General features: G+C 37.1%; 31 protein-coding genes and 5 pseudogenes. 18 read left to right on the plus strand and 18 right to left on the minus strand.

The features are described from left to right. Positions 1-211: hypothetical protein (locus tag QNJ50_RS16970; RefSeq protein WP_300637354.1), on the plus strand; the 211-nt coding region annotated here is incomplete at its 5' end. Between the two features lie 7 nt (positions 212-218). Here QNJ50_RS16970 and QNJ50_RS16975 read toward each other — a convergent pair. Then, positions 219-338: pseudogene (locus QNJ50_RS16975) on the minus strand (IS4 family transposase); the annotation flags it as partial. A 435-nt stretch (positions 339-773) separates the two neighbouring features. Next, positions 774-2,618 (minus strand): tetratricopeptide repeat protein, encoded by a 1,845-nt coding sequence (locus QNJ50_RS16980; RefSeq protein ID WP_300637293.1) that lies wholly within the window; start codon positions 2,616-2,618, stop codon positions 774-776. A 130-nt stretch (positions 2,619-2,748) separates the two neighbouring features. Here QNJ50_RS16980 and QNJ50_RS16985 point away from each other — a divergent pair, with 130 nt between their 5' ends. From QNJ50_RS16985 to QNJ50_RS17010, 6 genes are all read left to right on the plus strand, one after another. Beyond that, a complete protein-coding gene (locus tag QNJ50_RS16985; protein WP_300637295.1) occupies positions 2,749-4,275 on the plus strand; it encodes a DEAD/DEAH box helicase family protein in 1,527 nt (508 codons plus the stop codon). 108 nt (positions 4,276-4,383) lie between these two features. Next, entirely contained in the window at positions 4,384-4,908 is a 525-nt protein-coding gene (locus QNJ50_RS16990; protein WP_300637297.1) for a GNAT family N-acetyltransferase, read from the plus strand. Between the two features lie 136 nt (positions 4,909-5,044). Further along, positions 5,045-5,725 (plus strand): glutathione S-transferase family protein, encoded by a 681-nt coding sequence (locus QNJ50_RS16995; protein WP_300637299.1) that lies wholly within the window; start codon positions 5,045-5,047, stop codon positions 5,723-5,725. A 211-nt stretch (positions 5,726-5,936) separates the two neighbouring features. Next, positions 5,937-7,184, plus strand: a complete 1,248-nt coding sequence (locus QNJ50_RS17000) for a cytochrome P450 (protein WP_300637301.1) — start codon at positions 5,937-5,939, stop codon at positions 7,182-7,184. Between the two features lie 90 nt (positions 7,185-7,274). Beyond that, entirely contained in the window at positions 7,275-7,646 is a 372-nt protein-coding gene (locus QNJ50_RS17005) for a VOC family protein (protein ID WP_300637303.1), read from the plus strand. 368 nt (positions 7,647-8,014) lie between these two features. After that, positions 8,015-9,394: a cytochrome P450 gene (locus QNJ50_RS17010; protein WP_300637305.1), complete on the plus strand. Its 1,380-nt coding sequence runs from the start codon at positions 8,015-8,017 to the stop codon at positions 9,392-9,394. 176 nt (positions 9,395-9,570) lie between these two features. On the opposite strand, the gene QNJ50_RS17015 is transcribed toward QNJ50_RS17010, so the two are convergent. After that, complete coding sequence (locus QNJ50_RS17015) at positions 9,571-10,464, minus strand: HEAT repeat domain-containing protein (protein ID WP_300637307.1); 894 nt, start codon at positions 10,462-10,464, stop codon at positions 9,571-9,573. Between the two features lie 157 nt (positions 10,465-10,621). Next, positions 10,622-11,599, minus strand: coding sequence for a carbohydrate kinase (locus tag QNJ50_RS17020; RefSeq protein ID WP_300637309.1), 978 nt, complete (start codon positions 11,597-11,599; stop codon positions 10,622-10,624). A 360-nt stretch (positions 11,600-11,959) separates the two neighbouring features. Between QNJ50_RS17020 and QNJ50_RS17025 the strand changes: the two genes are divergently transcribed. Continuing rightward, complete coding sequence (locus QNJ50_RS17025; RefSeq protein WP_300637311.1) at positions 11,960-12,256, plus strand: helix-turn-helix transcriptional regulator; 297 nt, start codon at positions 11,960-11,962, stop codon at positions 12,254-12,256. 575 nt (positions 12,257-12,831) lie between these two features. Further along, positions 12,832-13,488: a DUF6391 domain-containing protein gene (locus QNJ50_RS17030; RefSeq protein ID WP_300637313.1), complete on the plus strand. Its 657-nt coding sequence runs from the start codon at positions 12,832-12,834 to the stop codon at positions 13,486-13,488. A 64-nt stretch (positions 13,489-13,552) separates the two neighbouring features. Here QNJ50_RS17030 and QNJ50_RS17035 read toward each other — a convergent pair whose 3' ends face one another. Together QNJ50_RS17035 and QNJ50_RS17040 are read right to left on the minus strand one after the other, a co-directional pair. After that, on the minus strand, positions 13,553-14,443 hold the full coding sequence (locus tag QNJ50_RS17035) for an alpha/beta hydrolase (RefSeq protein ID WP_300637350.1): 891 nt from the start codon (positions 14,441-14,443) through the stop codon (positions 13,553-13,555). Positions 14,444-14,566: 123 nt separating this feature from the next. After that, entirely contained in the window at positions 14,567-15,985 is a 1,419-nt protein-coding gene (locus QNJ50_RS17040) for an aldehyde dehydrogenase family protein (RefSeq protein ID WP_300637315.1), read from the minus strand. 318 nt (positions 15,986-16,303) lie between these two features. On the opposite strand from QNJ50_RS17040, the gene QNJ50_RS17045 reads away from it, so the two are divergent. Further along, positions 16,304-16,915: an HD domain-containing protein gene (locus QNJ50_RS17045; protein ID WP_300637317.1), complete on the plus strand. Its 612-nt coding sequence runs from the start codon at positions 16,304-16,306 to the stop codon at positions 16,913-16,915. A gap of 299 nt (positions 16,916-17,214) precedes the next feature. Here the strand turns inward: QNJ50_RS17045 and QNJ50_RS17050 are convergent, their stop codons facing one another. The 3 genes from QNJ50_RS17050 to QNJ50_RS17060 all read right to left on the minus strand — a co-directional run bounded on the left by QNJ50_RS17050 (position 17,215) and on the right by QNJ50_RS17060 (position 21,814). Then, positions 17,215-18,942 carry a TolC family protein gene (locus QNJ50_RS17050; RefSeq protein ID WP_300637319.1) on the minus strand — a complete coding sequence of 576 codons (1,728 nt, stop codon included), beginning with the start codon at positions 18,940-18,942 and terminating at the stop codon, positions 17,215-17,217. 89 nt (positions 18,943-19,031) lie between these two features. Further along, a complete protein-coding gene (locus QNJ50_RS17055; RefSeq protein WP_300637321.1) occupies positions 19,032-20,216 on the minus strand; it encodes an ABC transporter permease in 1,185 nt (394 codons plus the stop codon). Positions 20,217-20,338: 122 nt separating this feature from the next. Then, entirely contained in the window at positions 20,339-21,814 is a 1,476-nt protein-coding gene (locus tag QNJ50_RS17060; protein WP_300637323.1) for an efflux RND transporter periplasmic adaptor subunit, read from the minus strand. A 237-nt stretch (positions 21,815-22,051) separates the two neighbouring features. Here QNJ50_RS17060 and QNJ50_RS17065 point away from each other — a divergent pair, with 237 nt between their 5' ends. After that, positions 22,052-23,065 carry an NAD(P)-dependent alcohol dehydrogenase gene (locus QNJ50_RS17065; RefSeq protein ID WP_300637325.1) on the plus strand — a complete coding sequence of 338 codons (1,014 nt, stop codon included), beginning with the start codon at positions 22,052-22,054 and terminating at the stop codon, positions 23,063-23,065. Positions 23,066-23,272: 207 nt separating this feature from the next. Here the strand turns inward: QNJ50_RS17065 and QNJ50_RS17070 are convergent, their stop codons facing one another. Continuing rightward, positions 23,273-25,006, minus strand: coding sequence for a ShlB/FhaC/HecB family hemolysin secretion/activation protein (locus QNJ50_RS17070; protein WP_300637352.1), 1,734 nt, complete (start codon positions 25,004-25,006; stop codon positions 23,273-23,275). 89 nt (positions 25,007-25,095) lie between these two features. After that, positions 25,096-27,846 (minus strand): filamentous hemagglutinin N-terminal domain-containing protein, encoded by a 2,751-nt coding sequence (locus tag QNJ50_RS17075; protein ID WP_300637327.1) that lies wholly within the window; start codon positions 27,844-27,846, stop codon positions 25,096-25,098. 346 nt (positions 27,847-28,192) lie between these two features. Here QNJ50_RS17075 and QNJ50_RS17080 point away from each other — a divergent pair, with 346 nt between their 5' ends. After that, positions 28,193-31,000: a CHAT domain-containing protein gene (locus tag QNJ50_RS17080; protein ID WP_300637329.1), complete on the plus strand. Its 2,808-nt coding sequence runs from the start codon at positions 28,193-28,195 to the stop codon at positions 30,998-31,000. A gap of 182 nt (positions 31,001-31,182) precedes the next feature. Next, complete coding sequence (locus tag QNJ50_RS17085) at positions 31,183-31,935, plus strand: DUF928 domain-containing protein (protein WP_300637331.1); 753 nt, start codon at positions 31,183-31,185, stop codon at positions 31,933-31,935. A 142-nt stretch (positions 31,936-32,077) separates the two neighbouring features. Here the strand turns inward: QNJ50_RS17085 and QNJ50_RS17090 are convergent, their stop codons facing one another. The 4 genes from QNJ50_RS17090 to QNJ50_RS17105 form a co-directional block, all read right to left on the minus strand. Beyond that, positions 32,078-34,006: a CHASE2 domain-containing protein gene (locus QNJ50_RS17090; protein ID WP_300637333.1), complete on the minus strand. Its 1,929-nt coding sequence runs from the start codon at positions 34,004-34,006 to the stop codon at positions 32,078-32,080. 57 nt (positions 34,007-34,063) lie between these two features. Next, positions 34,064-34,744, minus strand: a complete 681-nt coding sequence (locus QNJ50_RS17095) for a response regulator transcription factor (protein ID WP_300637335.1) — start codon at positions 34,742-34,744, stop codon at positions 34,064-34,066. Positions 34,745-35,083: 339 nt separating this feature from the next. Further along, positions 35,084-35,455, minus strand: coding sequence for a TerB family tellurite resistance protein (locus tag QNJ50_RS17100; protein ID WP_300637337.1), 372 nt, complete (start codon positions 35,453-35,455; stop codon positions 35,084-35,086). Positions 35,456-35,746: 291 nt separating this feature from the next. Beyond that, complete coding sequence (locus QNJ50_RS17105) at positions 35,747-36,025, minus strand: hypothetical protein (RefSeq protein WP_300637339.1); 279 nt, start codon at positions 36,023-36,025, stop codon at positions 35,747-35,749. 54 nt (positions 36,026-36,079) lie between these two features. Between QNJ50_RS17105 and QNJ50_RS17110 the strand changes: the two are divergent. Further along, positions 36,080-36,584 (plus strand): annotated as a pseudogene (locus QNJ50_RS17110) (hypothetical protein); the annotation flags it as partial. A gap of 6 nt (positions 36,585-36,590) precedes the next feature. Here QNJ50_RS17110 and QNJ50_RS17115 read toward each other — a convergent pair. Further along, positions 36,591-36,899 (minus strand): annotated as a pseudogene (locus tag QNJ50_RS17115) (transposase); the annotation flags it as partial. Positions 36,900-37,123: 224 nt separating this feature from the next. Between QNJ50_RS17115 and aroF the strand changes: the two are divergent. Continuing rightward, positions 37,124-38,218, plus strand: coding sequence for a 3-deoxy-7-phosphoheptulonate synthase (gene aroF, locus QNJ50_RS17120; RefSeq protein WP_300637341.1), 1,095 nt, complete (start codon positions 37,124-37,126; stop codon positions 38,216-38,218). A gap of 368 nt (positions 38,219-38,586) precedes the next feature. Continuing rightward, the gene (locus QNJ50_RS17125) at positions 38,587-40,791 is read left to right on the plus strand and encodes an anthranilate synthase (RefSeq protein ID WP_300637344.1); all 2,205 of its coding nucleotides are present in this window, start codon (positions 38,587-38,589) and stop codon (positions 40,789-40,791) included. 410 nt (positions 40,792-41,201) lie between these two features. On the opposite strand, the pseudogene QNJ50_RS17130 reads toward QNJ50_RS17125, so the two are convergent. Then, positions 41,202-41,303, minus strand: a pseudogene (locus QNJ50_RS17130) (IS630 family transposase); the annotation flags it as partial. 295 nt (positions 41,304-41,598) lie between these two features. Here QNJ50_RS17130 and trpD point away from each other — a divergent pair. After that, positions 41,599-42,693: an anthranilate phosphoribosyltransferase gene (gene trpD, locus QNJ50_RS17135; protein ID WP_300637346.1), complete on the plus strand. Its 1,095-nt coding sequence runs from the start codon at positions 41,599-41,601 to the stop codon at positions 42,691-42,693. A gap of 122 nt (positions 42,694-42,815) precedes the next feature. Here trpD and QNJ50_RS17140 read toward each other — a convergent pair whose 3' ends face one another. Next, complete coding sequence (locus QNJ50_RS17140; RefSeq protein ID WP_300637348.1) at positions 42,816-43,037, minus strand: hypothetical protein; 222 nt, start codon at positions 43,035-43,037, stop codon at positions 42,816-42,818. 89 nt (positions 43,038-43,126) lie between these two features. Here QNJ50_RS17140 and QNJ50_RS17145 point away from each other — a divergent pair. After that, positions 43,127-43,750, plus strand: a pseudogene (locus tag QNJ50_RS17145) (carbonic anhydrase); the annotation flags it as partial. Between the last annotated feature and the right edge of the window lie 677 nt (positions 43,751-44,427).

The raw sequence follows: 44,427 nt of genomic DNA on the forward strand, positions 1-44,427 counted from the left end.
CGATACTGGTAGCACCTTCAATATCACTGGTTCAAGTGGATTTCCCCATAGTCCAGGTAATGCAGATATTTCTAATTATCCTACTAATTCGGTGCGTGGTATTTCTAAGACAACATTGAGGAACTGGAAAAAGGGAGATCCGATTATTGAACCTGATGGGGTATATCGTTTACCTGATGGGAAAATAGTTTTGAGTCGAAATTGCTCTTAATTATTTCTAAGTTTTCTAAGTTTACTTTTTTAATTAATTGTAAAAGGTGAAGCAGAATTTTTAGAAAAATATAATCTGCTAGATTCAGTTGACTTTTTAGGTGCGTTTGGTAAAATTGAGGTAACATTTGCAATAATTAGGTCTTATTGCAAGCATAAAGACCTATCTTTTTTATCACACAATGTTACTTGCCGTACAAAATAAGAGTTTCAGGCTGTTTCGTCGCCCCTTCAGGACAGATGGACGAATATTTGGTGAAGTTCGGGGTATTGAAGTATTATTGCTTGCTTGTAGCAGTACTCATCGCACCAATTATTACTAATGTGATCGCGATCGCTAAGGAAGTAGAAAAAAAGGAAACAAAGCGTAAAATGTTCGTTTTCATATAGCCCTCCCAACATAATGGAGTGGCATTATCACTTAATATCTTAGCATTTTTTCTGGGTAAATTGGGCGTAAATGCAACACCCAACCACAAGCTATCAGTAATTACTTTAATAATTACCGATAATCAATTACCTATTACCATATCAACTTAAGGTGCGGGCTTTTACAAATTACCTTAAGCACTTCCACCCCGATATTCCTCTAGTAGTTGAGGTATATAATCATATCCGTCAACCCCAATTAGAGAAATAATTCGCGACCGAAATCCTTGTAAAGCTTTAACAAACCCTTCTTTACCGAGTTGTCCTTGCAAAATAATCAATAAACCAGCAGCTTTACGCCACTCATTAGAAGCAATTTGGTTTAACAAATACATACCCAAGCAAGCTGTGTAAATTGCTGTTTCTAATTGTTTTTGACTGTAATAAGCTTCAGCTAAATTAGCCAGGTTTAAACCTTGCAAATACAAATCGCCAGAAACTTGCGCGCTTTTAAAACCTGTTTCTAAATGTTTCACAGCATTTTGCGATTGTTGAATTACTAAGTAAGCAATACCCAAACTACTCGCACATAAAGCTTTACTCTGTATGTCTCCTAATTTCTCCGATAATTTTAAACCTTGTTGTAAATAATTAATTGCCATTTCATAAGTTTCGGGCTCAATGACTTCCAACTGCTGCGCCTGCATAACTTCGCTGTAACCCAAGTTAGTCAAAGCATTTGCTTCTCCAGTTTTATTACCTGTTTGGCGGCTAAGTATTAAAGCACGTTGACTGTAGTTAATTGCTTGGGTGTAATTTTTTTGGGCGACGTAGGTACGGCTCAGATGATTATAATTGGCGATTTCACATGGACTATCCCCAGCATTCCGAGCAATTTCTAGTGCTTCTTGGTGAAACTCTATGGAACGGTCATATTCTCCCAATGCTCGCTGAGAATTACCTAATAGTGTTAGAATGCGGGCTTTCTCTTGGGTTCCTTCAACTCGGCGTAACGGCTCGTCTAAATATTGCAGTGCATCCCGTAAATAACTACCAGAAAATGAGGCGAAAATCCCCCCGTAAAAAGGAAAATAAGGACGTTGGGCGAAGGTACGTAAAACTTGAAGCATCACTTGAAAAGCAGCATCTGAGTAAGCGGTACCCCTAACAAAGCTATCTCCTAACTGACTCCAAATAACTGCAAAGGTTAAAAAAGTCGAAATTGATAACTTGGAACCTGCTTTCACATTATAAGGTTGTTTATCAAACCAAGTGACTAAACCGCGTTGCAAGTTTTGCAAAATTATAGCAATCTCAACCCAATCTCCCAAAGTTAGTTCTGATATTTGTTCCGCAAATTTATTTGCTGACTGATCCACAGCCAAAGTACGAAATAATTTTTCGGGTATGTTGCTATTTACTTTTTTTGCCCAAGTCGCCCACGGTCCGCTTTCTCCGGGAACGCCAGCAAAACCTAGAGTTTCTCCCTGATCGTACATCCAACTAACTAAATGATCTTGCAAGCGCTGCCAAGATGCAATACCTTTGTTAATCCCTTCCGCAAGTTCTTGTAAGTCAGAATTACTTTCAGCAAACTGGCGTAAAGATTTTGATAATTGTTGTAATTGCTGTAAATTCAGCGAATACTTCTGATTTGAATCGATAAAGCGTAAAAATATTAGTAACCGTTCTTCATCTGAAGCTGTAGTGATTTCTCGTGCTGCTGTAGCAATGACTTCTATTGCTTTAGTTTGTTCCTGAACTCGCTCCCACTGATTTTGAATGGTTTTAACTGCCCGAAAAGCACGGGTGGCTTTTGCTTGTTTCAATTCATCTGTTTCATTCTTAACTTGTGATTCGACATTGCTGAACTGCTCTCTCAAAGCTAGTTCAAAGATTTCTCCCGTACCAGCAGTTACACCGTTGAGTAACATCTGATATACCTGATTCGTTGAACTAATTTTACCTTTGAGGGTGCTTTGGACAATATCATCAATTAAAATCAGATACTTTTCCCGTAATGGTAGAGAGTCAGACACTTTTGCAATCCCAGAGTTTTAGATCAATTTTAATCGGACTGGGACACAACTTTAGTACTATATATAAATGCAGAGTTTTTTTTGTGTCCCCAACTCTTCTACAATTATCTGGGAAAAAGAAAAAAAGCTCATGGCCCGTACGCCAACCTTAACTTTCGATCGCGGTACTTTAATTTTACACCCACCACCACGCTGTAAAGCTTGGATGGATTTTGCTACTTGGGATGACCGGATAGAGAAATTCCGCATTCCGGCAATTCAATATCGTCCTTTAGTGGAAGCACTACAAGCTGAAAATACGGATTTTGTGGATAAAGCCAAAGAATTTTATCCCGTAGAGTTGCTTGCAGCTTTGGAAATGGAACCCTATCCCCATCAAAGTGAAGCTTTAAAAGCATGGAAATTAGCAGGGAGACAAGGTGTAGTAGTACTTCCAACTGCTGCGGGTAAAACCTATTTAGCCCAAATGGCGATGCAGGCTACACCCCGTACCACTTTAATTGTGGTGCCGACTTTAGATTTAATGCATCAATGGTACGCTCATTTATTAGCAGCTTTTCCCGATGCAGAAATTGGGTTATTGGGCGGAGGTTCTCGCGATCGCACGCCGATATTGGTTTCAACTTACGATAGTGCAGCAATTAATGCGGAAAATTTAGGTAACCGATATGCTTTAATTATTTTTGATGAGTGCCATCATTTACCTACAGATTTTAGTCGGGTAATTGCCGAATATGCGATCGCACCCTATCGTTTGGGTTTATCAGCAACTCCAGAACGTACTGATGGCAAACATGCAGATCTAAATATTTTGATCGGTAGGGAAGTATATCGCAAACGAGCTGAGGATTTAGCCGGTCAAGCTTTAGCCGAACATGAAATAGTCCAAATAAAAGTTAAATTATCCCAGTTAGAACGAGAAAAATATAATCGATTAATTCAAATTCGTAATGATTTCTTAAGAGAATCTAAAATTTCCTTGGGAAGCATTCAAGGTTGGCAAAGATTTGTACAAATGAGTGCTCGTTCTCAAAATGGACGCAGAGCGATGTTAGCACATCGGGAAGCCAAAGAAATTGCTTTGGGTACGGATGGGAAAATTAGGGTTTTAGCAAATTTATTAGCGAAACATTACCCAGAGAGGATTTTAATTTTTACAGCAGATAATGCCACCGTATACAGTATTTCTCAGGAATTTCTGATTCCAGCAATTACCCATCAAACCCCAGTTAAAGAGCGCCACGCAATCTTAACAAAATTTAGGGAAGGGGAATATAAGAGTTTGATTGCTTCCCACGTTTTAAACGAAGGTGTTGATGTTCCATCAGCTTCCGTTGCAATTATTTTATCGGGAACGGGTTCCGCTAGGGAATACATTCAAAGATTGGGAAGAGTTTTGCGTAAGGGTAATGTGAAAAATAAACAGGCGATTTTGTATGAAGTGATTGCAGAGAACACCAGCGAGGAAAGAACCTCAGCTAGGAGAAGAGGAGAAGGAGATAAACCACAAAAACAGGAAGGGAAGAAAAATAATAAAGGAAATCTACGGGTTGTTTATGGTAGCGGTGGTAAGGGAAGAGATTATAAAGCTGCAGAACAGATGGAAATCAAATATTCAACTGATAAATCAAAGTCTAAAAAAAATGATGATTTTTGATATAGACTCCAGTTGGTGTAGAAAAATTACTAACAATCACCGATTCCGATGAATCATTACTCATTACCACTACCTAACAGATATCACAAATACTTAAAGTAATATCACATGAGCAATATAATTATTGAGCTTGCTGATTTTGAGCGAGATTTTTCAGTAATATCAGGCATCAGAAGTAAAGTTTTCCATCAAGAGCAACAAGTCGATCCGAAATTAGATATTGACGGTCAAGATAAAACTTGTCAACAGCTAATTGCTTATCTAGATGGTGAAGCAGTGGGGACAACAAGAATAAAATACTTAAATCAAAATACTGCAAAGATAGAGAGGCTTGCTGTATTATCCAATGCAAGAAGACAGGGTATTGCAAGGAAACTAATGCTCAAAGCATTGGAAGTGATATCTCCGTTAGACGCAGCAAAGCTGAACACCGCAGGTGCAGTTCAGGGGATGTACTACGCGAACACACAAAAAAATATTACAGACCAACAAAATATTACTGAGATTATCATCCATGCCCAAGAATACATTAAAGGTTTGTACGAACAGTTAGGTTTTGAACAGTACGGAGAAGCATTTGTTGAAGCGGGAATTAATCATATCAAAATGAAGAAAATCCTAATTACGCCTTAATATCAAAATATCAACTTCAGAAATATTTCATAAATAAACTGTAGCTAGAGATTAATGAGGTAGGAAAACTCACAATGTTTTGTCACCTCGTTAATTGCTATTAATGTATTTTTTGTCATTCAAGATGTTTACTGACATGAAACTTTACTATGCTCCAGCTTCATCATATTCCCAGCGAGTACTAATTGCTCTCTACGAGCAAGAAATAGATTTCACACCCATTGAAGTTAACCTTTTTGACCCTGAAGCACGATCGCAATATTTGCAAATTAACCCGTTTGGTAAAATTCCCACGCTCACAACAGATGAAGGTGAGGTATTGCACGAAGCTTGTATTATTATTGAATATCTCGATAGATGTAGCAAAGGCTCACAACAACGATTAATTCCTGAAGATCCAAAACTCGCTTTAGAGGTGAGAATGTTGGAAAGGATAATTGATATATACGTTAATGGTGGAAGAGAAGCCCTTTTTACTGATAGTCAGCGTCCACCGGAAGAAAGAGGTAATAAATCAGTTCTGAAAGCACAGCGATTATTGGAAACAGCTTGTACTGTACTTAATGAAAAATTAGTAGATCGTACCTGGCTCGCAGGAGAAGAATTTTCCTTAGCTGATTGTGCTGCTGCTCCTACTCTTGCTTATCTACGTATGGTTTATAACTACAAGCACTTCCTTAACTTAATGGCTTACATTAAGCGTTTGGAGTCTAGAGCATCTGTAACCAAAGTATTCCTTTCGGGACGCGAACAGATGACACAAATGCTATCTACACTGTCCTATCCATTAGAATTATTAGCTTTAGAAAAGTTATAGCTCCTGTTAGCAAAGCGGTATGCTACCGTATAAAATCTTATATTCTGACTCCTGCTGTGCTTACGCCCCACTTACGTTAACGCCGCAGGCGCGGTCTGTTCTGATTCCTGACTTCTGACTTCTGACTTCTGACTTCTGACTTCTGACTTCTGCATAAGTTCCAATACCATATCCCTACAGAGTTAATAACCAGTATTTTTTGTCCCTGAAAATGTCTACTCCAACTATCGAGAGATTAAACCCATTTTTACCCGAGGTAATGCCAGATCCCTATAAATTTTATCGTTACTATAGAGAAAAAGATCCAGTACATTGGGGAGTTTCTTCAAACCCCAATTTATCTGGTGCTTGGTATGTTTTCCGTTATGAAGACGTCATAAAAGTTATGGAAAACCGTAAATTTGGTCGGGAGCCCATCAAGCGCAATGACGTGGAAACAACACCCGTTCCAACAGCCTATAGTACTTTTTTGAATATGGTTAGCAACTGGATTGTTTTCCGGGAACCACCTAATCATACACGCTTAAAATCCTTGGTTAGTAAGGCATTTACCCCAAGAGTTGTGGAAAATTTACGTCCAATGGTCTATCAACTTGCAGATGGTTTATTGGATAAAGTTCATGCTCAGGGAAAGATGAACCTAGTTGAGGAATATGCTTTTCCTTTACCAATTATGGTGATAGCCATTATGTTGGGCGCAGATCCTGAAGATCGAGATTTATTTCGTCAATGGGCATTAGCTTTACAAAATGCTAGCGCTTCTCGCTTGAAACCACCGCCAGAAATTTACGAGAAAGCAGAAAAAGCTTCTCGAGAATTTATTGACTACTTTAAACCCATAATTGCTTCTCGAAGAGCCAAGCCCCAAGATGATTTAATTTCTAATTTAGTTAAGGCTGCTGATGAAGGAGATAAGTTAACAGATGAAGAAATTGTTGCAACTTGTACCCACTTGCTAACCGCAGGACATGAAACCACGGTTAATTTAATTGCTAAGGGAACCCTTGCATTACTGCGTAATCCTGATACATTACAACTATTGCGATCGCACCCCGAACTAATGCCCAATGCTGTTGAAGAAATGATCCGTTACGACACCCCAATTCAAATGATTACTCGTTGGGCTTATGCAGATATTGAAATTGGCAATCGATTAATTAAACGTGGAGATAGTGTTGGAATAATGCTTGGTTCGGCAAACCGCGACCCTGCACGTTTCCAAAATCCGGAAGTCTTTGATATCAAACGTGAGGATGTAAAACACACTGGTTTTGGTGCAGGGATTCATCATTGTCTTGGAGCGATTTTAGCCCGCGCCGAAGGTCAAATAGCTTTGAATGTATTGCTTAATCGTTTACCAGACCTCCGTTTAGCGAACGAAAATATTGAGTGGGCAAACAATATTATTTTTCATGGTCCCAAACAGTTACACGTCAGCTTCAGAAAACCAATTTTCTAGGAGACTATCAGAAAATTTTGCTCTAATGTATAATTTCTGCCATGGGAGCCTCCAAAAGTAACTGTATATTATCAACTACAAGTGAAAGTTATGAGTATTGTCAAAGGTTTAACTAAAGCTATCCTCTATGTTAAGGATATAGAAAAACAAACTGAATTTTACAGGGATTTACTAGGCTTAAAAATTAAATCTCGTCAGAGTATTAAGGGAAATCCAGAAAAACAATGGGTAGAATTTGCGACCGGTGAATGCACTTTAGTTTTGCATGGCAATCTTAATAAAAAACTCGGTCAAGATAGGCCAAAGTTAGCTTTTCATGTTGACAATTTTGAAATCGCATATCAATTATTAAGCGAACGCGGCGTCAAATTCGACACTATACGTCATCCTTCTCATGGTTTAACAATTGCCGAAGCTATCGATCCAGAAGGTAACCCATTCACTATTGATTGTCAGCAATAACTATGGGAAAGTAATTAAAATAATTAATAAACAATGTTGCACAAAACTGAATAGCAAGCTTCTCACACTTCCCACACTCCCCACACCCCCTACAGTTAAAGGTTTGTTCACGCACGCGCTTGTGCGGATGAGTCTTAACGAGCGTGCCATTCGGGTATATGCCCTCTAAATGAACTTTAACTATCATTAAAGTCTATAATTTATCTCTCACTTAAACAGACTCCGACTTTAAATTAAGCAACTAAGGAATAGAATAATTTTTTTCACAAGTAATTGCAGAGATGGGATATATCCCATCTCTACAAAGTGGAAATTTCTATAGACCAACCTTAAATTAATTAGATGCAAAAATAAAGAAGTTATTCGCAATGAAATTAGATACAAATCAATCAACTGAAGATATTTTCTCTTTACCTGGTCCTCAAGGTAATTTCTTACTGGGTAGTTTAATTGACTTTGCTCGAGATCCCCTCTTCTTTATGACTCAATGCGTTCGGGAGTATGGAGAAATTATTCCTTTGCACTTCGGTTCGAGAAAAGTGATTTTGCTCGCACAACCTGAATATATTCAACAAATGCTTAAAGACAGAGTAACCTTTACTAAGTCAATGGCTTTAAAAAGTATGCGTGCATTACTCGGACAAGGTCTTCTCACCAGTGAAGGAGAAACATGGTTTCGACAAAGACGTCTAGCTCAACCCGTATTTCACCAAAAGCGGATTGCTGACTATGGTGAATTAATGGTTCAAAATACTCAAAAAATGCTTAAAAATTGGCAAGATGGGGATACCAAAGATATTCAAGCTGAGATGATGCGCTTGACTTTCAACATCATCATGAAAACACTATTTAACAAAGACGTATTAGAAGATGAAGCCCATGATGTTGCTCGAGCAATGCAAGTATCATCGGAGTGGATGATAACACAACGTAAATCTCTAATTCCTTTTCCAGAGACATTTCCTACACCTTCCAATCTCCGTTACCATAATGCGATCCAAAAATTGGACAAATATATCTATCGGATTATTGATGAAAGACGTGCTAGTGGTGAAGATCCCGGCGATTTATTATCGATGATGATGCAAGCACGGGATGAAGATGATGGTAGCCAAATGAACAATAAGCAGTTACGAGATGAAATAGCGACTCTAATTTTTGCTGGACATGAAACTAGTGCTAATACTCTAGCTTGGACATGGATGCTATTGTCACAACATCCCAATATACAAACAAAGTTACGCTTAGAAGTAGAACAAGTATTGGGCGATCGCACTGCTAAATTTACAGATATTCCAGCTTTGAAATACACGACTATGGTAATCAAAGAAGCGATGCGGCTTTACCCAGTAGTTTGGACTATTATCGCTGATACAAGCAGAGAGTGCACAATTGGTAACTATCACGTACCTCGTGATTGTACTGTAATTACTAGTCAATGGGTAATGCATCGATGGGAACGCTATTTTGAAGAACCCGAGTCGTTTAAACCAGAACGCTGGGATGGAGACTTAGAAAAAAGATTACCTCAAGGGGTTTATACGCCCTTCGGCGGTGGACCACGTACTTGCATCGGCAAAAATTTTGCATTAATGGAAGCAGTTTTATTATTAGCAACTATCGCCCAAAATTTTGAGATATATTTGATTCCTAATCAGTCTATTGTTCCTGAACCAACAATTACATTACAGCCTAAAAATGGTATCAAAGTTACTTTAAAAAAGCTACCTCAACCAACTGAAATTTAAGTAAATTAGAAAGTTTTTACTAGGGTATAGATACATATTATTTCTTGCTCATCCAATCAAATATGCAATCAATATGGGATTTGGGAAAAAGATTGAGCTAAAGCAATCACTACCTATAAATGGATTGCGGGATTTTACTGGAGTTTATAATTAACGCTTATTGTTTGTATTTATTGTTATTTTTGCGAACGAGACTGCTGTGCTTTTTTCAGAAGTAGTAGCGGATCGTTCACCGACGCGATCGCTTCTGGACGAAATTTTCCTTGGGAATTCTTCATGATTTGTAAAGCTTTTTCCAAGCTGGATGTGGCTCCACTAATTTCTTGCGGTGAAAGCTGATTTATATGCTCATAAAAACTCTCACCAATGTTACCCAAAGCATAAGCAGCACCGTAACGTACGGTTTCATTCCCATCTTCTAAACTTTTAATCAAAATAGGTATGGCGGTATGGGCGTCTTTCCCAATAGTACCCAAAGCACTTGCTGCGCTGGTTCTCACCCAATTATCTTTATCTTCCTTGATGGTTTTTATCAGTGCTGGGACTGCTGCAACAGCTTCTTTACCAAATGTACGTAGTGCATGAGTTGCACTGTAGCGCTCCCATGCTTCTCCAGTTGATAACTCACTAATTAAGAAAGGAACAATAACTTTTCTGTCGATGGAGCTTAGAGCTTGCATTGCGCTAGATCGTACTTGAAAATCTTTGTCATCCAAAACTTTTTTCAAAGCAGGTACTGCAGCATTAGCATGTTTACCAATTTTACCTAAAGCAATTGCAGCACTCTTACGGATAGCAGGATCTTTATCTTGTAAAGCATTGATCAAATCTGGAACAGCCGATTTACCCAAACTTGCTAATGATTCTACTAATCCCGAACGTTGTTCCTCGTCAGCTGTTTTTAATTGCTGAATATATGAACCTGCTGATTGCTTGTTTTGTTGAGCAATAGTAATACTGGTGACAACTAAAGGCGAGATAACGCATAAAATCATCACCTGAAGGTAAGCAATAGTTCGCAAACTACTTCTTGCAAAAAAACTGTGGCGGGAATTTAGATTTGCTGTCATGAGTTTGGCGATCTGAAATTAGGGAATGTGTATCAGGAAAGAAGAAAGGGAAAAGTGAATAACTGTAAAGCTGGAAACTTAAGAAATTAAGAACTTAAGAACTCAAAGATTAAAACTTCAAAGATTAACATATCCAAAAGATTAGAAATCTAAAACATTAAGACTTATGGGTATTCAAAAAAGTTTCTACTTCTTCTGCAGTCGGCTGAGATGCGATCGCACCGGCTTTGATGGTAGTTAAAGCACCAACAGCACTGGCATAGGTAACAATATTTTTTGCAGTTTCTCCATTACCCAAGCTTTGAATCCCTTGCTTTGCTAACTGATGAATAAAACCGGCTAAAAAGCTGTCTCCTGCTCCTGTTGTATCAACTACAGGTATGCTAAACGCAGGTATTTTCCCTTCGTTCTCACTCAGACAATAGGCACAACCGTTTTCTCCATCAGTTACTAGTACTCCTTCAACCCCATCAACTCTATAAGTAATTGCGCCGGGGTCAGTGGTATTAAATAGCCATTCAGCCTCTTCCTTAGAAAGTTTGAGAAAATCAACTTCTTTTAAGATTTGTCGAATGATTTCCGGTGCGATATCGGGATTTTTCCAAAATACAGGACGCCAATTAACATCAACAATAACTTTCACATCGTATTGTGCTGCTAATTCCAAGGCACGATGAACAGCCTGACCGCTTTCAGGATAAGCTAACTCTAAAGTACCCAAAACCAAAAAATCTGCCGCCTCAAATAGAGAAATCGGCATTTCCGAACTATTGAGGTGGGTGTCAGCAAATTCAGCCGTGTCATACTCACCAAAGCCAGCAAAATGGCGATCGCCTGCTGTGGAACGTACAACATAAACTTGTCTGGTGGGAGCGCTGGGATGATATTCAACCCCAGTCGTGTCTACACCCACTTCCTTTAATAATTGAACCAATTCATTACCTGCTTGGTCTTTACCCACAGCACCAACGAATCCTGCAGAAGTTCCCAATTTAACTAAAGCACAAGCAACATTAGCAGGAGCTCCACCAGGATAAGGAGTCCAAGATTCAACTTCTTCAAGTTTTCGTCCCAATTGATCTGCAAGACAATCGAATAAAACTTCACCTAAACATAAAACACGGGAATTGCTCATTTCGTCTGATAATTTTTGTTTTTGGGTATGAATTTACTGTATGGAATCTACACTAATTTAACTGCTTATTTTGGCTATTGTTCATACAGTTCATACAACTAAATAGCATAATTTCCTAGGTTCGCGAACTCTTTTTGCTTTATGTAATAAGATTTGGTAAGTTCGCTTTGAACATTTTCGATTTACGATTGAATAACAAAAAATACTTATCCTTTCTAAACAGTATTGCTGCTAACGAACGAAACAAATAAATTATTATTATCGTATTACTGCTAACACTTGAAACCTCCACCACCAAAAGAATCTTTTAGAATGAATAAGAGCATTTGAGTAAATATACCAACGGAGGAACAGATACTCATGGCTGGTGGCGAGTCTCAGGCCCCTGTTAGTCTGTCAGACCGAGAACTGCAAATCATCGAATTAGTGGCTGCTGGCTTAACTAACCAAGAAATTGCAGGTAAACTCGAAATCAGTAAACGTACAGTAGATAACCACATCAGCAATATTTTAACCAAGACAGGAACCGATAACCGAGTCGCACTCGTCCGTTGGGCTCTGCAATGGGGTAAAGTATGCCTAAATGATGTTAATTGCTGTTCTCTACCTAAGCAATCCAGCGAACAACAACAGCTGGGAATGAAATCTAAATCCTAGATTTTTATTTTTGCTAAATCCTAGATCTTAGTTTTTGGGGTGTTTTTGCGTTATTCATAGCGCATCTACTAGTAAATGGCTCAGTTTATTTAACTCTGATTTTTCCGCGAATTGCTAGTCAAATACCTGTGCCATTTTCAGTAGTTGCCGATAGTTCTTCTCCTCACGCCTCATTAAAAGTGTGAAACTTTCACTTGCGGCGATCGTTATTTTGCCTCACACAGTGTTAATTTTTTTGATTGAGTCCTGTACTGCGTAAACCCGAAAGATTGCGGAGACGTAATATATTACGTCTCTACATGCTCAGACGTTATTTCCAATAGTTAATTTCCAGGATTTATTTCCAGGATTTACTCCCAAAATTTATCTCCAAAGCTCGTTTTCAGAAACTTGTTGAAATCTTTACATAAATTAAATAGTAAAAATTTCAACAGTAGAAAATTAAGTATATTTTTGATTGTTACTTGAAAATCATCAAAAATAATCAACAAAAATTAGCAATATTCCATTAACTTAAGCGCTACATTGGAAAGTAATCTATATTGCTACATTTGCAATTGGGCAGCAATTCGGCTATGAATACCTCTGCTTTTATCGATGGTGATTTCTCTAGCTTTAATTTTCTCAACCTTGATTTTGTTACAACATCAAAATCCCAGGATGCCGATCTTGTTGAGCATCTCTCATTTATTCCGGGATTGAAAGAAATTGTCATGCTACGTCAAGTTCATGCTTTAGAACATGGAACTGTTTGGATTCTAAGTCAGGCAGATAAATTATATAATCCTGGAACCACTCCAAATGAACTTCAGACAGAAGATAACGAACTTTTAGGTGGTTTGTCTACAGAGCAAGGATTTTATCTTTATGGAGATGTGACAATCGGTAGTCTGAGGCGTGCCGCAAAACTTGCTTTACATAGATTAATTAATGGAGAATCGAATTTAGCTGTCCATCCCCGTTGCAGTACAAATATTTCAGTAACAATGCTAGTAACTGCAGGATTTGCAGTGGGAATGCATTTGTTGTTACCAAGAGGACCAATTGAGCAAATTATTGGTTTGGGAATAGCAACAACAACAGCTTCAGAAATAGCTCCTGAGCTTGGCTTATTAGCACAAAAATATCTTACTACCGCGATTCCTTTTAACTTGGAAATTGAAAGTGTGATTCGGACTCAGGATAATTGTGGCAGATCAGCCCATTTTGTAAAAGTATGTTGGCGTGATTGAATGGGGCTGAGATAAAGGGTTAATTTTAATTTCTACATCATATTCTCCTAATCTTCATATTCTCTTAATCTTCGGTCATCCAATCCAAAATGCACCGAGCCGTAGTTTCTGATTGTTCTAGATGGGGTACGTGACCACTATCCTCAATCCAGATAAGTTGATTGGTTTTTATACTAGCTTGAAACTTTTCCGCATCAGCAGTTCCCAAGATTTCATCAGAATCACCCCACAATATTAGTGTTGGCTGTTCGATTTTTGATAACTCTTTTCGGAAAGAGCTATAACCACCACTTTTGGTAAAGGAAATTAAAGCTTGGCTCCAGTTTGGCATATCTAGGTGTAATGCAGCACATGTTTGTGCATCAGCAGAAGCGAAATTTTTATTTTTATAAGCTGCACGACTAATACTTTGGCGTACTTTTGGGTTACGTAAAAATTCTGTGGCTAAATAACCTAAAGGTGGAAACATAAATTTACTTAACGGCGAACCACCCCCAATACCTGCACTATCTATTAATACGAGTTTTTTCACTATTTCCGGATAGGTGAGAGTAAAATCTATTGCTGCTGCACCTCCCATAGAAGCACCGACTAAAATTACAGGTTGGTTAATTAAGGTTTTCCAAAAATGGTAAAGGTGAATTTTAATAGTTTTAGGACTAAATTTTATATTTGGGATTCTACTTGTAAAACCAAAACCTAATATATCTACAGCCCAAGTTTCACAATAGGGGGATAGTTTTGGTAATAAACGTCTAAATTCAAATATAGAACTATCAAACCCGTGAATTAACAGAATGGGTATTCCATCGCTACCTTGGCAAATGTAGGATGTAAGAATCGATTCCCCACTTAAAGGTGTGGGTACGTGGATTTGTTTGATATTCTGGGCTAAAGCAATTGAAGTTGATTCTGTCAATTGCTCGGTATTTGGGGGAAGAAAACTAGGAAACATAAAATCCAGTTTACCGTTAATTAACCCCAGGGCAGAAACCAAAAAATAGAGGGAAAAAGTAATTTTATTTGAACCCAATCGCCAATCTCCAATCTCCAATCTCCAATCGCCAATCTCCAATCCCTAACCACCATCAAACCACCAAGAATTTTCAACTAACTTGGTTTTCACAAATAACGTTTTTTTGCGCATAAAGCGTTTTATTCCTGAAACACCTGTACGGGAACTTCCCATACCTGAAAATCTAAAAGGGTTTTGTTCTCCTTCTTGAATAATGATATTCAAAGCTGCATCATTGATGCTAACAGCACTAAGATTTAACTTTTCGGCGACTTCTATGGCTTCAGCTTCTGTAGCCGCAAATACTGCTCCGCTAAGTCCATAGAGAGAATCATTGGCTAAATTGATCGCTTCCGTAACTTGTGAAAAAGACATTACCGGTATTATTGGACCAAAAGTTTCTTCGGTCATGATTTTCATGGAATGATTCACCCCAGTAATAACCGTTGGATGACACCACCAACCTCCACCTAATTCTTCAACTTCTCCCCCACAATGGATGACTGCACCCTTATCAATTGCATCTTGTAAATGTTCCTCAATGATTACAGCTTGTTTTTCTGCAATGATTGGTCCAATATCTCCATTAGAAGGTTCGGGGTGAGAAAATTTCAAACGATGTGCTTTAGCTACCAATTGATGATAAAACTTATCATAAATCGATTCGGCAACATAAATTCTTTCCAAACAATGACAAGACTGTCCACTATTGAAAACTGAACCCCATAAAACTGCTGAGGTTGTTACACCTAAATCTGCAGACTCCAAAATAATTGCCGGATTTTTACCACCCAATTCCAAACAAGCAGGAATAAATTGTTTATTCGCAGATGCTGCAACTTCTAAACCTGTGCTTGCATTTCCCGTAAAGCATATAAAGTCAACACATTCAATTAAAATAGTTCCGGTGTTTCTACCTCCCTCAACAAAATTTAGGACATCCCGCAATATCGGTATGGTGCTGAGTGCAGCTAACAGAGGTGACATAAACCGGGGTGTGATTTCACTTGGTTTAACAATTACCGCACAACCTGCAAGTAGTGCTGGAATTGTATCAATGGTAGATAGAATCAACGGACAACTATAAGGAGAAATTACTCCTACCAATTGATAAGGTACCCCTGTCTGTTCCAATTGAATGAAGCGAATATTTGTTTCTTGGCGAGAAGAACGCAAGGTTTTATGTGCAAATTTACACCAGTAATCAAGATTCGCCAGAAAAGAATTTATTTCTAATTGGGAAACTGCCCAGGTTCCAGTATCAGCAACGAGAGCTTCGCTTAACTTATTTTTATTTGAGACTATAGCTTGTTTCCATTCTTGTAAAGCTGCAATTCTGATCTCCAAACCTATTTCCTGCCAATTTTTCTGCGCTCTACGCAAACGATGACACTGTTGTACTAAAAGTTTTTCTGGTGGGGGTATAATTACGTAATCAAACTTACCATTACGGGGATTGCGAACTTCAATAGGTCTGGACATAATTCAAGTTACCACCAGTTTTACTCTTGCGATCGGCACTTTTGGCGTGAAATTGATAAGAACAAAATTTTTTGTTTGATAGAGTTTTAATATTACTGCCTAATCCCATTGTGGGGATTAAATTTAGCCTTGTAATATCAGATATTTCAATAAGCACTGAAAATCAAACTAGTATTTATTCCCAGGGGAATAGTTAATTCTAACCTCTGAATAAGTTTTAAATTACCACCCAATCGACTTTACCAGTTATGGAAATAGCATTTTCCCACCTGTTGCTAATCTAGAAACATCAAAAATTTAAATCACGGATTGGAAATAATGAACTTGAAGGTGACAGAAACATCAAAATTGACCAATCGTTTTGAAGAAGCTTTAGTTTATGCCCACAAATTACACCAAAAACAAACCAGAAAGGGAGGTAAAATACCTTATATTAGTCATCTCTTAAGTGTCACAGCTTTGGTAATAGAAAATGGAGGTGATGAAGATGAAGCTATCGCAGCTTTATTGCATGATGCAGTGGAAGACCAGGGGGGAAAAGCAACCCGCGAAGTAATTTTAAATATGTTTGGTCAAAGAGTCACTGAGATTGTAGATGGTTGCACAGATGCAGACACTATACCAAAACCACCTTGGCAAGAGCGCAAAGAGCAATTTATTGAAAGAATGCGCCATGCTTCAAGTTCAGTTCGTAGAGTAGTTTTAGCAGATAAGTTACATAATGCGCGCAGTATTTTGAGCGATTTATTTAGGGATGGAGAAGCAACTTGGGATAAATTTAAAGGTGGTAAGTCAGGAAGTTTGTGGTACTACCGGAGTTTATTAGAAATATTTTTGGAAACTGATGCTGATTCTTGGTTGGTACAGGAATTAAATCGGGTTGTTAATGAGTTTGAGTCAATAACAAAAGAGACTAAAACTAATTCCTAATTTCTAACCTAGTACAGCAAGGCAGAAATTAAGCAATAATTTACACATGCAAACAAGATAGAGAATACTTTTAACTTCCGCGCAGTGGTACTATCGGGACTTAGACAAAAAACAAGTAGGAAAAAGCCTCAAAGCCAGTCATGACAAGGGATTAACTTCAAAGCCCTAAAAATCGCTCTTAGCGGAGCGTGGCGTTAGCCATAACATAGATATATCAAGAAAACAACTAATTTGACGTAAAACCATTGATTTATAAAGCTTTGAGGCTGTTTTTTGAGCAAAAAAATGTCTAAGTCCCGCTATTCCCCAATCTCAATTTTCCAAGTTTGTAACGTTGTACCCAGAAACTGGTCTAAGTTTGTCAAAGCATTCAAATATCCAATTTTTGCATTTAATTCGTTAGTTCTTGCTTGTGCTAGACGGTCTTGAAAGCTAATTAATTCAAAAATTGTTCCCTCTCCTAAACCTAGCTTTCGTTTTTCTTGTTCGATTTCCAGTTGTTTTTGAGATAAACGAGTAGCGTCCCGTGCGAGTTCTAGTTGGGAAAAACTTAAATTGACATTTCTAATCCTATCTTGTAATTCAAGTTCTAAAGTTGCAAGCTGATCTTGTAAAGAATTTTCTGACTGTATCAAACTAATACGGGCTCGATCTAATGCTTGTTTTAAATTTAAATCTCCGATGGTTCGACTTAAAGATAATCCAGCTCTTGCATCTGATTCTCGATCTATTTCATTTCTCAAAGTCGCAGTTAAGTTTAAATCCCAACGCTGACGGTCTTTTGCTTCTAATAACTGAAGTTTATTTTGAGAAACATTAATTTGAGATATTAAATAACTTGGTTTATTTGTTAATGCTATTTGTCTGAGTTTGTCTAAGTTTAGTACCGGTGCTTTTATTGAACTGGGTATTTCGTCTGCAACAATATTAGTACTTTGATCTATATCCAAAATATTTAACAGAGCTATTTTACTTGATTCGAGGGCATTTTTAGCACTTAATAAACTAAATTGGAGATTTGCAATATTAGTTTGGTTTTGGACTATTTCAACAGGTGCTTTTCTTCCAGCATCAATTAAAGCTTGAGTTAATTCTAATGATTCTTGAGCATTTTTAAGAGCGCGTTCGCTAATTTTTACCGATTCTTGGGCTTGAATTAAACTGCGATAAGCAGTAATGGAACTAGTAACAGTATTAATCAATGTAGATTTTAAGTTAATAATATTTGCCTTTTCTTGCAAGCGAGCTAGTTTGACTGAAGCTCTATTAACCCTGGTTCCAGCACCTCGAAGCAATGGTTGTTGTAAATCAACTTGAAAACTTTGGCGAAAAATATCATCATTTATGCCATTATTTCCATTAGAGGTTTGAGCATTACCAATCCAGCTAAAGTCTAAAGTTGCACCTGTAGGAATTTTCACTTGCACTTTTCCGTCTACTGTTCCTGTGGGATTGAAGTCGGAATTTCCAATTCGATCTAGGGATAATGAAAATGTTGGTGTAAAGTCTGGAGAAAATTTATCCTTTGCGATCGCCAAGTCTTGTTTTTGGGTAATTCGATCTAGATAAGCGTTTTTAATATCGGTATTATTTGCAATTACTAAAAACACAACATCAGAAAGTGATAGTTTAGTTACTTTTCTTGGTTTGGGGGAAGGTATTTGTTCCGGGTTGAATTTTTCTGAGTTAGATTCTTTTGGGTTAGATTCTTTTGATTTATATTCTTCTGACTTAATTATTGATTGATTTCGATTTTTATCTGAATTATTTAATTTATCCCGATTTGATATTACCTCATTGTACTGTGGATCTAAATTATCTTTGTTACTACCAAACTCAGCTGTGTCTGATAACGTTCTTTTAAAAATTGCTGGATATTTGTTGAACATGTCGGGTAAATAACTATCCGCAAGCAAAAAAGATTTTTTGGATAAATCACACATCATATCCATACAAGATTTATCAGAACTTTTATCTTCCAATACATTCTCAGACTTATTATAAATATTTGCATCAGCTGCACTCATAGTTGCAGTAAAAATAAAGATACAAATTAAAAAACTTGTCAAATTCATTACCAATTACCCATTACCAACTACCAATTACCCATATTTAATTAAGCTTCGCGTAATGCTTTAACCGGATCTAATTGACTTGCGCGAACAGCAGGGAAATAACAAGCACCCACACCAACAATCAAAGCTGAACCTAAAGATAAAGCAGCAGTTTTAACATCAAATTGATAAGGTAATGTAAATGTATTAGCGACTACCAGTGTTAACCCATGTACCGTTGCGATCGCAAATATTCCACCAACCAAACTTAAAATACTTGCTTCTAGAATAAACTGTAGTTGAATTTCCAGCTTTGTTGCACCGATCGCTCTTCTCAAACCGATTTCTGATGTCCGCTCAATTACCGCAGCGATGGTTATATTAGCAATACCAACCCCAGAAATGAGTAGGGAAATCATTCCCACACCTGTTAGTCCCCGAGAAACGAGATCCAAAGTTTCTTTCTGTTCGAGAATATCATCTATATTGCTTCTGACATAAATATTATCTTTAGCTCCTGGAAGTCTTTGCTCCAAAAGTTTTCTTGCTTCCTCTTGTAATTCTTCCATCTTATTTTCATCTCGAGGACGTATCGATATTTCATTAATACTTTGATTTCCTGTCATCGCACTGTATATTGACATTGGTATAAATAAACTACCTTTCGCTTCTTGTCCCTCTATTAACTTACTTTCTATAAGCCCAACGACAATAAAAGGTCTACTTGCTCCCAAGATAATCATTTCACCAATGGGGTTTTCACCTTGAAAAAGTCGATTCGCTAAAACTTTATCAATTACTATCACTCGTCGATACCGGCTAAAATCAGCATCACTAAAAAAACGACCTTTTAACAGCTTTCTACCAGAAGTAAGGAGAAAATCTTGAGTAACTGCAGACATTTGTGGTTCGCTTTGTTCGTCTCGATACCGTGCAGTATTAAGAAACCAGATGTAATCAGAAGCACTAATTGCTTTAACGTTTTTTAGTTGTCTGCGAGTGTACTCCATATCCTCTAATTTTGGTTGTCTACCCTCTGATGAGTAAATTGAAATATTTACTTGGGGTGCTTCTCGTTGCGCTAACTGCTTAGAAATGATGTTTTGACTAATAGCACCAACTTGTAAGGAAGCATTAACCGCAGTAACACCCATGAATACACCAAAAGTCGTCAAAGCAGAACGCAAACCATTACTAAGTAGTGATTTACAGGTGAGGTTAATTAAATCTTGAGGAGATAAGCTCATAATGATGAGTTTGTAATTCGTAGTTATATTCCTAATCCCTAATCCCTAATCCCTAATCCCTAATCCCTAATCCCTAATCCCTAATCCCTAATCCCTAATCTCTAATCTCTAATCCCTAATCTTCATTGCTGGACTGATGCTCCCTCTTCCAAAATAGTATCTGGAGCAGGTATTATTACTTTCTCCCCTACCTTTAAACCAGATTTCACCTCAACTTGACTTGCTCCTTCTATTCCAAGAGTGACTTTTCGTTTTCTTGCTTTCCCTTCCTTGTCAATGACCCAAACAAAAGGTTTACCTTCTTCTCGTTTAACAGCTTCTAGATTTACAGCTACTACTTTTTTTCGTTCTTCGACAACAATTGTCACGCTCACATTGCTACCGGGAATTAAAACACCCGTAGGTTTATCTAACTCAATTGTTGCAGGTACTAATACTTGACCGGAAGAGCCCCCACCCATGAAACTATAAGGATTACTATCATCGCGAGAAACAGCTTGGGGATGTACAGTATTAACCTTTCCACTAAATTCTTGAGATTTTGGACCAATAACTTTGACTCGAGCTACCTGACCAACTTTGACTTTACCTGCATCTAAAGTACCTATGTTGAGTTTTACTAGTTCAGTAGTAGGGTCACCTAAAGTCATTAAAACCTTTCCAGAGGTAACACCTTCACCATCTTTAACTTTAACGTCAAGTAATTTACCATTGATTGGGGCGCTAACAATATTATTTTTTAGTTTTTTCGCTGCAACTTCACGCTCTACCCGCAAGCGTTTGAGTTCGCTAATACTGTTATTGACATTTAAACGAGCTTCTTCCAGTGCTGACTTTGCTTGTAAAACCTTTTCTCTTAGTTCTTTTCTTTCTTGCATCTTAGTTTTGAGATGCTTCATGTCCAAAATACTAGTTTTCAGTTCCAACTTAGTATTCCTCAGTTCTAATTGAATTCCTTTAAGTTCTGTTTCTTTTCCTTCCAACTCATCGCGGGAGATAAATCCTCTATCAAATAAAGCTTGGGTACTTTTGAGTTTCTTCTGAGCGACAGTTAACCTTTCCTTTATTTGTGTAACTTTTTCCCGAGTACGAATGAGGTCAATTTCCCGTTTATCAATTTCCAATTGTTGATCGATTGGTTCTCTAAACTCCTTTTGAGCAAGCGCTAAGTTTTTTTCTGCTTCTGCCACTTTTTGGCGATCGCGTGTTAATCTTACTTCTTGTTTGCGAATTTCTAAATCTTTATTAGCTAAGCTATCTTGCTGTTCTTTATTACGGAGAATTAATAATTTTTGACCAGCTTTAACCCTATCTCTCACCTTTACTAGTACCTTTTCTACAGTTACTTCGCCAGGTGCTTTGAGACTTTGCTGATTTCCCAATTCTAGGATACCGCCTTCATCAACTGTAAGTTCGAGATTGTGCCGCTTTACTTCGGTAATAGGTACGTTAATAAGAGCGCCAGACTTACGGAAATTTTGAACATAAATCAGCCAGCATCCAAAGCTCGCTACGGTCAAAATACCCGATAGAGCTAACCATCGAGTTCCAATTTTAAACTTAGTTTTACTTTTTACTAGAGTTTGGACAAAATTCATGGTTTATACCATAAATGATTTTTTTTCGAGTTTATCGTTACTTTAAGCAAAATAATGATTTTAATAAAGTTTTAGGTAGACAATTTCTATCTAAGTTCTACCCCTGGGATAAAAAATTAAAGAGTAATAGATAACAATAGTAACTTAAGAGTAGTCAGTAAGACGTAATTCGTAAAGAGTAATAAGTAACAAATTAAACAATTATTCTAGAGGATGAAAATTAAAAAAATTAAACTTATGAGAATATATCAAGTCGAAAATGGTACAGGAATTGACGCTTTGTCATTGGTAGACCAACCTGAAATCGAACCTAGTTACGGACAAGTTTTAATTAAAGTCCGCGCAACTGCTTTAAATTATCGCGATTTAGTTGTTGCTCAAGGAGCTTACGGTCCTGCTGTCAAATACCCATTAATTCCCATATCCGATGGAGCGGGGGAAGTAGTTGCGGTTGGAGAAGGGGTAACGCGAGTTAAAGTTGGCGATCACGTTGCAGGGATTTTCTTTCAAAAGTGGCTTGACGGTACTCTTACCAAAGAAAAAATCAAATCAGATTTAGGTGGTACTATCAACGGAATGTTAGCAGAATACGTTACTTTACATGAAGATGGCTTAGTTACATTACCCGAACATTTAAGTTACGAAGAGGGTGCAACTTTACCCTGTGCGGCTGTTACTGCTTGGCACGCTCTGATGACTCAAGGTAAAATTACTGCTGGCGAACGGGTTTTACTACTTGGAACTGGTGGAGTATCAATTTTTGCACTTCAATTAGCTAAAATCTACGGTGCAGAAGTAATCATTACTTCCAGTAGCGATGAAAAGTTAGAGCGCGCCCAAGAATTAGGTGCAGATGCAATAATCAATTATAAAACTACACCTGAATGGCATAAAGAAGTCTATAAACTTACAGAACGTAACGGAGTAGATCGGGTCATTGAAGTGGGTGGTGCGGGAACATTAGCAAAGTCAATGCAGGCAGTACGTGTAAGTGGGACAATTAGTTTAATTGGAATTTTAGCCGGTGCAAAGGCAGAAGTAAACCCTTTACCAGTAATAATGAAAAATCTAAATCTTCAGGGAATTTACGTAGGTAGTAAAGATATGTTTGAATCTATGAATCGAGCTATTTCACTGCATCAAATCAAACCTGTAATCGATCGCGTGTTTCCTTTCGAAGAAGCAAGAAAAGCTTATTCATATCTCCAAAGTGGGGCTCATTTCGGCAAAATTGTAATCAAAGTAGACTAAAGATTAAGTTTATTTGTTTACCTGAGATCCCATATTTGCAACCACACCAAGTAATACCAATTTCCTAAACTAAAGCTACAGATAATGCATTAAGCAAGAATCATATCGTTTAATTAAATTTCATAAGCGTAACCTAAATAAATGAAACTGTTCCCCGTTCCCTGTTCCCTAACTTCACCAGAAGACTTTTTTAACAGCAAACCCTATCTAAAAAGGCTGATATTGCACAGAAAAATATAACCCATTATCCTGTAGGGTATTACCCCTGTCTTCAACAGATACTAAAGGTAAACCATAATCTAAACGCAAATTCAGATCGGGTCGAGGCTGCCATAACAATCCTACACCCGTACCAGCAATAATATTAGGGTTGGGATTTGAACCCCGATTATTCCAGACTGCAGCGATATCAAAGAAAGGTGCGATTCTCAATTCATTCGAATTAGATGTAAGAGGAATAAATAGTTCTACTGAACCTGTAACTGCATTATCAGTGACTAATTCATTTTGACGGTATCCGCGTACTGTATTAACTCCACCAGCACTGAATTTTTCTAGAGACAGTAGAGAATCGGGAGTAAGTTGAGCATTAAGTCTGGAAACCAATATACTTCTCGGGGTCACTTGCTGTACCCATTGAAATTGTCCCAACCAACTAAAAAATCTCCCGTCAGTTCCAGAATTATTTGTTGTCGCATCAAAAGCACCTATACCAAAACTAAATTGGGAACGTGCTGCTAATACAGTTGTGGTATTACGTTGTACCCAATCCTGGGAAAAGCGAATTACTGTGACATTTGATTCCCCATCTTCTGCACCTTGCGAAAATGAGAAGGGAATATCATCAAGAATAAAGGTTTGACTGCGGCGTAAATCTAAAGCTAGTCCCAATGCAAATTCACTGTTAGGTGTTAATATCAGAGGCTGACGAAAATTTAAGGAGTATGTCTGTGCTTCACTTCTAATGTCAATATCTTCAAAATCATCTTCAATAATCCGGCTATCAGTATTGGTAAACCGAAAGCCAATTTTCCCGTTTTTGGAATTTACAGGAAAAGTATAATTAATATCATAAAGATTGAGCCCTTCAGTAATTCCATATTCACCCCGTAGGGAATCTCCAAAACCTAAAACATTATCATGAACAGCAAAAATACCAGCTTGTAAGGAACCAATACTGGGAGATTGACTATTTCTAGTAAAAACTCCTGCATGAAAAGCAGGTGCTTCCTTAACAATAAGTTTGAGAATATTCTTACCTGGAGTACTACCTGCAGTTAATTCTGCATTGACCTGACTAATTAAAGGGTCTATTTGTAATAATTGCAGGGCTCTTTCTAAGCGGTTTTTATTTAAAGGTGCAGTGGTTGCTCTTTTGATACGAGAACGTACATAGTTTGCTCTTAGCCTGTTTAATCCCGTCAGTTGAATATCTTCAAGTTCACCTTCAACTACTTGGATTTTTACCACTCCATCTGTATCGATGATTTGACTTAATAAAAAAGCACCGCTATTAATATATCCGTTATCAATATATAACTTTGTAATTTCAGAGCGTAATTGCAGTAATTCCTCAAAAGAAACTTGTCTTTTTTCAAATTTACTTTTTAATTCGTTAATTTCTTCTTGTAAAACTGTGCTACCCAATATTTCAACTTGTTTTACAAAGAAATTTTCCTTGAAAAATCCATCATCCTCTCTTTTGGGTATCTTTTGATTTTCTGGAGGAGTCAATATTGGATTTTGAGGTTCTGGAGTACGGGGAGGAATTTTAGAAGGTTCATCTTCTGGAGGAGACGTGCGTTCTATCGGATCTGGAGGATCTGGCGGAATATTGACTCCTGGAGGAATATTTGATTGGGCTAAAATTCGAGATGATAGAATACCTAAACTAAAAATAGTTGAGCTTGTAATTAATATTAATTTATATATGGAGTACAGCACTTTCAACTCTCTAAATTTCAAACCTAAAAAATAATCAATAATTCAGTTTTGCTCGCTACAAGAAAAATATTTATGATTTAGCGTGACTAATTACACTTTTGGCTTAAAAGTAATTTTCCGTTAGGTAATCGGAAAACACCTTGGGGTTCAACAATGGGGTCACCTTTTTTCCAGGGAGGTGATTTTTGATGATTACTGATACTACGCACCTTGCCAGTACTATAATTTGAGATATCTGCATTTCCTGGACTATGAGGAAAACCACCAGAACCTGTAATTAAAAAAGTACTACCGGAATCTTCTGCACGCACAATGCAACTATTCGCAATTAAAGCACCAGTGTCAATTTGGTTTTCAGGTAGTTCGTTGAGACTATTTTGGATAAAGGTAGTATCGGGTATTCCAGTAATATTTCCAGATATTGCACCACTAGCATTAACATCGACGCGGTTATTACCATTGAGCTGATTAAGGTTAATGCTTGCAGAGACAGGGCGAAACTGTGAAGAACTGAAGAAACCAGAGGTGTTAAAGGTTATATCACCACCTTGACCGTCACGAGCGAAGGACAGGATATCGCTATCATCGAGAGCGACGATCGTATCGGCTGTGAGGTCTATGTTTCCACCACCACCCATACCAGTAGAAATATCTGTCCTGATATCGCTATTGTTACGGAGGATTATACTTTTAGCATTTATACTAATACCACCTCCTGTAGAATTTTGTGCAGAAGTGTTTATATTACCTTTGTTAGCACTTAAAGTCTGATTGAGACTGATAATAATATCGCCTGCATTTCCTTCTCCCAAACTATTGCTATTTATACCTGCGTCGTTTTTGAGAATGAGAGATTTACTATTTAAATTAATATCTCCGCCATTACCTATGTCAGAAGTAGAAGCTGATATTTGCCCTTTGTCTTGAATAATTAGCTTCTCAGTTCTTATATTCATGTTACCAGCAGTTCCAATACCTCTAGTCTGGGAAAATAAACCAGTTTGAAAACCACTCAGTTCAATTAAATCTATTGCTGTTAATGTTAAATTTCCTCCTTGACCTTGACCAAAAGTACCAGTTGAGACCTGAGAGCTATTTTCAAGGATCAATTTCTTGGTATGTATGGTTAATTTTCCTCCATTACCATCACCTAAAGATTGAGTTGTTAGAAAACTATTGGCTCCGGATAGTCTTACAGATTCAGAAGCCCTAACTGACAAATCTCCACCTTGTCCACTACCTAAAGTTCCAGCAGTTACTTGAGCGCCATCTCGAATAACTAGTTTTTCTGTTTCAATCTTCAATATGCCAGCATTTCCAGCATTTTCTAAGCTACTATCTACAGAAATACGCCCTCCATCACGAACTGTTAACTGCTTGGAGAATATTTGTAATTCTCCTCCATTTCCTTTTCCTTGAGTTTGTACAAACAAGCCACTAGGAAATTGACTTCCTGCTGCTGATGTTCCGCTTATATCTATATTCTCAGAGGTAACAGTTAAACTACCTCCTAAACCCTGACTTAAAGCACTTGCAGAGACCTGGGCTCCACCCCGAACAAATAAATTATTAGTTATAATGTTTAATTTTCCACCTGTTCCTAAGCCTTGTGATTGGGTAAATAAGCCACTACTAAATAACTCTGATTCTCCAAGTAAATTAATATAATCAAAGGCATTTACTTGTAAATCACCTGATGAACCTTGACTTAATGGTTGATTTACTACCTGAATTTGTGCGCCATCGCGAACAATTAGACCCTTTGTGTTGATAAATATATCGCTTCCGCGAGTGCTTTGGTTTCCCGAATAAACTATAGCAAATAAACCACTCTGAATTTGACCATCTTGTGAAGTTCCAGTTAATTCTATTAACTCAGAAGCGTTAACACTTAATCTTCCTCCTGAGTTTGCTCTTAAAGTACTCACATCGATTCCAGAACCATCACTCAAAGTTAAACTTCTAGCATTAACTTCGATATTTCCACCACCTGCTCCACTTGCATCAACTGTTGATTGTTGTGAAAGTTTGATGTCTCCAAAATTCTGAACGTCCTCATAACCTAAAGACCAACCTTTTTTAGCTGCATTTACACTAACTGAACCAGAATTTCTGACACTACCAAGCTCTATTCTCCCTCCATCCGTTTTGAGAGTTCCACCTTCCAAGCTAATTTCTCTGGCTACCAAAGCTAAAGTTTGATTGCGTGCTACGCGTAGTCCTACTAAAGTATCAATGAGTTCGGTTGTTAAACGAGTACCCTGACCATTACCCAGCACAATAATTTGTCCAGGATTTTTATTAGTTGAACTTTTATTAAATTGCAAACCTAAAGGAACACTAATAGTCAGAAGAGGTATGGATTCAGGCTCCCTCGCACTAAAAAATTTTCCCTCTCCAAATCGAATAGCATCAGCTGTTGTAGCGACAAATGACCCTTGTACATCTAAAGTTGCATTTTCTCCAAACACTATCCCATTAGGGTTAATCAGGAACAAATTAGCTGTACCTGATACTCCCAATTTGCCAAAAATATTTGAAGGATTATTACCAGTGACACGAGAAAATATATTATTTATGCCGTCAGGATGAGCAAAAATAACTCCTTTACCTTCACCAACATTAAATTCCCTAAAACTATGAAATAAATTTGCTCCCCGCAATGCTCCACCATTAATACGCTCATTGAATTCATCAATTGAATTAACAATTGAAATTTCGGAATTTAGAGTTGTATCCGGAATAATTTGAGCCTTAACTCTTTCGACAAAAATTAAGTTTAAGAGGAAATATAGCCAGAATTGGCAGCATAAAAAAACCCAGCTTTTGCTAAGCATTACTGTTATCTCAAACAGGTAATTGTATTTTTAAATGTCAGTAATTCTATCTAGGAGTAAACTATCACGCTCAGAATAAGATTATCCTTATTTTGCAAAAACTTTACATTTAAGTTTCACGTAAGACAAAAATCCAATTGAATCGAAACAAGCAAAAACCAGTTCTGATGAGATCATCTCACTTGCAGTCTTATAAATGCTTATCACATTGATTTAATTTTAATCTAACTTCATGTAAACTTTATTTTTCTTGCAAAGGACACCGTAAACAGATATATATCAAGTAAAAATAGCAACTTGTTTATATTAAGTTTTACAAAAAACTTCACATCATTAGAAACAATTTATGTTTAAGGGATGTTCGAATAATATGCGTCGTTTTCTTGCAGTTTTATTTATTTTTAGTTTGATTTGCAGTATATGGCTCAGTGATATTCTTTTACCGTTTTCCTATTCAAAATTTTCTCAGATAGTAGCTGCTCAAAGACCTCAAGCAACTCAACAAGTAGAGAAAGGTATTAACTATTATCAAATAGGAAATTACCAAGCAGCAATTCAAGAATGGAATAAAGCTTTAGAAGCTTATCAAAAAACTGGTAATTCAGCTAATATTGCGATTATTAATGAAAATATTGCTCGAGGATATGGAGCTTTAGGTGAAGGAGAAAAAGCCTTAGAAAAATGGGAAGAGCTAGTAGTTTACTATGGAAATTCTGGGGAAAGAAAATTACTAGGAAGAGCGCTAACAGAACAAGCGCAAGTATATAGTAGCTTGGGTCAGCCCTTAAAAGCTATTGAGATTTTATATGGCTTAGATCGGGTAGGAACTGAAAATATAGAGCTTAAAAAGACAGAGGGTAGAAAAAATACTGCTCTGCAAATTGCAAGGGAGGAGAAAGATAAAAAGGGTGAAGCAGCAGCTTTAGGTAGTTTAGGTGATGCTTATCGTAAGCGAGGTAATTATGATAGAGCAATTGAATGTTTACAACAAGCTTTATCTATTGATGAAGCAAGTTACGAACAACCTTTGCTTAATAGTCTGGGTAATACTTACACTGGAAGAGCCCAAAGGTGGAATTTACGTTCTGTGTCTGCAAAAGAGCTGGATATGAAGTCCCGATCTGGTGAATTTGAGCAAAATGCGCGGATTGATTATCAACAAGCGAAGAATAACTTTCAGAAGAGTTTTGAACTTGCTCGACAAAAGGGCGATCGCTTCGCTAAAATGCGATCGCTATTATCTTTAATTCAGTTGAGTTATACCTCACGAGAGTTTAGAATATTCGACCGGAGTGAAGTCGATCGCAAAATTCAAGAAGCTTTAGTTCTGTTAAAAGATTTACCCAATACACGAAATAAGGTATATGCTGCAGTGGATTTAACCAATCTACCAGCAGTAGACTCTCAGGAAATAACTTCACCTTTAACTCAATGTGTTTCACCACGTCGAATTACAGATATGCGAGCAAAAGATTTGCTCGAAGGTGCGCTCAAAAATGCTGAAGAAATGAATGATAATCGTTCCAAGTCTTTTGCTTTGGGAGCATTAGGTCATTTTTATGAATGTAATAATCAATATGAAAATGCTTTAAGTTACACGCGTCAAGCTTTATTAGCAGCGGATCAAAAATTAAAAGCTAGAGATAGCGTGTATTTGTGGGAATGGCAAATTGGTAGAATATTCCGCAAACAGGGAAAATCTCCTCAAGAAATTGCTGATGCTTATCAACGCGCCTATTTAACTTTAGAGGAAATTCGTAGCGATATTCTCAAAGCAGATAAAGATTTACAGTTTGATTTTAGAGATGTAATTGAACCCGTATATCGAGATTTAGCTGAATTAAGGTTAGAGTTAGCATTACAGAATGACAGCAAGTTACAAGTGTCACAAGCAATAAATCTACAAACTAAACAAGTTAATTTTAATAAAACATCTAAAAATAGCTCTAAAACTCAAGAAAATTTAGATAGTGCAATTCAAACTATTGATTCTCTGAGATTAGCAGAATTACAAAATTTCTTCGGTAATGATTGTATTTTAGCGGCAATTAGCAAACAAGCAGTAAATGAATTAGTCGGGGAAGAAACTGCTGTTCTTAGCTCAATTGTTGTTGATAAAGGCGTAGCAATATTACTCCGTTTACCTGGCGATCGCCAGAAAGTTGAATGGGTTGAAGACAACGGTAAAATTATTGGATCTCAAATTATTGAGAATGAAATTAAGGAATTTCGTGATGGGCTCAAAAAAGGGCAGAAACTAATACAATATGATACTAGCGAAGCTGCAAAATTATATCAGTGGTTTATTGCTCCTTTTAAAAACGATTTAGAAAACAACAACATCAAAACCTTAGTTTTAATTCAAGATGGTATTTTACGTACCATACCAATGGCTGCACTTTTCGATAGTCAGAATGAAAAGTATTTAATTGAAGAATATGCTCTCGCTACTACCCCAAGTTTAAAACTAACTGCACCCAAAAAATTGAAGACGCAAAAAAATAGCGTCTTAATTTTAGCCTTAACTGAGGAAAGTCGCATTGGTGGTAAGATATATTCCGCCTTATTTAATGTTGAAGAAGAAGTAAGTGAAGTTAAAAAGTTATTTCCTCAGTACAAAGATTTTATAGATCGAGAATTTCAACCATCTAATGTAGAAATAGAACTAGAACAAAATATTTACCCCATAATTCATATTGCAACTCATGCTCAATTCGGAACAATTCCGGAAGATACTTTCCTAATTGCTGGAAGAAAAAATGATAATGACCCAGACAACGAAAAATTAACAATTAATGAATTAGAAATAGCACTTCGTAAAGTTAAAGGTGGTTCTCACGCAATTGAATTACTCACATTAAGTGCTTGTGAAACAGCTTTTGGTGATGACCGTTCCGCACTTGGTTTAGCAGGAGTTGCTCTACAGTCAGGAGTCAGAAGTGCTGTTGCTTCCTTATGGACTATTGCTGATGCATCTACATCAATATTAGTATCAGAGTTTTATAACAATCTTAAGTCAGGAAAATCTAAAGCTGAGGCTTTACAAGCAGCACAAATAAAGTTGATTAAAGCTAAAGAAGATCCTGAGGCAAATAGACGATACGATAACCCTTATTATTGGGCTTCATTTATTCTTATAGGTAATTGGTTATAGCGCTATGTGCAAGTCAAAAGTAAAAAGTTCAAATTCAAAAGTAAAAACTTGAAAATTAAAACTTAATAATTAAAACAGACCGCACCTATTGTGACCAAAAGTTTACTAGTAATAGATCTGAAAATTCATCAATTAACTCATCAATTAACTATTACCAATTACCCATTACCAATTCAAAAATCATGATGAAAAAATACCTCATACATAAATTATTTATAGTTACTCTTTTAACATCATTTATAACTATCTCACCGTCAGTTCTCGCAGCTTATGTCCCACCACCAGATCAAAAAGAATCTAGCGATTATTCAAAACCTGGAGGTCGTAGAGGGTGTGATACCAGCAAAATACCTTTAACTGTTCTTGCTCCTAAAAAATATGTCGGATACACTTTTTCTAGTCATCCAACTTTTGCTTGGTATTCCTCTGGTTCTGAATCAGTAGAATTTAGTTTATTTAAGTTTGATAAGAACGGGGATCCAGAACCACTAGGTTCACCAATTAATACTAAAAAAGCACCAGGAATTCAAACCTACTCATTACCTAAAAATCAACCCGGATTACAAATTGGAGAAACATATCTGTGGCAAGTTATTATTACATGTCCTCAGGGTCTTCTATTGAGTAGGGCAGAATTTACTGTAGTTCCATTAACAACAGAGCTATCGAAAAAGATAGCACAAACTTCTAATGAACTAGATAGATTAAATTTATACGCACAATCGAGTTTATGGTACGACGCTTTAGCAGAAGCTCTCACATTAGCTAAAACTAAAGGATTAACTAAACCACTTTCAAGTCTTTTAGAAAATGTTGCAGATGGAGATATTCCCCATGAAGGAATAAATTTAACAAAACCAGAAATTGAAGGATTAAAAAAACATGTGGAGAATTTACAGAATATTGCAGCTATCAAAGATATTCAAATTAATTAGTTAAGTAGGTTAGTAAGAAAATTATAACTTGTTTGTAATAGCGCTTTAGCGCTAAAGCGCTACTACGAGCCAAATAAGAATATTTTATATTTATTTACATAGTTTACTTTTTTCTCACCTACTTACTTGTCAGATTAAGCAATCATTTTTTGGTAAAAAGTAATCGTTTTAACCTAGGTAAAATATTTATGCTTATTTTGTAGCGATCGCAATTTAAATTCCATGTAAGCTCACATGAAGTACCTTTGGAACCAGTAGATTCGCGATTAAATCTACCCCCCAGTTCCTTTGCTAAGGACTTAGAGTTTTTTGTACCTTTGTTCTCTTTATTAGAGGAAATACCTACTCCATTATCTTTAACGGTAATGGTATACCAACCATCTTGGTTTTTACCCGTTGCAGATAAACGAGTCAGACCTTCTGCATGTTTACCAGCATTACATATAGCTTCTTCAAGAAACTGACATAATTCTCGTTTCTTTTTAATACTTAAATATTTTTCTTCTACGGGGTCGAAATCTCTGACTTTAACCTTTAAAGTTTTAAAGTGTGGTAGATCGCGTTCTACAGTATGACTATAAACTTCGTAAAATAAGTTATGAATTGGACATTTTAAATCTACTTTTGAGGAATTACCTAAATATAAACTTTCTCCTCGATTGAGAGTTTCAATTTTTAAATTTTCCCCAACATCTCTAATTTCTTGATTTAAATATTGTAGTTTTGTATGTAATTCTTTTCCTTTAAGATTATCGTTTTGACTTTCCCTCATTAAAGCTGCTAGGGTTTGCAAAGGCCCATTATGAATAGATGTAAATGTAAAGTCTATAGCTTCCTGTCTGATAGCAATTTGTGATTTTAAACTGCGATCGTATTCATAAAAAGCAAAAGCGCTTAACCCCACAGCATTAATTCCTAATATTAAAACAACAGGTGCGACAGGAATCCACCAACCGATAATCAAACATAGATAACTTATACTGAGAAAACAAATAATTGTAATACCAACCACAAATAAATTTTTAAATGCTGATTGGATTAATCTTCCTAAAGCAATTCCTAAAATTCCCCAAGCTATAATCCATAGGTACTCCCAAATATCGGGTAAAGTCACTATTTGTGGTCTATTATTTTCAACTGTACTAAGAATGTGACTAATAACGTGAGCGTGGAAATCTACCCCATAAATTCCAAGGTGATGTCTGTAATCTGATACCGCTGAAGTGTTAATGAAATCTGGTTGACTGGGTGCTGTAATTCCAATTAAAACTATGCGATCGCGTATTAGTTGAGGATTAAAATTACCTTTTTCTAATTCATTGAGGGATAGGGTTGGAAATACTTTTTTCCCACTACGAAAATTGACAAGAATTTTTACCCCTCCTGCATCTGCACCAACATACCCCCCAGTATTAGACAAAAAGCGAGTTAATTCAGTTTTCCCAAATCGCATTGCATGGCGATCGCTAGTACCATTTTTTAAGGTTATATTTTTGCTATCTAAATAAGTTTTTGCTAAGCGTAAAGGTAGAGAAAATTTATAATCTTTATTATTTGGATTTCCGAGCAGTGCGCGTCTGGACTTTCCATCTCTATCAATAATAAGATCTATAAAACCGACTCTTTCGGGAGGTAATGCGGGTGGAGGAGGAGCTTTATCTTCTCCTAAGATTACTTCAGCACCAAATAAATTTTTATATTTTTTAAAGACTTGAATAAGTTCATCATTACCTGGCGGAAATTTTGTATTTCTAATGAGATCTAAACCTATTACCTTTGGTTTATAACTCTGGATTTTTTCAATCAATTTAGCAATATTTCGATCTGGAATTGGATAGGTTCCAATAGAGTTAATATCTGCCTCATTAATCCCAATAATGGTAATTCTATCATCTCTTGATTCAGCCGGACGCCAGCGTAAAAAAGCATCTAGGGTCATCCATTCAAGGAATTGCAACGAACCACTTAAACGAGCTAACATAACTAGAGAAATTATAATTAAACCTGGTAATGCTCCTACTCGCCAAATATTAAATTCATCCTCAATTTTCCCCCAGATACTTCTTAACACTATTTTAAAACTCCAAATTAACTTACTAATAAATTAATCCATTAAGCGTATGATTCACTAATCAATCAATCCTTCTTTTCTGGCTCGAATTTCTGTTTCAATGCGAATATTTTTACCTTCTTTTTTGCTATATTCTGGGTAGATACCCAAAACATCTTGAATTTTAGTCCAGTAATGACGCACCATTCTTTCTGATTTGAACATTCGTTGTGCGATCGCTTTATCTTGTAAACCTTCTTCAAAGGCTAATCTCAATACTTCTAACCATTCTGGTTTGACTTCTAATTTGGTTTTCAAATCCTTGGTGTGGGTTACTCCTTTGAGTGATAAGTCAACTCTAGTGAGCATGTCCGCTTCTAATAGTCCCTTATCAGCAACGGTAAAACCACCACGATGAGCATCGATATCATGCTTAATTCTCACCAAAGCTTTTATATAACTGCTTTGCACCATTAAATTCAGATCGGGATATTCTTTCATCAACTGTTGTAGCAATTTAATACCCGTTTCAATTTGGGATATTTTTCCATTTTCTTCAGGAATGGAAAGGTCTAATACTACTAAGTCCGGCTGACATTTTTGGAGTTGAGACAAGGTATCCTGTGCAGTTTTCGTAGTCAATAGTCTTGCTTCGGGATACTGTTTTTTCAGCACTTCTAAAGTTCCACCGAGGATTAAGTTGTGGTCGTCAACTACTAGAAAAGTTAGCAGTGCTTGCTCCTGTAAATTATGAATCATTATTATCCCTCACTGTTTACGTCTTTGCTGATATGGGATCTAAAATTGCATCCATATTTTTACAGTAAGACTATATTATTCATTATTAAAGTGGTACTTATGCAAATTTAATCACTATTCCCAGACAAGGGAATGGCAAATTTATGCAGTTAGGATTACAGAAAACTGTATTGACTTAAGAGTATGTCGCAAATTAACGCGAATAAATAGTTAACAAGATTAAATCAAGTTAAGAGACGATACTCTTTAAAAGAATCGCCTCGGGATAACAGGAATTACGTAATTTCTATGTAAATTTACTTTGCACTCTCAATCTTACTAATTCTAACGATTTTGTAATCAGAATTTAGTTTTTAAATATCTATCGATATCAATATTCCAAAGTTTTCCTAAGAGGTAGAAGAAATATCCTTCTTCTTCAGTTATGCGCCCATCAGCAGAAATAAGAGTGTAAGCAAAATCAAAAAGAATTAGTTTATCTTTTGTATTGCTGTATTCCTTAAAAACATTTGCAGCAAGTTTTAACTCTTCTAAAATGCCTTCTCCTGTCATGAAATCGAATGAATCGATTATTTCTCTTGTATCAAAGTTAATGTTGCCATAATTAGAACTGATAAAATCATTGATTACCTGAACCTCTTTACGGGAAACTTCGCCATCGATGCAAGATAAAATATATAGGATTTCAAAAGCAGCTTGAAACTTATTCATGATTTATCTCCTTGAATATTTCAGGTTTATTAAATTATTTACTGCAGTTGTTTTTGAATTATTTAATTTTCTTATATTCCAAATATATCAATTTTTCATATTAATAAATAGGGAAAATTAAGCTAATATTTTTGCATTTTTCAGCCATGCCTATTTATGTGATTACTATATATGGCAAAAAATAAAGACGTAATTTAATACGTCTTTGTAGATATTTAGGTTTATATCTATTCAATTGATAGATATCTCCTTACATAGAAATTAAACACATACCTTTCTTAGGTAGCAACTTCAAGTACAATCTTGTTGATATATTTTCATTGCCTCGGCTCTAACCAATTTATAAGGGTTATTTTGCGCTATAGCTAATATATTTGGACATTGTCCAGGAAGAACAGCTCTACGTCTTTTAGTAGTTCGAGAAGCGTTTCCGGAAGAACGACGAATATTAGGACTCGAAAGATAAGGACTGTAATGACGATTGTTTCTTCCCGTTCCATACCCATATCTATAATTCCTGAAGGGGCGACGAAACAGCCTGAAACTTTTATTTTGTATAGCAAATAACATTGTGTGATAAAAAAGATAGGTCTTTATATTTGCAATAAGACCTACTTGTTGAAAATGTTACCTCGATTTTACCAAACGCATCTAAAAAGTCAACTGAATCTAGCAGATTATATTTTTCTAAAAATTCTGCTTCACCTTTTACAATCAATTAAAAAAGTAAACTTAGAAAAGTTAGCCAATGCTTTACCTTTACCAATAAAATTTCACAGCAGAAGAAAAAGAATACAAAGATTTTTATCATTGCCAAACCTAACAATTGAAAAAGTTTGGTTTCCAATAGTTGAAGAATTGTTGAAAACATATTTTACAAATGGGAAAATAATTTATGTGGCAATTGATAGAACAAATTGGTGTCGCATAAATCTATTTATGGTTAGTGTTATTTGGGATAAAAGCGATGCAGCGCGGTCTTGGGGGTTTCCCCCATGAGCGACTGCATCAAGACAGAGCATTCCCAATATATTTTACTTTGCTGCCAAAATTAGGTAGTAGCAATATAACGGAACAACAAAGCATTCTGTCAAAAGTTATTCCGATTTTTAATAATTATAAAATATGTATAGCGCTACGAATACACGTTAGGACATTTTTTGAACGCAGCATCTACACAATCACAAAATTGTTTAAATTCATCCCACCGTTGTTTCATCCAATTTTTGAGTACAAACCACCAGCGCTCAATTTTGTTTAAATCTGGAGAATATGTGGGAAGATGCCAGATTTCACATCCAGCTTCTGTGATAATTTCGTTGATAAGTTGGGAACGGTGAAAAGTTGCATTGTCAATAACAATAACATCACCTGTTTGCAATTGTGGTACTAGACAATGCTCTAACCACATCTCAAATAAATCCCGGTTACAAGAGCCCTGGAAGACGCGCGGCTGCTAGCGTAGCTGCCGTGCCGCCTCTGGTGCGTATAGAACGCTCACCTAGGGTGAATACACCTACTGAAGCTTTTAGAGACAAAGTATATATCCCACTTCTTCGGACATCCATTACATTCGGACATCTATTGCATAACATTTCCTTGTACTCTCCTATATAAATTCAAGATAAAAAAAGACGATGAAAAAATATCGACTTAGGAGAATCCAAAATGATCGTTGTCATGAAGGACGATACACCCCCGAGTGAGATTGAACGCATTATAAATGAACTTAATAACTGGGATGTCGTACCAGAAAAATTAGCAGGTAAAAACAAAATAGTTATCGGTTTAGTTGGTGAGACCGCAGCAATAAAATCCGAACATATCCAACAGATGAGTCCCTTTATTGAGGAAACAATTAGAGTGAAAAAGCCTTATAAACGGGCTTCTTTAGAATTTCGCTACGGTGAATACTCTACAGTTACAGTTGCAACACCTAACGGAAAAGTAGATTTTGGTAAAGATTCTCCCTTGGTAGTGATAGCTGGTCCTTGCTCAGTCGAAAATGAAGAAATGATTGTAGAAACAGCACAGGTAGTCAAAGCTGCTGGAGCACAATTTCTTCGAGGAGGAGCTTACAAACCTCGTACATCTCCTTATGCTTTCCAAGGACACGGGGAAAGCGCCTTGGACTTACTTGCAACAGCACGGGAAGTTACAGGTTTAGGAATTATTACTGAGGTGATGGATACTGCAGATGTAGAGAAGATTGCTAAGGTTGCAGATATTTTGCAAGTTGGCGCTCGTAATATGCAGAACTTTTCTCTACTGAAAAAAGTTGGAGCAACAGGTAAGCCAGTATTACTAAAGCGTGGACTTTCAGCAACAATTGAAGAATGGTTGATGGCTGCGGAATATATTTTGGCTTCTGGTAACCCCAATGTGATTTTATGTGAGCGGGGTATTCGTAGCTTTGACCGTCAGCATACCCGTAATGTTCTCGATTTATCAGTCGTTCCAGTGTTGCGAACGCTAACTCATTTACCAATTACAATCGATCCTTCCCATGCTACTGGTAAATCCCAATACGTACCAACTATGACAATGGGCGCGATCGCTGCAGGTACAGATTCTCTAATGGTTGAGGTTCACCCCAATCCAGCCAAAGCACTTTCTGATGGTCCCCAATCTTTAAAACCACAGGAGTTTCAAAAACTAATGCTCGAGGTAAAACCTTTAGCCCAATTCTTCAGTCGTGGGACTAAATCTTTACAAAATCAAACATTATCCCAATCTATGACAAAAGATTATTCGAAAATATAAAAATTATTTGATCGTAACTTGAGAACGAAAAAAATAGTGTCACAATTGGACTTACTCAAAAAAGTCAAGTTAGTACAAGCGTTAATGCATCCTTGATTCGTAGTTAACTGATTATTTTCTTGTATTAATTAAGTTTTTTATTTATTACCCATTGTTAATTACCAGTTAACTATTACTTATTCTCATTATCAAGTTTCTCAAGACGTGATAAGTATATATGCTATGTATGCGCAATAAATATGCTAGGTTTCCAAGTAATAGCAAATCGACATTACACTAGGTAAGTTAACGAATTTTACATCAAAATTATCTAGTCCAGTCTAGCTCAAAGTATTAATTAACTATCAACAGGATCGGGGAAATCATCTATGTATTTAGATACTCATTCTTACACAACTTCCGGTGGGATTTTCGTGTCTCGAACTGCGACTAAAACTTCCATGGAAACTGGTATAGAAGAAGTTTTATTACGTCTTGATTCCCAAAGAGGATGTTTATTGACTAGCAGTTACGAATATCCAGGACGTTATAAGAGATGGGCTATTGGTTTTGTTAATCCTCCACTAGAATTATCTACCCGTGATAATTGTTTTACTCTAACAGCACACAATGAACGGGGTTTAGTGTTGCTAAAGCATTTACTGGAAATATTGATAGAATGCCCAGATTTAAAGGAAGTAAAGCAGGAAAATAATTGTATAGTTGGGACTATTCGCTCCACAGATAAATTATTTTCAGAGGAAGAACGCTCTCAGCAGCCATCAGTTTTTACAGTTATTCGCAAGATATTATCTACATTTAAAAGTAATGAGGATGAGCACTTAGGACTTTATGGTGCTTTTGGTTACGATTTAGTATTTCAATTCGAACAAATGCCGAAGGAGCTACAACGCGCTCCCGACCAAAGAGATCTGGTAATGTATTTGCCTGATGAATTGGTTGTTGTGGATCATTATCAACAAAGGGCATTTCGTTTGCAATACGACTTTGTCACCAAGTATGGTAGTACCAGAGACTTGCCTCGTACTGGAGAAAATATTGATTACCGAGGTAAATATTTAGTACCATCAGAAACATCCGATCATCAAGAAGGTGAATATCAAGAACAAGTTCATAAAGCACTTGAATATTTCCGTCGCGGCGATTTATTTGAGGTTGTTCCTTCACAAAAATTCTCCCAACCTTGCAAACAATCCCCCACTGAATTATTCCGAATTTTGAAAGAAATTAATCCTAGTCCCTATGGATTTCTTTTTAACTTGGGTGGAGAATATTTAATTGGTGCTTCTCCAGAAATGTTTGTTCGGGTTGAAGGACGACGGGTTGAAACCTGTCCAATTAGCGGAACAGTCCGTCGAGGACAGGATGCTATTAGCGATGCAGCCCAAATTCTCAAATTACTCAACTCTGGAAAAGACGAAGCCGAGTTGACGATGTGTACCGATGTTGATCGTAATGATAAATCACGTATTTGCGAACCTGGTTCGGTAAAAGTTATTGGTCGTCGTCAAATCGAACTATACAGCCATCTGATCCACACAGTAGATCATGTTGAGGGTGTATTAAGACCAGAATTTGACGCTTTGGATGCATTTTTAAGTCATTTGTGGGCTGTAACCGTAACTGGTGCACCCAAGCGTTGGGCAATGCAATTCCTCGAACAACACGAACGCAGTCCTCGAAGATGGTATGGTGGTGCAGTAGGTTATTTAAACTTCACTGGTGACTTAAATACAGGATTAATTCTGCGCACAATTCGGCTTCAGGATTCCATTGCAGAAGTGCGAGTAGGTGCAACAGTTCTCTATGATTCTGACCCAGAAGCGGAAGCTCAAGAAACTTTAACTAAAGGTGCAGCCCTATTTCAGGCTTTGCTCCAGACTAGTTACAACAAGAGCAACTTGCAAGATAATTTACAATCCCAGTCGGAACAAAAACATTTGGCTGTCGGTAAGCGTGTGTTGTTAATAGACTACGAAGATTCATTCGTTCACACCTTAGCCAATTATATCCGCCAAACAGGGGCTACAGTAAAAACATTACGGCATGGATTCGCGGAATCAGTATTTGATACAGAAAAACCAGATTTAGTTGTTTTATCTCCCGGACCTGGAAAACCAACTGATTTCAGTGTTAAAGAAACTATTGAAGTTTGTATTCAACGAAAAATACCAATTTTTGGGGTATGTTTGGGATTACAGTCTATTGTAGAAGCTTTTGGTGGCGAATTAGGAATCCTTGACTATCCCCAACACGGTAAGATATCTCAGATTTCCGTTGTCGAACCAGAATCAGTAACTTTCAAAAATTTACCAAAATCCTTTGAAGTAGGAAGATATCACTCCTTATATGCGTTACCCGACCATTTACCTGGAGATCTTAAAGTTACAGCGATGTCGGATGATGGTGTAATTATGGGTGTTGAGCATAAAACCCTACCAATTTCAGGGGTTCAATTCCATCCAGAATCAATTATGACTTTAGCGGGAGGTATTGGACTTGGGATTGTTAAAAACTTGGTAACGACCTATGTAAATAGTAGTTATCATTTACCGGTAATGAGTAAGGAGTGAGAAGAGTAATGAGTAAGGAGTAAGGAGTAATAATTTTGTGGTTGAAATCCCGTTTGTCTTACCCACTTGCCTACTCTACTTCCATACTTGTTACTCGAATCATTCACATTACTTATCCAAGTAATAACTAATTAACGCTTTTCCATCACTAAGCGGCAGAGGAAAATAATAAATTCTCAGAATTCCATAGATTAGGAATAGCTCCTCTTAATCTATCCATAATGGATCTTCTGATTGTTCCGCACCTTGATAATTTGTATTATTCAAAGTTTGAGAATGAAGACTAACCAGTAGATGTTTCCTCCTATTGTGACACTACTGTGTTCAATTGTTCATTTAAATTTCCCCTAAGGTAGTCGTCCCGGGACTAAAGCAGCTTTTCCAAACGTTCGCTTAGTTTTAAGTAGTTATTCTCCAATATCTTGCCATCCATAAGGAACTGAAGGAATCAGACAAAATCCGCTTTCATCTAAGTAATATAAATCAATTTATCCTTGAGAATCCAATCTTTTAAATTCTGATGGTTGTGCATATTATCTATCTTTAAGATTTAAGTCCCGAGATCTAAGTTCTGAGATCTAAGTTCTGAGATCTAAGTACTAAAATTTAAATCCTGAGGCTTACTACTTGTTCCGATTCTCGCTCGGCTGAGATAATAATCCTTAAATGTTATAAATTTACAATCCGGACAGATTCAAGACTTTGGGAAAACTAACAGCTATCGAAATATTCAAACTACCCCAATATTTCAATTAATTAATAATCCTAACAACCGAATAACTCATTAACGGAAAACTAGTGATTGATATGGTTTCAACTAAAACAGAAAACAAAGCATCAAATCGAGACTTTCCTAACTGGTCCGAATTGTTACAACAAATTTTAGATGGAAAGTCTCTTTCCGTATATCAAGCATCTGATTTAATGTATGGTTGGTTAAGTGATTCCATACCCCCAGTTCTATCAGGTGCAATTTTAGCTGCAATTCAAATGAGAGGTGTTTCTGCTAATGAATTGCTGGGTATGGTAAAGGTTTTATATTCTCAATCAGTTAGAGCAACTTTACGAGATCGAGTTGTTGGAACTTCACCTTTAGTTGATACTTGTGGAACAGGTGGCGATGGTGCGTCAACATTTAATATTTCTACAGCAGTTGCTTTTGTTACAGCTGCTGCAGGAATTAAAGTTGCCAAACATGGTAATCGTTCCGCATCCGGTAAGACTGGTTCAGCGGATGTATTGGAAGGATTGGGTTTAAATCTCAAAGCAGGGAGTAAAAAAGTTCAAGAGGCTGTTGATGCAGTTGGAATTACTTTTTTATTTGCACCAGATTGGCATCCTACACTTAAAGTTGTTGCACCATTACGGAAAAAACTTAAGGTCCGGACAGTTTTTAACTTGCTGGGTCCATTAATTAATCCATTAAGACCCACAGGACAGGTAATTGGTGTTAATCATCCCAATTTAGTGGAAACTTTTGCCATAGTTCTTCACCAAATGGGAATTAACCGTGCAATCACACTTCATGGACGGGAAAAATTAGATGAAGCAGGGCTGGGTGACAAAACTGACTTGGCTTTAGTTTCCGATGGTAAAATCCATTTATTAGAATTAGAACCTCAAGATTTTGGATTGCATTCAGCCCCTGTTAATGCACTTCGGGGTGGAGATGTTCGAGAAAATGTGGAAATTCTTAAGGGAGTTCTTTCGGGTAAAGGAACCCAAGCACAACAAGATGTGATAGCTTTAAATGCTGCATTTGCTTTGTATGTTGGTGAAATAATTCCAGATACAGGAGATCATTTACAGAATTTTACTCAAGCCGTTAATCTGGCTCAAGATATTCTTCGCAGTGGAGCAGCTTGGAATAAATTAGAAGAACTTGCCGATTTTCTTCGTTAGGGATAAAAGGTGGGAAGTGGGGAATAGTTATTTACTTATCCTAATCCTCAATCCCCTGACTAGGAAGTAAGAAGTAATGATTAAGGACTCAGAAGTCAGAACAGACCGCGTCTTGACAGACGTTAGCGTTCGCCGCAGGCGCGGTCTAGCGGGGCGTAAGCACAGCAGAAATCAGAACAGACCGCGCTTACAGCGTTAACGTAAGTGGGGCGGGCGTAAAGCACAGCAAAATACCTAATCCCCAACCTCACACTACTCCCCACACTTCCCACACTTCCCACACTTCCCACACTTCCCATACTCCCCACACTTCCCATACTTCCCACACTCCCCACACTTCCCACGCTCCCCAATCTCCAAAAAATCACAAAGTTGTCAGATAATAGAAAATATAATTTTATATACCTTTAAAGTCAGCAGATTCAAAACTAGAGTGAAAAAGTTAATTCGCGGTCTCGATCATTTTCAGCAACATTATGTTACTGAGCATCTAGAACTTCTGGAACAACTTTCCCATGGGCAGAAACCTAGAGTTTTATTTATCACATGTTCTGACTCCAGGGTTGCACCGAATCTTATTACTAGTACAGATATCGGGGACTTATTTGTCATTCGCAACGCAGGAAACATTATCCCGCCTTACGGTGCAGCAAATGGGGGAGAAGGTGGAACCATTGAATATGCTATTACCGCCCTAGGCATTGAGCAAGTTGTAGTATGCGGTCATTCCCACTGTGGAGCAATGAAGGGACTACTCAAACTCAATAAACTTCAGGCTGATATGCCTTTAGTATATGACTGGTTAAAACATGCCGAAGCAACTCGACGTTTAGTCAAAGAGAATTATAAAGATTACTCCGAAGAAGAATTAGTTGAAATTTTAGTTGCAGAAAATGTTTTAATTCAAATCGAAAATCTCAAAACCTATCCAGCTATTAGAGCTAAGCTTCATCAAGGTAGATTACAAATTTATGCTTGGATCTATCAGATCGAAACAGGAGAGGTTTTAGCATACGATGCTGATACTCACACCTATGTTCATCCCCAAAGTCAATTACCTAATGGTAGGACTCAAGGTAAAGTAAGTTCTCTAGCTCCGTACTTATCAGATCAAGATTCTGGAATAGATAACGAATCTATAGGTAATCTCAGAATTGCGTTTGCAGATTTATTAGTAGCCGATCCTAAGTCTGGAAAAGAAGCAGAAGCTGCAATACAGTCACTCTTAGAGTTATTTAAACAAGCGCAGAATTCTGGTATGAACCGTAATGAGTTGAAAAATTATCATGCTTTGTTTGCTGAACCAATTCAGATTTGGACAAGTAAGATTTACGCCCATGTTTAAAAATTAAAAATTATTTGTAAATAAAAAATAAAATTATTATGGGGTGTGTTAAGCGCGCAGGAGAATGTACAGCATTTTGCAAGTAAATGAGGTACGCTCTCACCCTGTCCTGACGGACATCCCTCTCCCAATTATGACTGAAGCCAAGCGTTCCGCTATGGGGAATTTAGGGGGTGTAACTCAAATACTAAAAATAAATATAACCTTGTGGTCACGCAATACCTAGAGCCTGCGGCGACGGCGGGCGGAGCCTCTAGCTATAGCTGCGCTACCTACGGAGCCGCTACCTACGGTTAAGCCTTGCGGCAGAGCCTACGGCGACGGCAAAGCCTCTGGCTGCGCTTACGTCGTCAGACGCGTGCATTCGTCGTTAGACGCGTCCAAACCGG

Origin of the sequence: Mastigocoleus sp. MO_188.B34, assembly GCF_030065675.1 — a bacterium.
Classification (GTDB): domain Bacteria; phylum Cyanobacteriota; class Cyanobacteriia; order Cyanobacteriales; family Nostocaceae; genus Mastigocoleus.

What these genes read in the sequence shown, in the direction of transcription:
- QNJ50_RS16985 (WP_300637295.1), top strand. Translation starts at nt 2,749, where the DNA reads ATGGCCCGTACGCCAACCTTAACTTTCGATCGCGGTACTTTAATTTTA.
- QNJ50_RS16990 (WP_300637297.1), top strand. Translation starts at nt 4,384, where the DNA reads ATGAGCAATATAATTATTGAGCTTGCTGATTTTGAGCGAGATTTTTCA.
- QNJ50_RS16995 (WP_300637299.1), top strand. Translation starts at nt 5,045, where the DNA reads ATGAAACTTTACTATGCTCCAGCTTCATCATATTCCCAGCGAGTACTA.
- QNJ50_RS17000 (WP_300637301.1), top strand. Translation starts at nt 5,937, where the DNA reads ATGTCTACTCCAACTATCGAGAGATTAAACCCATTTTTACCCGAGGTA.
- QNJ50_RS17005 (WP_300637303.1), top strand. Translation starts at nt 7,275, where the DNA reads ATGAGTATTGTCAAAGGTTTAACTAAAGCTATCCTCTATGTTAAGGAT.
- QNJ50_RS17010 (WP_300637305.1), top strand. Translation starts at nt 8,015, where the DNA reads ATGAAATTAGATACAAATCAATCAACTGAAGATATTTTCTCTTTACCT.
- QNJ50_RS17015 (WP_300637307.1), bottom strand. Translation starts at nt 10,464, where the DNA reads ATGACAGCAAATCTAAATTCCCGCCACAGTTTTTTTGCAAGAAGTAGT.
- QNJ50_RS17020 (WP_300637309.1), bottom strand. Translation starts at nt 11,599, where the DNA reads ATGAGCAATTCCCGTGTTTTATGTTTAGGTGAAGTTTTATTCGATTGT.
- QNJ50_RS17025 (WP_300637311.1), top strand. Translation starts at nt 11,960, where the DNA reads ATGGCTGGTGGCGAGTCTCAGGCCCCTGTTAGTCTGTCAGACCGAGAA.
- QNJ50_RS17030 (WP_300637313.1), top strand. Translation starts at nt 12,832, where the DNA reads ATGAATACCTCTGCTTTTATCGATGGTGATTTCTCTAGCTTTAATTTT.
- QNJ50_RS17035 (WP_300637350.1), bottom strand. Translation starts at nt 14,443, where the DNA reads ATGTTTCCTAGTTTTCTTCCCCCAAATACCGAGCAATTGACAGAATCA.
- QNJ50_RS17040 (WP_300637315.1), bottom strand. Translation starts at nt 15,985, where the DNA reads ATGTCCAGACCTATTGAAGTTCGCAATCCCCGTAATGGTAAGTTTGAT.
- QNJ50_RS17045 (WP_300637317.1), top strand. Translation starts at nt 16,304, where the DNA reads ATGAACTTGAAGGTGACAGAAACATCAAAATTGACCAATCGTTTTGAA.
- QNJ50_RS17050 (WP_300637319.1), bottom strand. Translation starts at nt 18,942, where the DNA reads ATGAGTGCAGCTGATGCAAATATTTATAATAAGTCTGAGAATGTATTG.
- QNJ50_RS17055 (WP_300637321.1), bottom strand. Translation starts at nt 20,216, where the DNA reads ATGAGCTTATCTCCTCAAGATTTAATTAACCTCACCTGTAAATCACTA.
- QNJ50_RS17060 (WP_300637323.1), bottom strand. Translation starts at nt 21,814, where the DNA reads ATGAATTTTGTCCAAACTCTAGTAAAAAGTAAAACTAAGTTTAAAATT.
- QNJ50_RS17065 (WP_300637325.1), top strand. Translation starts at nt 22,052, where the DNA reads ATGAGAATATATCAAGTCGAAAATGGTACAGGAATTGACGCTTTGTCA.
- QNJ50_RS17075 (WP_300637327.1), bottom strand. Translation starts at nt 27,846, where the DNA reads ATGCTTAGCAAAAGCTGGGTTTTTTTATGCTGCCAATTCTGGCTATAT.
- QNJ50_RS17080 (WP_300637329.1), top strand. Translation starts at nt 28,193, where the DNA reads ATGTTTAAGGGATGTTCGAATAATATGCGTCGTTTTCTTGCAGTTTTA.
- QNJ50_RS17085 (WP_300637331.1), top strand. Translation starts at nt 31,183, where the DNA reads ATGATGAAAAAATACCTCATACATAAATTATTTATAGTTACTCTTTTA.
- QNJ50_RS17095 (WP_300637335.1), bottom strand. Translation starts at nt 34,744, where the DNA reads ATGATTCATAATTTACAGGAGCAAGCACTGCTAACTTTTCTAGTAGTT.
- QNJ50_RS17100 (WP_300637337.1), bottom strand. Translation starts at nt 35,455, where the DNA reads ATGAATAAGTTTCAAGCTGCTTTTGAAATCCTATATATTTTATCTTGC.
- QNJ50_RS17105 (WP_300637339.1), bottom strand. Translation starts at nt 36,025, where the DNA reads ATGTTATTTGCTATACAAAATAAAAGTTTCAGGCTGTTTCGTCGCCCC.
- aroF (WP_300637341.1), top strand. Translation starts at nt 37,124, where the DNA reads ATGATCGTTGTCATGAAGGACGATACACCCCCGAGTGAGATTGAACGC.
- QNJ50_RS17125 (WP_300637344.1), top strand. Translation starts at nt 38,587, where the DNA reads ATGTATTTAGATACTCATTCTTACACAACTTCCGGTGGGATTTTCGTG.
- trpD (WP_300637346.1), top strand. Translation starts at nt 41,599, where the DNA reads ATGGTTTCAACTAAAACAGAAAACAAAGCATCAAATCGAGACTTTCCT.